The organism is Streptomyces sp. NPDC001406, assembly GCF_042895285.1.
In the GTDB taxonomy this organism is placed as follows: Bacteria; Actinomycetota; Actinomycetes; order Streptomycetales; family Streptomycetaceae; genus Streptomyces.
On sequence record NZ_JBIAWG010000001.1, the window covers coordinates 451,553 to 509,223 of the forward strand.

Below are 57,671 nucleotides of genomic sequence, written 5' to 3' on the forward strand. Positions count from 1 at the left end.
GACGCCTGTCGTCTCGCGGTTGTGGGTGCGCGTTGTCCGTCGTTCCGGCCGGCTTGGCGAGCCGGGAGCTCGGTGTCTTCTTCCCCGGCCACGCGTAACCCTCCGGGGGCTTGCCGGCACGGACTCACTGCCTAGGCCGTCGGCCGCCCACTGCCCGTCCGCTGCGGGCGGCGGCACTCTGTCGCCCCGCGGGTGGTAGCTGCCCGGTTCGGTGAAGTGCCGCTTCGGGTGGCTTCCCGGTCCGAAGGGCAAGGGCTGTCGGTCTCGATGCCTGTCGTCTCGCGGCTGTGGGTGCGTATTGTCCGTCGGTCCGGTCGGCTTGGCGCGTCGAGGACTTGGTGTGGCGGGAGCCGTGGGTCGGGGTGGCTTTTGCGCCGGGTGGTTGGGGTGGGTGTGGTTCGTTGCGGCGGGGGTGGAGTGCCGTGGCCTTGGGGGAGCTGTTTCGGCGGGTCGGGGTGGCAAATTTTCGGGGATTTTTTTGATGGCGTGTCAGTTCGGTCGGCCCGGCTGACCTGGGGCGGGGGTACGTTTTCGGCCTTCGCTTGGCATATGCGTGGCGATCGGGGGAACGAGTGCCCCCGATGGGCCGTCTCCAGGAGCGAGGCGGCGCACCGCATGCTGACAATGGCGAAGACCCTCGCGCAGTGTTCGTGCAGGCGCGTCTACGATGGAAGCCTTCACGTCACAGCACCCACCTCGCCAACCTGAAAAGCCCTCAAAAGCTCGTGGGAAGGCCAGACGAATCCTGATGGGGAACTCAATGTCGTTCATCGGCCGTGACATGGCTGTCGACCTCGGGACCGCCAACACGCTGGTGTACGTCAGGGGTCGCGGGATCGTACTCAACGAGCCGTCCGTCGTCGCGATCAACACCAACACCGGTGGCATCCTGGCGGTCGGCGCGGAAGCGAAGAAGATGATCGGGCGGACCCCCGGCAACATCGTTGCCGTACGGCCGCTGAAGGACGGCGTCATCGCCGACTTCGAGATCACCGAGCGGATGCTCCGCTACTTCATCCTGAAGATCCACAAGCGGCGGTATCTCGCCAGGCCGCGCGTCGTCGTCTGCGTGCCCTCCGGCATCACCGGCGTCGAGCGCCGCGCCGTCATCGAGGCGTCGTCCCAGGCCGGCGCCCGCCAGGTGCACATCATCGAGGAGCCCATGGCCGCGGCCATCGGCTCCGGCCTGCCGGTCCACGAGGCCACGGGCAACATGGTGGTGGACATCGGCGGCGGCACCACGGAGGTCGCGGTCATCTCGCTCGGCGGCATCGTCACCGCCCAGTCCATCCGCGTCGCGGGCGACGAACTGGACAACGCGATCATCCAGCACATCAAGAAGGAGTACTCCCTCCTGCTGGGTGAGCGGACGGCCGAGCAGATCAAGATCACGATCGGTTCGGCGTACGACCTCGATTCCGACGAGCACACCGAAATCCGTGGCCGGGACCTCGTCTCCGGGCTGCCCAAGACCGTCGTCATCTCCGCCGCCGAGGTGCGCAAGGCGATCGAGGAGCCCGTCAACGCCATCGTCGACGCCGTCAAGACGACGCTCGACAAGTGTCCGCCGGAGCTGTCCGGCGACATCATGGACCGAGGAATCGTTCTGACCGGCGGTGGCGCCCTGCTGCGCGGTCTCGACGAGCGGCTGCGCCGCGAGACCGGCATGCCGATCCATATCGCCGAGGACCCGCTGGACAGCGTCGCGCTCGGCTCCGGCAAGTGCGTCGAGGAGTTCGAGGCGCTCCAGCAGGTTCTGGACGCCCAGCCGCGCAGATGACGTAACTCTTCGATTCCGCCGTACGAGATGATCTCCTCTCGTACGGCGGATCGTTGATATAGAGGCATAAGCTCCCACAATCTCCATTCCAATAAGGAAGGGCACGGCCGCCGCACGTGAGGGACACGAAAGAGAGCCGGCTGCTCCTGGTGCTGTTGATCGCCATCGCGTTCGCACTGATCACGGTGGACATCCGCGGCGGCCAGAACTCCCCGGTCGACGGTGCCCGGCAGGCCGCGGCCGCGGTCTTCGGTCCGATCGAGAACGGGGTGTCGTCGGCGGTCGATCCCGTCGGCAACGCCGTCTCCGCCATCCGCAACTCGGGTGAACGGCACGACCGGCTGGCGAAACTGGAGAAGGAGAACGCGGCCCTCAAGGCGAAGCTCGGCAGCGACGACCGCAACCGCAGCCGCCTGGGACAGCTCGACAAGATGCTGAAGGTGGCCGGCGAGGGTCAGTACGGCATCAAGGGCGCCCAGGTCATCGCCATAGGGGCGGCCCAGGGTTTCTCCTGGACCATCACCATCGACGTCGGCGCCAACGACGGCATCAAGCGGGACATGACCGTGCTCAACGGCGACGGACTCGTCGGGCGCGTCACCACCGTAGGCCCGGACGCCTCCACGGTGTTGCTCGCCAACGACCCCGACTTCACCGTCGGCACCCGTATGGAGGGCAGCGACGAGCTCGGCTTCGCCTCCGGGCAGGGCGACCGCCCGCTGCGCGTCGAACTCCTCAACGGCAAGGCGGAGGTGAAGAAGGGCGACCGGCTCATCACCTTCGGCTCCCAGGCCGACAAGCCCTTCGTGCCCGGCGTCCCGGTCGGCATCGTCTCCAAGGTCGACCCCTCCGGCGGCGGCCTGACCCGTACCCTCTACGTCACGCCGTTCGTCGGCTTCACCAAGCTCGACATCGTCGGCGTCGTCGTCGAGGCCCCGAAGAAGGACCCGCGCGACGAGGTGCTCCCGGCCAAGCCCAAGCCGACCCCCACCCCGACGGTCACCGTCACCGTCACCCCGTCCGCCGACGCGACCGCCACCGACGAGCCGCAGCAGTAGGAGCTCAATCCCCATGCGTGTCAACCGGATCCTGCTCTCCACCGCCCTGGTGGTCGTCGCCCTGGTCGTCCAGGTCAGCGTGCTGTCCCGGCTCCACCTCCCGGGTGCCGTGCCCGACATACTGCTGCTCACCGTCCTGGGCCTGGCCATGGTGTACGGCCATGTGGGCGGCGCCCTCGTCGGCTTCGGCGCCGGACTGCTCGCCGACCTCGCCCCGCCCGCCGACCACGCCGCCGGCCGCTACGCCCTGGTGCTGTGCGTCATCGGCTACGGCGCGGGACTCATCAAGCCGGAGAACGGCCGGCTCAAGTCGGCCACCGGACCCATGGTCGTGGTGGTCGCCGCGGCGATCGGCTCGACCATGCTGTACGCGGGCGTGGGCGCCCTCGTCGGCGACACCGCCGCCCGCCATGTCGGCCTGGGCAGCCTGCTGCTCACGGCCGCCGTGTACGACCTGCTGCTCGCGCCGTTCGTCGTCCCCGGGATCATGGCCCTGGCCCGCCGTGCCGAGAACGACCCTCTCTCGGAGAGCGGTTCCGGCGCCAAGGCCACCGACCTCTCCTCCGGCTGGCTCTCCTCCGGCACGGGCCTGCGCATCGGCGGCCAGCGCGGCGGCCTCGGCAGCCTCAAGACCAAGGCCCGTACCCGCGCCACCCGCGTCGGCCGCATCAAGGGGGTCAAGCGGCTGTGAGGACACGCCTGTTGACCGGGGGCCGGGCGCACAGGTTCGTCGTATATGAGTCGTACACACACTGAGAGGGGGAGGCAGCCACAGTGACCGACGCCGACCCGTCTCCCACCACCACCCTTGAAGGAATGGGCTTCGCCCATGACTAACATTCCCGAGACCGGACGGACCCCAAGGGTCCAGACCCGGCTCGTCGTGATCCAGATCCTTGTCCTGTCCCTGCTCGGCACCCTCGGCGGTCGCCTGTGGTACCTGCAGATCCGGGAGGGCGCCGCCTACGCCAAGGAAGCGTCCGGCAACCACGTCCAGCAGGTCGTCCAGCCCGCCGTGCGCGGCTCGATCCTGGACGCGCGCGGGGTCCCGATCGCCGACAACGAGACCCGCCTCGTCGTCTCCGCGTCCCGTACCGACCTGCTCAAGCAGAAGGACGACGGCAAGGGGGTGCTCACCAAGCTCGCCGGGGTCCTCGGCATGGACCCCAAGGAGGTCATGCAGAAGGTCCGGCTGTGCGACGCCAAGACCCCGCAGCCGTGCTGGAACGGCTCGCCGTACCAGCCGATCCCGATCACCGACGAGGCCACCGCCAGGCAGGCCCTGCAGATCCGCGAGCGCTCCGAGGACTTCCCCGGCATCACCGCCGAGCCGGAGGCCGTGCGCCGCTACCCGGCCCCCGGCAAGTCCAACACCGCGCAGGTCCTCGGCTATCTCTCCCCGGTCACCGACGACGAGATCCAGCAGGCCAAGGACACCGACTCGCCGTATCTGCGCTCCGACATGGTCGGCCGCAGCGGTCTTGAGCGCCAGTACGACAAGGAACTGCGCGGCAAGGCCGGCGTCACCCGTTACGAGGTGGACAACCTCGGCCGGGTCATCGGCAAGGCCAAGTCGGACGGCGCCGAGCCCGGCTCCAACCTGGTCACCAGCATCGACTCCCGCGTCCAGCGGGTCGCCGAGTACGAGCTGAACGTGGCGATGGAGAAGGCCCGCCAGCAGTACGACAAGATCACCCAGGAGAACTACAAGGCCGACTCCGGCGCCGTCGTCGTGATGGAGGCCAAGACCGGCCGGATCGTCGCGATGGCGTCCGCGCCGAACTACGACCCGAACGTCTGGGTCGGCGGCATCTCCGCCAAGGACTACAAGAAGCTCACCGGCAAGAACTCCGACTACCCGCTGCTCAACAGGGCCATACAGGGTCAGGCGGCGCCGGGTTCGACGTTCAAGGTGGTCTCCACGGCCGCCGCGGTCCAGGCCGGTTACGTCTGGGACGGCGGCTATCCGTGCACCAGCTCGTACTCCGTCGGCGGCCAGGTCTTCAAGAACTTCGAGGGGGAGAACTTCGGCCCGATCTCGCTCGGCCGGGCGCTGGAGGTCTCCTGCGACACCGTCTTCTACGGCCTCGCCGACCGCGAGTGGAAGAGGGACGGCGGCATCAACCCCAAGAAGGGCGAGCCCAAGGACTGGTTCTTCAAGACCGCCCACCAGTTCGGCCTCGGCAAGGAGACCGGCGTCGACCTGCCCAACGAGGTCACCGGCCGCGTCCCGGACCGCCAGTGGAAGCTCGACTACTGGAAGGCCAACAAGGACGCCTGGTGCAAGTCCGGCAAGAAGGACGGCTCGTACGTCGAGAAGATCGCGTACGAGAACTGCCTCGAAGGCAACAAGATGCGCGAGGGTGACGAGATCAACTACTCCATCGGCCAGGGCGACACCCTCGTCACGCCGATCCAGGAGGCCGTGATCTACGGCGCCGTCGCCAACGGCGGCACCATGTACCAGCCGACCATCGGCAAGGCGGTCATCAGCGCCGACGGCAAGTCCGTCCAGGAGATCAAGCCCAGGAAGAACGGCAGGCTGCCGGTCAGCAAGGCCACCCTCAAGGGTATGAACGAGGCCTTCGCGGGCGTCATCACCCGCGGTACCGCCGCCTGGAAGTTCGGCGGCTGGCCGCAGGACAAGATCGCCCTGCACGCCAAGACCGGTACCGCCGAGGTCTACGGCAAGCAGACCACGTCCTGGCTGGCCACCTACTCCAAGGACTACACGGTCATCATGACCATCGCCCAGGCCGGTACGGGTTCCGGCGCCTCCGGTGAGGCCGTGCGCAACATCTACAGCGCGATGTACGGCGTCCAGCCGGACGGCTCCATCGACAACAAGAAGGCGCTGCTGCCCACGCCGGAGAAGAACCTGCCGAAGGTCCGCACGGACGGCACGATCAAGTCCCCGAAGGTGTCGAAGGACCCGGCCAAGGACGTGCAGGCCACCCCGTCGGGATCGCCCTCCCCGGACGCGTCGCAGCCCGCCGCGACCACCGCCTCGCCCGGGACCGGCAACAGCAACACCCGCAGGCGCCGTCGCCGCAGGGGAAGCCGGAGGATGCTCACATGACCGGCGCGAACAGCTTCTCCGTCTCCGGATACGGCCCCGCGCGCGCGGGCTGGACCCGTCTCTTCGCCCGCGATTCGCTGGCCCGCCGCCTGGACTGGCCGATAGTGCTGGCGGCGCTCGCCCTGTCCCTGCTCGGTTCGCTGCTGGTCTACTCCGCGACCCGCAACCGCACCGAGATCAACCAGGGCGACCCGTACTACTTCCTGCTCCGGCACGTCATGAACACCGGCATCGGGCTCGCCCTGATGGTCGGCACGATCTGGCTCGGCCACCGCACCCTGCGCACGGCCGTGCCGATCCTCTACGGCATCTCGGTGTTCGGCATCCTGCTGGTGCTCACACCGCTCGGCTCGACCGTCAACGGCGCGCACTCCTGGATCGTGCTCGGCGGCGGCTTCTCGCTCCAGCCCTCGGAGTTCGTCAAGATCACGATCATCCTGGGGATGGCGATGATACTGGCGGCCCGGGTGGACGCCGGTGACAAGAAGTACCCCGACCACCGCACGGTCCTTCAGGCCCTGGGCCTGGCCGCCGTACCGATCCTGATCGTGCTGCTCATGCCCGACCTCGGCTCGGTCATGGTCATGGTGATCATCATCCTGGGCGTGCTGCTCGCCTCGGGCGCCTCCAACCGCTGGGTCTTCGGCCTGCTCGGCGCGGGCGCGCTCGGCGCGATCGCCGTCTGGCAGCTGCACATCCTGGACGAGTACCAGCTCAACCGCTTCGCGGCCTTCGCCAACCCGGACCTCGACCCCGCGGGCGTCGGCTACAACACCAACCAGGCCCGCATCGCGATCGGCTCGGGCGGTCTGACCGGCGCGGGCCTCTTCCACGGCTCGCAGACCACCGGCCAGTTCGTCCCCGAACAGCAGACGGACTTCGTCTTCACGGTCGCGGGGGAGGAGCTGGGCTTCGTCGGCGCGGGCCTGATAATCCTCCTCCTCGGCGTCGTCCTGTGGCGCGCCTGCCGCATCGCCCGTGAGACGACCGAGCTGTACGGCACGATCGTCGCCGCCGGGATCGTCGCCTGGTTCGCCTTCCAGGCGTTCGAGAACATCGGCATGACCCTCGGCATCATGCCGGTCACCGGCCTGCCCCTGCCGTTCGTGTCGTACGGCGGCTCGTCGATGTTCGCGGTGTGGGTGGCCGTGGGCCTGCTCCAGTCGATCCGGGTGCAGCGCCCGATGTCGGCGTAGGGAGACGTAGCGGAACGTGGAGGAAGAGGGCAAGGGGCCACCTTTCCGGTGGCCCCTTGCCGCGAGCGTCGGCCACCTCCCGATTTCCTGGAGTTTGCCTGTGATTCACCCTGGGTGTGCTCTGCCATCGCGGCCCGCCTGCCACTAGATTCGATTCATGGCGGATGCGAAACGCGAGATCGAGCGCAAGTACGAATCCGACGAGAGTGGGCTGCCCGACCTGACCGGCGTCGGCGGGGTGGCGGCCGTCCTCGACAAAGGCGTTGTCGAGCTGGACGCCACCTACCACGACACGGCCGACGAACGCCTGGCGGCCGCCTCCATCACCCTGCGCCGTCGCACCGGCGGCTCCGACGCCGGCTGGCACCTCAAGTTCCCGGTGGCCCCCGGAGTGCGCGAGGAGATCCACGCCCCGCTCTCCGACAGCCTGCCCGAGGAGCTGGCCGCGCTGGTGCGCTCCCGGGTCCGGGACGCCGAGCTGATCCCCGTCGTCCGGCTCCGCTCCGCCCGCGACCTGCGCCATCTCGTCGACGCCACCGGCAGACTGCTCGCCGAGGCCAGCGTCGACGCGGTGACCGCCGAGCGGCTCACCGAGGGCGGAGGCACCGCCCAGTGGACCGAGATCGAGGTCGAGCTCGCCGAGGACGTGGACCCGGTCGTCCTCGACAAGGTGGAGAAACGGTTGCGCAGGGCGGGCGTACGGCCGTCGAAGGCACCGTCGAAGCTGGCCAGGGCGCTGGCCGACACCGCACCCGCCGGCAAGAAGGCCCGCCGCGGCCCGAAGAAGCCCGCCAAGCCCGCCAAACCCGTCACCGCCGGTGACCACATCCTCGCCTACGTCCGCGACCAACGGGACGCGATCGTCGAGCTCGACCCCGCCGTCCGCCGGGACGTGGAGGACTCCGTCCACAAGATGCGGGTCGCCACCCGCCGTATGCGCAGCACCTTCCGCTCCTTCGGCAAGGTCCTCGACCGCACCGTCACCGATCCGATCGGCGTGGAGCTGAAGTGGCTGGCGGCCGAGCTCGGCGTGGACCGCGACCGCGAGGTGCTCACCGAGCGCCTGACCGCCGCCCTCGACGCGGTCCCCGGTGAACTGGTCTCCGGCCCCGTCCACGAGCGGCTCCGGCTCTGGGCCGGCGCCAGCCACGGCGGAGCCCGCGGCCGTGTCATCGGCGTCCTGGACTCCCGGCGGTATCTGACACTGCTCGACACCCTGGACGCCCTGGTCGCCGGCCCGCCGCTGCTGGAGGCGGCCGCCGGGACGCCGGAAAAGGTGATCGCCAAAGCCGTACGCAAGGGCTTCGCGAGCGTCGCCGGCCTGGTCGAACACGCGCTGGACCTCGACCCCGGCCACGAGCGCGACCTCGGGCTGCACGAGGCCCGCAAGAAGGCCAAGCGGGCCCGCTACGCCGCCGAGGCCGCCACACCCGCCCTCGGCGACCCGGCCGCGGCCCTGACCAAGGACATGAAGTCCCTGCAGACCCTGCTCGGCGACCACCAGGACAGCGTCATGGCCCGCCAGACCCTGCGCGAGCTGGCCGCCGTGGCGCACGCGGCAGGAGAGAGCGCGTTCACCTACGGGCTGCTGTACGGGCGGGAGGAGCAGGGGGCGGCGGCCGTGGAGGCCGAGCTGCCCGGGGTCTGGAAGGGGATGAGGTCCGGGGCGTCCGTCTGAGCGTACGGGCCGGGTCCCCGAGCGGGTTAGGCTTGATGGTCACTCCTGTCCGCTCACGAAGGTTCGACGAGATGCCTGCCGAATCCGCCGAGACCGCCGAGACCGCCGAGTCTGTGTTCCCGCAGCTCGAAGCTCTGCTCCCGCATGTGCAGAAGCCGATCCAGTACGTCGGCGGGGAGCTGAACTCCACGGTCAAGCCGTGGGAGTCCTGCGACGTGCGCTGGGCGCTCATGTACCCGGACGCGTACGAGGTCGGACTGCCCAACCAGGGCGTCATGATCCTCTACGAGGTACTGAACGAGCAGGAGGGCGTCCTCGCCGAGCGCACCTACAGCGTGTGGCCGGACCTGGAGGCGCTGATGCGGGAGCACGGCGTCCCGCAGTTCACGGTGGACAGCCACCGCCCGGTGCAGGCCTTCGACGTGTTCGGCCTGTCGTTCTCCACGGAGCTCGGCTACACGAACATGCTCACGGCCCTGGACCTGGCCGGCATCCCCCTGGAGTCCAAGGACAGGGGGCTGGACGACCCGATCGTGCTGGCGGGCGGCCACGCGGCCTTCAACCCCGAGCCGATCGCCGACTTCATCGACGCGGCGATCATCGGCGACGGCGAGCAGGCCGTGCTCGACATGACCAGGATCATCCGCGAGTGGAAGGCGGAGGGCCGCCCCGGCGGCCGCGAGGAGGTCCTCTTCCGCCTGGCGCGCACCGGTGGCGTCTACATCCCGGCGTTCTACGACGTCGAGTACCTCGCCGACGGCCGTATCGCCCGCGTGGTCCCCAACAAGTCGGGCGTCCCGTGGCGCGTGTCCAAGCACACGGTGATGGACCTGGACGAGTGGCCCTACCCCAAGCAGCCGCTGGTCCCCCTGGCCGAGACGGTCCACGAGCGCATGTCGGTCGAGATCTTCCGCGGCTGCACCCGCGGCTGCCGCTTCTGCCAGGCGGGCATGATCACCCGCCCGGTCCGCGAGCGCTCGATCACGGGCATCGGCGACATGGTCGAAAAGGGCCTGAAGGCGACGGGCTTCGAGGAGGTAGGCCTGCTGTCCCTCTCCTCGGCAGACCACTCGGAGATCGGCGACATCGCGAAGGGCCTGGCCGACCGCTACGAGGAAGACAAGATCGGCCTCTCGCTCCCCTCCACCCGCGTCGACGCCTTCAACATCGACCTGGCGAACGAGCTGACGCGCAACGGCCGCCGCTCGGGTCTGACCTTCGCCCCCGAAGGCGGCTCGGAACGCATCCGCAAGATCATCAACAAGATGGTCTCGGAAGAGGACCTCATCCGTACGGTGGCGACGGCCTACGGCAACGGCTGGCGCCAGGTGAAGCTGTACTTCATGTGCGGCCTGCCGACGGAGACCGACGACGACGTCCTGCAGATCGCCGACATGGCGACGAAGGTCATTGCCAAGGGCCGCGAGGTCTCCCGCTCGAACGACATCCGCTGCACGGTCTCGATCGGCGGCTTCGTCCCCAAGCCCCACACGCCCTTCCAGTGGGCCCCGCAACTGTCGGCGGAGGAAACGGACGCACGCCTCGAAAAGCTCCGGGACAAGATCCGAGGCGACAAGAAGTACGGCCGCTCCATCGGCTTCCGCTACCACGACGGCAAGCCCGGCATCGTCGAGGGCCTGCTCTCCCGCGGCGACCGCCGCATCGGCGCGGTCATCCGCGCGGTCTACGACGACGGCGGCCGCTTCGACGGCTGGCGCGAACACTTCTCGTACGACCGCTGGATGGCCTGCGCCGACAAGGCCCTCACCCCCTTCGGCGTCGACGTCGACTGGTACACCACCCGCGAGCGCACCTACGAGGAGGTCCTCCCCTGGGACCACCTCGACTCCGGCCTCGACAAGGACTGGCTCTGGGAGGACTGGCAGGACGCCCTCGACGAGACGGAGGTCGAGGACTGCCGCTGGACGCCTTGCTTCGATTGCGGGGTGTGTCCCCAGATGGACACGGCCATACAAATCGGCCCGACCGGTAAGAAGTTGCTGCCGTTGACGGTCAAGAACGCTGGTCCGACGCCAGCTGCGAGTGGTCACGCGCACTGAGGTGAGCGAGGCGCTCGATCGGGTGGTTGAGGCGCTGGCGGGGGGGCGAGTGAGGGCGAGGTGATTGCTGCGCTGGCGGCCGTCGGAGCTTCAAGTTGTCGGCAGTCAGCCGCCCAGGACAGGCCTCGAACGCCTCTGCCGAACCCAGGAGGTCCCTCGGACATCCACTCAGAGGTGGAGTGGGTCTAAGCCGGTAGGTGCTTCTTGGCGCTTGGGACAGGGCGCCACTGGCCCGAACCGGTGAAATTGTGGTGTGCGCCCTCGTCATCGGGGACGCACACCATATGGCTGAGGAAGCATCCTCTGCCCCGGGCTCGGGGCGGCGACGAAGTATGCGGGAGATGGATTCCACCCTTCGGGCCACTGCGACCGCGGCCGTTGGTGGAACACTCGTCATCTGGTGGCCCGCTTTCACGTTGGGTGCGTACAACGCCGTCTTCTTCGACAATGTGCTGGCCCTCTGGGCGGTGGCCACTGCGGTGCTGCTCTCGGGTTCTCTCCTCCACAGCCGGGGTGCGCTGCCTTGGGGAGGCTGGGTCGCGCTGTCCCTTCCCTCGGTCTGGATCGTTGTGGCCATCGTGGCGCCGAGGGGCCACGGCTTCCCCTACCTTCACTACTTCGAAGTCGTCCTGACCCTCCTGGGCGCCCCGATGCTCACCTGGTTGCTCGCGCGCACGTTGGTAGCCGATTACGAGGCGCTGCCTGTGCTCCGGCGGCTGGGTGCCGTTGCCGTCACGGTCCTCGTCGGGGTGCTGGCTTTTCTGCTGGGGAAGTTCAATTACCTGTTCATCACGTGCGCCGACTTCGACGTGAGCGGCAACAACTCCCCGGCCGGCTGCGCCCATGGTCCAGCGTTCCATCGGCGCTGACGATTGACGTCGAATGCGAAGCGCGGTACGCCGTCATCCATGAGCCGCGACAGCTAATCGTGCAGATGTCGTGCGATATATCCCCTCCTGGGGTGTTCGATCTCCCGACAATGGCGCGGTGACAGCAAAGGGACGTCGGGTGTCCAATGCGGTGCCCCTTCTGGGTGAGGTACGGCGCTCTTCGTGGCGCGGTGTGCGGGGGGATCTCGTGGCCGGGTTCGCGGTCGCGGTGACGCTGGTGCCACAAGGCCTGGGCTACGGGCAGCTGGCGGGTCTGCATCCGGTCGCCGGCCTCTACACCGCAGTGGCGGCGATGGTGGTGTTCGCCCTGGTGACGTCCACGCGGCTGGTGGCGGTCGGCCCGTCCTCGACCATGGCGATCATGACGTACGCGGCGGTGAGCGGCCGGTCCGGCGACGACGCGCATCGGGCGGTGGCACTGACCGCGTGTCTGGCGCTGATCACCGGTGTTCTGCTGCTGCTCCCGGGGCGGCTACGGGGGCTCACGAACTTCATGTCGGGACCGGTGGTTCTCGGCTATCTGGCGGGCACGGCCGTACAGATCATGGCCGGACAGGTGGGCACGCTGCTCGGCGTCCCCACCCATGGCAATCGTCCGATGGTGAAGTTGTGGCAGGTGCTCACGCATCTGGATCAGATGCACGTGGTGACTGCCGTCGTCGGTGTGTCTTCATTGGTGGGGCTCATCGTGTTGAAGAAGGTTCTGCACGCCGTGCCCATGGTGCGTGCCGTGCCTCCGACGCCCGTCGTGTGTGCAGCAGCCATCGTCGTATCGGCAATGGGGGACCTGGCCGGTCACGGCGTGGCGCTGATCGGTGCCATCTCCGGCGGCCTGCCCGCCCCGACCTGGCCGGACGTGAGGGTCGGAGACGTGTGGGACCTGCTGCCCACTGCAGCCGGTATGGCCATGATTGCCTCGATCGAGGGCGTGGCCGTACTGCGCAGAACAGCGCCGTCGGAGGGACAGGTGTCCTTGGTAAGGGAGTCGGTTGCCATGGGGGCGGCCAGTGCGGGTTCCGGCTTCCTCGGTGGCTTCGCGCCGATGGCCAGCACGCAGCGCACCCTCTCTGCCAAGGGGGCCGGCGGGCGCTCTCAGCTGTACCAACTGGCATGCGCCGCCTTCGTGGTGACGGGCCTGCTGACCACCGGCCCGGTCATCGAGCTGCTGCCGAAGTCGGTGCTGGCCGCGGTCGTCATGGTGTCGGCCTCGCACCTCATCGACGTCATGGGGTTCGAGGAACTGTGGCAGGGCTGGCGCACGGAGGCCCTTCTCGCGCTGGCCACGATGATCGCCGTGCTGGGCCTCGGTGTGCTGCACGGGCTGCTGGTGGCCGTCATCCTCGCGTTGCTGCAACTGCTTCGCCGCGTGGCCTGGCCCCACGACGCGGTGCTCACCGTCAGCGGCGACGGGACGCCTCGTGAAGCCGCTCCCGACGAGTCCGACGACACGGGGGTGCTGATCTACCGGGTGGACGCTCCGCTGTTCTTCGCCAATGCCAACCGCGTCCACCAGCGGATCTTGAGTTTGACGGCGGCGCGGTCGCCCTATCCCCGGTGTGTGGTGCTGGATACCGAGGCCGTGTTCCATGTGGACGCCACGGCGGCGCAGGTCCTGGCTCAGCTCACCGCCGACCTGCGGGAACACCACTGCGAGCTGGTAGTCGCGCGCCCCCGAGAGACGGTCCTGGCCACCCTGCGCGCCAGCCCCTACGAAAAGGGCGCCACTCGGCGGCTGCGGGTGTTTCCCACCGTTCGAGAGGCGTGTGCCGCACTGCGGAGACCCTGACAACGGCTGCGGCTGTTGGTTGGCACGGTGCCGTGTCGGCGCAAGCGCCGGAGGCTTGCTGCTCCAGAATCGCGTGCAGAGCGAAACACGTTGCGTGTGGAGGCCGGATGACGTCTGACCGTGAGGTGCGTTCCGTCTGCTGCGGCCCTTCGCGGCCGGCGACGCCGGTATCTGAGTCGTCGACCGGAGCGGCGCGCGTGTGCGTTGGCGAAGGCAACCCCGACCGGGTGGGCATGGTGTTGCTGGAGGCGGCCACCTTTTTGATGGGCTCACACGACAAGTGGGCAGTTCAGGCAGACGGCGAAGGCCCGGTCCACGATGTGACTCTGGGTCCCTACTGGATCGACCGGTGCGCCGTCTCCAATGCCGACTTCGGCGCTTTCACGACCGCCACCGGGTACGTCACGGAGGCCGAGCGGTACGGTTGGTCGTTCGTCTTCGCCGGGCTGCTGCCCTCCGGCTTCCCCGACACCCGGGCGGCGGCTGCGGCCCCCTGGTGGCGTCAGGTGCACGGTTCCTGCTGGAGCCACCCCGAGGGGCCGGGCTCCGACCTCACCGATCGTGCCGACCACCCCGTGGTGCACGTGTCCTGGAAGGATGCCTCCGCATACGCCGCCTGGGCCGGTAAGCGCCTGCCCACCGAGGCGGAGTGGGAGTACGCCGCACGCGGCGGCCTGGAGCAGGCCACATTTCCCTGGGGAGACGATCTGGAGCCGGGCGGCGAGCGCCGGATGAATGTGTGGCAGGGCCGCTTCCCCGACCACCACACACGGCCTGACGGCTGGTACGGCACGGCTCCGGTGACCGCCTATCCGCCCGGCGGCCACGGTCTGTACAACGCGTGCGGCAACGTGTGGGAGTGGTGCGCCGACTGGTACGCGCCGACCTACTACGCCCACTGCCCCTGCGAGAACCCCACCGGGCCCGGGTTCGGCACGGCCCGGGTGATCCGTGGCGGCTCGTATCTGTGCCACGCCTCCTACTGCCGCCGGTACCGGGTGGCCGCCCGCAGTTCCAGCACGCCGGACAGCAGCACCGGGCACCAGGGCTTCCGCTGTGCCGCGGACGAACGGACCCCTCGACCGTCGTTGAGGGACCCGACGCCCCCGGCCGCTGTCAGTCGCGGTGGAACATGCCGATGAGTTCCTTCTCCACGTCGGAGAAGGCTTCCCCGCTGACGTCGACCACCACCTGACGGATCGTGCCGCCGAGGAACTCGAACGGCGGGCCGTAGTCGCTGGAGACCGGCTGGCTGGCGTCGCGGCCGACCGCGAGGCCTTCTCCGACCAGGGAGAAGTTGCCGGGCTGGGTCTTGATGTCGGATCGGGCGACCTGGCGGTCGTCCACGTAGAGGGTGAGCGTGCCGTGAGTGCTGCCCTGCTGGTCACGTTCGCGTGCCTGGAACACCACCGAGAAGGTGTGGTCTCCGGGGCCGACCGGCTCCGGGGAGCTGACCTTCTGCTCCATACGGCCGAGCCAGTTGTAGACGTAATGCACATGCCCGTCCATGAGGTACAGGCTGTGCCCGCCGAAGCGCCCGCCGTGGGAGAAGAGCACCCCGCGGGCCTCGGGCGTGTCCAGGCGCACGTCGGCGACGATGGTGTACGACCGGCCGCGGATGTTGACGGCCGCGACCTCGGGGACGCCGGCGCAGCCGGGGTAGTAGACGTACCGGTCCCGGGGCTCGGCCAGCTGCGGCCGGGGCGTGTTCAGGATCTCCATGGGGCTGCGGTCGTCCAGCGGCAGCCCGTGGTACTTCACCGCCTCGGACGACCACAGGCGCTTCAGCTCCTCGAGTTTCTCGGGGTGCTGGGCGGCCAGGTCCCGGTTCTCGGAGCGGTCCTCACGCAGGTTGTACAGCTCCCACACGTCCTGCTCGAAGTGGCTCCAGTTGGACGGCGCCGGCGGATGCGCGGTCGCGGCGTGCCAGCCGTCGTGCCAGATGCCTCGTGTACCGAGCATCGTGTAGAACTGCGTCTGCCGCGGGTCGGGCGCCTGCGCGTCCTCGAGGACCTTGCGGAAGCTGGCGCCTTCGATCGGGCTCTGTTCGAAGCCCTTGACGACGGACGGGGGCTGGATGCCCAGCATGTCGTAGATCGTCGGGACGATGTCGATGGCGTGCACGTACTGGTGGCGGGTCTCGCCCTTCTGCTTGATGCCCTTGGGCCAGGCGACGATCATCGGGTCGGCGATGCCGCCCTCGTACGACACCCACCGCTTCCAGTACTTGAACGGGGCGTTGAACGCCCACGCCCACCCGCTCGGGTAGTGGTTGTAGGTCTTCGGACTGCCCATCTCGTCCAGGTGACGCAGATTCTCTTCCATGTCGTCGGGCACGCCGTTGAAGAAGTTCATCTCGTTCATCGAGCCGTTCGGCCCGCCCTCGGCGCTGGCACCGTTGTCCGATACCGCGACGATGATGGTGTTCTCCAGCTGCCCGGACCCTTCCAGATAGTCCAGCAGGCGACCGATCTGCGCGTCGGTGTAGGAGACGAAGCCGGCGAAGACCTCGGCCATCCGGGCGAACAAGCGCTTCTCGTCGTCGCTCAGCGACTCCCACGGGTGCACGAAGTCGGTGAGTGGCCACGGCTGTCCCTCGGGGCCGGTGGCCTCCGGTTCGCCGTGCGGGTTGATCGGGGTGAGCTCGGTACCCTCGGGCACGATCCCCAGCTCGATCTGCCGCTGCAACGTCATACGGCGATAGACCTCGTACCCGTCATCGAACTTCCCCGCGTACCGGTCGGCCCACTCCTTGAAGATGTGGTGTGGCGCATGGCCCGCGCCCGGGCAGAAGTACGTGAACCAGGGCTTCTCCGGGGCGATGACCTTGGCCTCCTGGATGAACTGGATGGCCCGGTCGGCCAAGTCCTTCGACAGGTGGTAGCCCTGCTCCGGGGTGGCCGGCGGTTCCACCGGGTGGTTGTCGTAGACCAGGTCGGGGTACCACTGGTCGGCCTCGCCGCCGAGGAAACCGTAGAAACGCTCGAAGCCGCGGCCGAGGGGCCAGTGCCGTTTCGAGGACGCCAGGGTGGCCTCGTCCGAGGGGACGAGGTGCCACTTGCCCAGGGCGTAGGTGTTCCAGCCGCGTTCGACCAGCACCTCGGCCAGACTCGCGTTCTCGAACGGGATCCTGCCGTTGGAACCGGGGAAGCCGCTCGTCATCTCGGCGACGCAGGCCATGCCGTTGCTGGTGGCGTTCCGCCCCGTCAGCAGGGACGAACGCGTTGGGGAGCACAGGGCTGTGGTGTGAAAGTTGGTGAACTTCACTCCCATCTCGGCGAGCCGCCGCATCGCCGGCACCTCCACCAACCCGCCGAAGATGTCGAAGGTACCGAAGCCGATGTCGTCCCACACCAGGTACAGCACATTCGGCGCACCGTCAGGAGCTTGCGGCTGCTTGTACGGCTCCCAGTCCGGCACCGACTGCCGGATGTCCTCTTGGATCACGCCCTTGAAAGGGATGGCCATCCTCGGGGTCTCCTTCGCGATTCCTGGCGCCGTACGGCGACGGCCTTACCGAGGAGAAACGTCCCCACTCAGGTATGCCAGACAGACCATGCCGACATCAGGTCATCCCATCGGCCGCACCCGCGATGTATGCCATCGGGCACGGGGTGACGATCACACGAGGGAAGCGCCCTGAACGATCATGCGCGCCTCGCATCGGCATCGGAAGGAGCCGAGACAGGTGACCTACCAGCTCCGCCCCGAGGACCTCGGCTTTCTCGACCGTGCCCGCTTCCGGCAGACCTGCATCCGAGAGCTGCGTGCTCCTGCCAGTGCGATCTTCGAGCAGCTCGCCGAACGCCCGGAGAACTGGCCCCGCTGGTTCGCCCCTGCCAACGACGTCCACTTCGAGGGCTCACCCCCCTATGGCGTCGGCTCCACACGCTTCTTCCGCCTCTACGGCGCCATCCGGGCCCGCGAACGGATCATCGCCTGGGACCCGGGCCGACGCTTCGCCTACTGCGCCTACGAAGCCAACGCGCCGGGCGTCGCGGCGTTGGTGGAACAGTGGACCTTGGCGTCCACAGCCGACACTTCCACGACCGTCACCTGGAACCTCGCCATCGACTCCAACACCTGCGTACACCAGCTCCTGAGAGCCGGCCGACGACACATCGACAAGCTTTTCCGGGAGGGGATGCAGCGACTGGAGGTCTTGAGCCACGGCTGGTGACGACCACGCGTCGGCACGTAGTGGGGTGGTCTCAGGTGTCTCCTCCGACGGGCGAGGACGCGAAGCACCGGCCGCAGCCAACGCAGCGGCCACCTCGCCCCCGCTCGCCCCGGCCAGCGCCTCAACCACCGCCGCTGGTGTCTTCTCGGACACTGCTGCCAGCCCCTGGAAGTGCCCCGAACGTCGTCTTTGAGGTGGAGTGGTTCTGAGGGCCGTTCCAGGCTTGTGCGTGACTGCGTGCCACCCCGAGCCCCCTCTCCTGATGGGAGGGGGCTCGTTGGCGTGCGGTGGCGTGTGAGTCCGTGGGCTTGGCGCGGTGCTCTTCTTGCCGCTCGCACACCGCCAGGGCGTGAACTTCCAGCCTGCGCATACGGCTTCAAGGCACCCGGCTGCGCTGCTGCTCCGCCGGGCGCTTCCCGGCTCCGCTCCGCGCTGGGCTCCTGCCTTCGGCCCGCTCCGCGCACGCTGTGCCGACGCGCGCCCACAGTGGACAGGGCCGGAGGCCACGAGTCGAGCACCGCATGGCGCGGCCCACGGTCAAAGCAATGCCTCCGGCGGGGGATCGGCCGGCACCGGGATGGAGGGGCCGCCGTTCTCGACTGCGGGCCCATAGTGGCGAACGCGGCAGCTCCCATCCCGTCCGCCATCGAACCAGGCAGAGCCGAGCGGCGGATCCGACGGACGCCCGCCCTGACCGTGAGGCCCAGCACTTCCGATCCTCCCGATTCGACTGCGGAGCGCCGCGGGCCATGGCCCTGGTTGTGTTGTTCGGGGAGGTGGCTGGGCGACGGTCCGCGACCACCGTCGTCGGCCGACGGCCCCACTCGTCCGTTCCAGCACCGTCCATAGGCCGCTTCAGTCATCCGTAGCGGCCATTGGATGGACGTCACGACCGTCGCCGGTACGACCGCCTCGCGGCAGGAGATCGATCGTGGTGGAGCGCGCACACGCCGCTCTTCTACCTCACACCTTCTATCAAGGAGGCGTACATGCGAATGCGGCGTACATTCACCGCGCTCGCGACGATGCTGGCCCTCGGGGTCGGCATCCCGACAGCCATCGCCGACAGCCCACACTTTGTCGGCAATCTCGGGTGCGACACCGACAACAAAAACAACGTTGGCCTGATTTGCAGCGGCAAGGTGGCCGGGCTGGGCAGCACCACCACCTTTGTCTTCCTGACGGCGGACCAGGTGACAGCCACCTTCGAGTGCGTCAACAGGGGTGGCAACGTCGCGCCTGGTCAGCCCGTCGTTGAAGAAGACGTGATTGGTCCGATCAGCACGTTCCCCAACCCTCGTAACGGCCAGATCACCTTCAGCGTGGCGATCCCTCCGCCGCCCCCTCCGAACCCGCGCCAAGCATGCCCCAATGGCAACTGGACGGTGCGCCAGACCGGGCTGAACTTCGTGAACGTCGTGCTGCACGTCCAGCAGCCCCCGGGGACGCCGCCGGATGCGAATGAAGTCCTGACGCACCAGTTCGGCAACCTTGACCCGTGACCCCGTCCTTCAAGGCAACCGCCGAAGAGAGCCGCACTCGCGGCTCTCTTCGGTTGTCGCCGCAGCTGGGCATCGTCTGAGCCACTCCATCGACCTCTGGACCGCTCCGTCCGCTTCCGCATCAATCTCATGCAGGAACAGGGTCGTGATCGACCTCAACTCGCTGGGGTCGACGCCGGCATCCGGGAACCGGGTCAGCTCCGCCAGGTCATCATGCTCCACCGTCAGCTGCGCCGGAGTCATGGGCTCGTGCGCCACATCCCCACGTCTCATAACCGTGCCCCAGCACAGCAGCGACGTACAACGACCACCCGCGACCGCAGTAGTTCGCGTCGAGAAGGTCGGCCCGTGCCACAGCCGCGCCAGCTGGAGCGGGGAGCCACGGGAATCCCAGAGCCTGACGGCGTCTCAGGCAGAGACCTTCACAAGGCGATGATGTCGCGGGTCGGCCGGGGTGTGGCCCCACCTCGCTCCCAAAGCGGTGGTGGGCGAGGAGCCACGTGCACTGAGCTTCGTGTCCTCGCCCGTCGGCGCCCCTGTGGATCGGGGACGCCGACGGGCGAAGTGATGCGTGCGGGCTGGATTGTTGACTCCAACCCTGATACATCAACTTGTCATGACCATGAGCGCGATTGAACTGCACAGTATCAATCGTTGGGAGGCGTCCTTCCTGCGCGAGGAGGTGGGCGGCTACTTCACCCACGGCGTCGAGTGCGCGCCTGGCGCGACGGTGCTCGACGTGGGTGCCAACATCGGTGTGTTCTCGGCGGCCGTCTATGAGCGGCTGGACGGGGACGTGCGGATCTACGCCTTCGAGCCGGTGCCGCCACTCCATGCGACACTCGAACGCAATGCTCGCGAGTTCTTCAACGGACGTCTGACCGTGCTCCCTTACGGCCTGGCGTCCCGTGAGGACGAGCTCGATTTCAGCTACGTTCCGGCCGCCACGATCTTCTCGTCCTCCTCGCGGGATCAGGGGAACATCGAGGCCGAGCGGCGGAGGGTCACCGCCAGCGTTGTCGAAATGATCCGCCAGGGCGGCCTGGGACCGGTCCTGCGCCGCGTACCCGCTCCCGTCCTCACTCTTCTCGTCGGCCGCAAGCTCCGGGTGATGCGGCGGCTCGAGACGCACCGGGTGAAGGTCAGGTCCCTGTCCTCAGTGCTCGACGAGCAGGGCATCGACCGCATCGACCTGCTCAAGGTCGATGTGGAAGGCGCCGAACTCGAAGTGCTCAGCGGCATCGAGGAACGGCATTGGCCGCTGGTCCGCCAGGCCGTCGTCGAGGTGGAGCGCTGGCAGCAGAACCGCGACACGGTCCGCGAGGTCCTCCTCGCGCACGGCTTCACGGTCAGCACCGAGCAGGACCCGGTGCAGCAGGCCGGCGACATCGGCATGGTGTTCGCGGTCAGGCCCTGACCTGCGCTGCGAGTGGCCGCGCGCACAGCAGCGTGATCAAATTGGGCATGGCATCGTCCTGGACCGGTCATCGGGTTCGCCTACGCGCCATCGAGCCCGACGACTGGACAGCGTTCATGCGGTTCGCCGGCGACGACGGGCGGCGAGGGAGCCGGCTGGAGCTGCCGAGGTCCGCCGAGAGCTACCGTGCCTGGGCGAAGGAGCAAGCCGTTGCCACGTGCGATGACGACCGCTTCCGGTTGGCAGTCGTCACGACGGCCACGGGTGACCTGGTCGGTACGGTCGGTTCATGTCGCACCGGGCCTCGTTCAGGCTGGTTCGAGTGTGATGTCACGATCGGTGCCGACCACCGGCGCAAGGGCTACGCGACAGAAGCGGTAGTGCTGCTGCTGCGCTTCATGTTTGCCGAGCGGCGCTATCACAAATGCCTGGCAGCGATCTTCGCCCACAACGCGGCATCGCTGGCACTCTTTCGTCGGCTCGGCTTCACCGAGGAGGGGCGCCTGCGGGAACACGTCTTCTTCGCCGGTCGGTACCAAGACCTCGTCATGATGGGCATGCTCGCCGACGAGTTCGACCAGCGACACACGATGAGCGAACCATGAGCCGTCCGTCCGGGCGTGCCCTCAGCCGCGCACGGTGGCACGCAGGCGCAAGCCGACAGTTGCGAGACCTTCGAAGGTGGCGACCTGGTAGCCGGGTTCCGGTCCGGGCGGCTCGCTCAAGTGGTAGCGGCGGGCGGTCTGCGCGGTCAGGAGCGTCAGCATCGCCATGGCCAGAGCGGCTCCCTCGCAGCCGTGCGGGCCGGTACCGAAGGAGAGGAAGACCCCGGGTTTCGTCGGCGAGTCCGAATCTTCGAGCCAGCGCTCGGGCTGGAACTCGTCCGGCTCGGTGTGTTCCCGTGCGTCGCGGTGGGCGGTGTAGGGGCAGACGAGAACGGTGGATCCGGCGTTGATGGTGTAGTCGGCGAGCTCGGTCTGTCGCGTGGCGCGCCGGGTCAGCAGCCAGCTCGGGGGGTACAGCCGGAGCACCTCGCGTACCAGTGCCTCGGTGTAGTGCAGGCTGTCGAGGTGGGCGCTGGTCGTCGCGGCCGGGTCCGCGGGCAGCAGGGCGGCTTCGGCGGCGACGCGGCTCGCTGCCTGGGGGTACCGGGCCAGGTGGAGCAGGATCCATCCGGCCGCCCGGGACGGTGTCTCGAAGGTGGCGACCGTGATTGCGGGGAGAGTGTCGAGGACGGCCTCTTCCGGCAGCAGGCCGTAGTGGGGGGAGGGCTGGAGCATCTGTCCCAGCACGTCGTCACCGAGTCGGCCCGATGAACGGCGCCGGCGGACGATGGGCCGCAGAGCGTCGGTGAAGGCGACTTGCTGCTGTGTGCGGAACCGCCGTGCCGGTGTGGGGATCCAGCGTGGCCATGCCCAGCGTGAGGGGCGTACGAGCACCTCCCGGGCCAGGAAGAGCTGTGCGGCGAAGGGCAGCAGGGTGGGAGCGTCCTCGGAGTAGAGATAGCTCACGCCGATCTCTGCCAGGGCGTGCCGGACCGGGGGCAGAATCTCGATGTCCTGGTCCGTGGGCCACTGGTCGGCAAATCGAGCGGTCCTGGGCGCGATCTCCCCGACCCGGGCCGCAACCGCCTGCGGTCGCAGTCCGCGCATGCGGGCGGCGTGAGCGTGGGAACGCTCCTCGGGCGTCGGTGCTCCGCTCGACCGTTTCAATGGCGGGAAGAGCGGCGAGGGTGCCTTGGGGAAGTCCTTCGCGCGGTGCAGGACCGCTTCACACGGCCCGGCCGTAGCGGCTACGTAGACACCCGGCTCCAGCTGCCAGACGTCCCCGCACTCCTCAGCGCCACGGCGCGCTACTGCCAGCCGGTCGCGGCTCCAGGCGGCGAAGCTGCCTTCGGGCAACCGCGGCGGCTCATTCGTTCGGCCCATGAGATCGTCCCTGGCTCTCGTACCTGTCCAGGCTTTCGTACCTGTCCAGGCCGATGTCGTCGGGAGCGTGGGTGGGAGTCGGCGGGCGCCCGTCGGCGCCCGCCGGTAGTGCGGTCAGTCCCCGTCGTCGCCGGCGTAGGCATCCCACTCGTGGGCCCCGTACGCACCGTAGTGGCGGGTGAAGGACAGCTTGCAGAGCAGCTTGGCGATCATGATGCTCTCCTCTCGTCTGTCTTCAGCACGAAACGCCACACATGCAATGTTGCCACATTCGGCGTATATGTGATATGGGGCATCGGTCGCAGACATTCAACCCTGGATCACCGCATTCGGGACCCTCGGCCGACCAGCCTCGATGACTGGCCGGCGGCGGCCGGTGTCCTGATGTTGGCCGGCTGGACTCGCTCGTCGAGCGATCCTGATCACGGGCCTTGGCGGGCCATGAGAGACGAAAGGCCACTCATGCCTCGATCCATGCGCGCGCTCGTGGCCGTAAGGGCCGGCGAGCCCACCGATGTCCTGCGGCTGGAATCCCGGCCTGTTCCCACGCCGAAGGCCGGTCAGGCGCTGATCCGTGTGAAGGCGACTCCGATTCACGCCAGTGATCTGCACGTGCTGCGCGGCCGCTACGGTTTCTCCCCCGAGTTTCCCGCTGTCGGGGGCCAGATGGAATGCGTGGGCCGTATTGCGGCCCTGGGCCCGCACACCGAGGGACTCAAGGCCGGCGAGCGCGTGGTGGCCGCTGCGGTCCCGGCGGTACCCGGGCCGCCTGTGGCCGGCACCTGGCAGGAATACCTCGTTGCCGACACGCGAAGGCTTCTGCCGGTCCCCGACCATCTGAGCGACTCCAGCGCCTGTCAGCTCGCCGTCAACCCGTTGACCGCGCTGCTCCTCGTGACGCGCGAACTCGACGTACAGCCGGGCGAATGGCTGCTGCAGACGGCCGCGGGCTCCACCGTCGGCCGGCTCGTCATTCAGCTGGCCCGGCATCTGGGTGTGCGCACGATCAACGTCGTGCGGCGGCGCGCTGCCGTCGAGGAGATCAAAGCGCTCGGTGGTGACGAGGTCATTTGCACCGAGGACGAGGACCTGTTGCAGCGTGTGGCCGAGACAGCGGGGCCGGCCGGCGTGCGGAAGGCCGTCGACTGTGTCGCGGGCCCCGTGAGCGCCCAGGTGTCCCAGGCACTGGCTCCGGGAGGGGAACTCGTGGTCTACGGCGCACTCTCGACCCATCGGCAGACCGACCCCGCTGCGCTGACGATCCCGCTGCAGGCACGCTCGGTCATCTACGAGACCAAAGCGGTCCGTGGCTTCTGGCTGAACCGCTGGTTCGGCGCTGCCTCACCCGAGGATGCGCTGCGCGCGCTGTCCCAGGTTCGCGGTCTCGTCGCCGATGAGGTGCTGAGCATCCCCCGGGGGCAGCCGTTCCCGCTCGAACGTTTCGCTGAAGCCGTCTCGCTCGCCGAAGCACCCGCGCACGGCACCAAACCACTCTTCGTCTTCGAAGACGGCCGGGACGAGGACGACAGGTAGGAAGCGGCGCCCTGCAGTCGACCGAGCCCCCTCCCTGGGCGGGGAGGGGGCTCGGTCGGTCAGCAGGACGCGGGCGGGATGCTCTGCTCGTACTGGAAGACGTTGTGCGGGTCGTACTTCGCCTTGATCTTGCGCAGCCGGTCGAAGTTGTCCCGCCAGTACGCGGTTTCCCAGTCCTGCTGCCCGATGTTCGGCACGTTGACGTACGCGCCGTTCACGTACGGCCGCAGCGCCTGGCTGAACTCGGCGATCCACGCCTGCGCCTGCGGGGTGAGCGGGTCGCAGACGCCCGGCTGGTCCCCACGCTTGCCCCAGCCGACGCCGGGCTCCGAGTAGAAGAGCGCGTCGCGATGCGCGAACGCGGTGCCGCCGCGGGGGCTCCTCCTGGCCGCCCCGCCGAAGGCCTGGGTGAAGAAGTTGCTGTCATCCGTCGGGGCGTCGGCCATGAACGCTGCGATCACGTCGATCGCTTCGGTCGGGAACGGGTTTCTGGTGAACTGCGAGAAGAACTTCCAGTTCGCGGGTTCGTCCGCGGTCGGAATCTGGAATCCCGCATATACGTCGCCCCAGTTGCCTTCCTGCACCGTGATCTGGGGGTTGCCGACCGACAGGATCGGGGCCAGCAACTCCTTTGCCTCGTCCGGCGTTCCTTCGGCGAGAACCGCGAACAGCAGGATCTGGGGTTTGTGGACCTCGAGCTGGGTGCCGAGGCGGTCCTCGCTGACCGGAGCCGTACGCTGCCATGCGTCGAAGACCCCGTGCAGATCCCCGAGGCCGTCCCACGTCGCCTGCAAATAACTGACGCTCTTCAGCGGAGCCACTTTGTAGGTGAGCGACGTGACGATTCCGAAGTTTCCGTTTCCCGCCCCGCGCAGTGCCCAGAGCAGGTCCGAGTTGTTCTTCAGATCCGCGTTGATCACCTTGGCGCATTCGCTGCCGGACGGTACGACGATCTCTGCCCCCACCAGGCTGTCGCAGGCCAGTCCGAGCCAGCGGGTGAGGAAGCCGAAGCCGCCGCCGAGCGTGGCGCCGGCCAGGCCTACGCTGCCCTCCGTTCCGGTGGTCACCGCGAGGTCCTGCTGTGCGAGCGTGGTCACGGCTTCCAGCTGGTTGAGCCCGGAACCGACCCTCGCGATACGAGAGGCGGTGTCGATGTGGACCGACTTCAGCTCGCTGATGTCGATCACGAGGCCGTTGTCCACGTTCGACCAGCCCTCAAGGCTGTGGCGGCCGCTGCGCACTCGCAGCGCGACGTCGTTCTGCCGCGCCCAGGTGAGGGCGTTGACCACGTCCTGGGTGTTCTGGGCGAAGACGATGACCAGCGGATAGTGCGAGAAGAGCTGGTCCCAGCCGAGCCGCGCATCCGTGTACGAGGGGTCGTTGGGACGGACGATGCGGCCGGTCAGCTCGGCCGGCGCGCACCTGCCACCCCCGGGCCCCTCGCTCAAGGTGCTCGCGGCCGTGGCTTCCGCGGCCGTCATGCCCGGGACGATGACCGCGCCGGCGCCGGCGGCCGCCGTTGCCTTGAGCAGTCCGCGACGAGAAAAGTCCTGCATGGTCGGTATCCTCTCGACCGCCGTTCGGCGTGGTTCGATCCTTTGTGGACGATTTCAGCGAGGCGCACATTAACAAGGGCGACCATGGCGATATTGCCCGACACGCTAATTGAGCTGGATGGCGACTTCTTGGCGGGTGATAAACGTTGACGCCGGAAATAGAAAAATGAGTATCTAGTCCAAGAGCAGAACCTCGTGGGCGGCCCGTTCGCCGGAACGCACCGCGCCTTCCATCAGTCCGTGCATCGCGGTGGCGGATTCCGTTCCCGCCCAGTGGATACGGCCCACCGGCCGGCGCAGTGCGCTGCCGTAGGTGGTGAGAACACCGGGGGCGAAGTGGGCCATCATCCCGCCGAGCGACCAGAGTTCGGCCGACCAGTCCGTTTCCAGATAGTCGGTGGGCGTCAGCGCCTGCGGGCCGAAGCGTTCGGCGAGCGCCGCCAGCCACAGCTCGCGCCGCTGCTCGGCGCCCAGTCGGCCCAGGTGCAGGGCGCTGGGGCCGAACGCGTAGCTGCTGAGCACACCCGGCCGTCCCGAGCGCGGGGTCTGGTCGATGGTGACGGCCACCGGTGACTGGGGCGCCAGGGTCTGCCCGGAGAGCTGCTGGCCGCGCCAGAACGGTTCGGGGTGGACGGTGTGCACCCGGATGACGGCGCCGGGCACCAGCCGTTGCAGCAGATGGCTGTGGACGGCGGGCAGGGGCGGGTCGTAGACGATCCGTGCCGCCGTCGCGGGCGGGGTCGCCACGATCACCCGCCGGGCCCGTACGGTGAGCCCGTCGCCGGTCACCTGGGCGTCGTCGCCGTTCTGGGTGATGCGCGCGACGGGACAGGAGAGCCGTACCGCCTCGCCCAGGCCCTGGGCCATCCGCACGGCGAGTTCCGGTACGCCGCCGTCGACCAGGTGGGTCTCGGTGCGCCGGCTGTCGATGTAGTACGTGAACCCGCCGCCGCCACGGGCCAGTACGAGCGAGCCCAGCAGCGAGACCTCGGCCGGGTCGGCGCAGAACAGGAGGCTCATCGTCGCCGCGGCCAGTCTGCGGGCCGTGGCCGAGGGCAGGTTGACGGGGGAGGAGAGCCACTGCGCGAGCGTGCGGGCGTCCATCGCCCGGGCACCGCGGGCCTGCCAGGGGGTGTCGACGGGGAGGCGGCGCGCCTTCCGGTCCAGGCGGGCGAAGGCCACAGCGAGGGAGGCGACGGCTCCCGCGCCGACCTTGGGGATGGTGCCGCGGTAGCGGTGGTTGGCGCCGTCGAGGCGGACGATCTGGTCGCCCTCCTCGTGCTGGGGATACACCGGCAGGTCGTACTCCCGGCAGAGCGCGAACATCCGCTCCTGGCCCTTGCCCAGCCAGGTCCCGCCCACCGACACCACCGTGCCGCCGGGCATCCGCCGGTTCCAGACGCGCCCGCCCACCCGGTCCCGGGCCTCCAGGACCATCACCCGGCGGCCGGCTCGCGCCAGTTGCCGCGCGGCGGCCAGACCCGCGAACCCCGCGCCGATCACGCACACATCCGCATCGCGGCTTTCCATGGTCCACCTCTACGGCGCCGCACGCCGCCGTGCCGTCGCGCCGCGCCCACGGCCGTCGGGCGGTGGCCCGATGACACCTGTCCGGACGATCGGCCCGGGTCCGGACGGTCGCCGAGTGGGGTCAGGGCAGCAGGACGGCCTTGCCGCGGTTGCGGTGGGCCTCCAGGTCCGTGTGGGCCTGTGCCGCTTCGGCCAGGGGGTAGGTGCGCCAGATCGGTACGGTGAGCTTGCCGGCGGCGGCCAGCCGCACCAGCTCCGGCAGGGGCTCCTCGGCCTGGTCGGAGTCACCGGCGCTGAAGCGGACGCCGTGCTCCGCGGCGGACATGTCGGCGATGGTGATGACGTGTGCGCTGTCCCCGGTCAGAGCGACGGAGTCGGCGAGCACGCCGGCGCCGGAGGCGTCGAGGACGAAGTCGACTCCCCGGGGAGCCAGCGCCTTCACCCGCTCCACCCAGCCGTCGCCGTAGCGGACGGCGGTGGCTCCGAGTGAGGTGACGCGCTGGATGTCGTGCTCGCCGACCGTTCCGACGACGGTGATGCCGTCGGCGACGGCCAACTGCACCGCGACGGTGCCGACGCCGCCGGCGGCGCCATGGACGAGCAGGGTCTGGCCCGCCTGCACGCCCAGCTGGCGCAGCACACGGAACGCGGTCCGGCCGACCGTGACCAGCGAGGCGGCGGCCTCCCACGACAGGGCCTGGGGCTTGGCCACCGGCCGGTCGAGCAGGGCGTACTCGCCGTAGCTGCCGCCGGCGGTGGCACCGAGGACCTCGTCGCCCACGGCGGCCTCGGCTCCCTCGCCGACGGCATCGACGACACCGGCCGCGTCCAGGCCGGGGACCACGGGAAAGCGGGCGGGGACGCTGCCGGCCATCAGACCGGACCGGAACTTCAGGTCGAAGGGGTTCACGGAGGCGGCCCGCACCCGGATCCGGACCTGGCCCGGTCCGGGCTCCGGCGTGGTGACCTGCGACAGCCGCAGCACCTCGGGCGCGCCGTACTCGGAGAAGGTGATCGCTTTGGACATCAGGAACTCCCAGCTGGAGGCCGTTCAGGAGGTGAGGGTGGCCAGGAACAGCGCCTCATGGACGATCATGTCCGCGGTCCCGTCCTCGATCAGCTTCAGCGCGTCCGGGCCGGTGACGTCGGGGTGGGCGGCCCGACGCGAACGCCTCCGGCTGCGGCGATCGGGAAGCCGGGAGAGGATGACTGACATGGCTGACATAGCTGACATATCACAATCGTCGAAGACACATTCTCCGTGGCGTACGCCGGGCGACATGGCGGGCGCGGCCGTCGCGGCGGCACGGACGGCCGGGCGTGCGGTTGCCCACCCCAAGGCCACGCTGGAGCGCGCCCGCCGGCTGACCGATGTCCTGCCCGCGCTGCGTCAGGCGTTGACGCCGATCCTGACCGGGCGGGTGGACGACTGGCGCGGGGAGTACGCCTACACGCTGGGCGAGCAGGCCTACGTCTACGGATTCCCGTACCTCTACAACGCCCAGCTGCGCCACCAGTGGGTCACGCAGGAACGCGACCCGGAGACCGTTCCGTACGCGGCCGTCAACCATTTCTGGCACGCGCGGCGGCTGATGGACGCCTCCTATCGGGACGGCGGGTGCCCCAACAACGACACCCTGTACTCGCTCGCCTGGGTCGATGTGAGCGCGGAGCCGGTCGTCCTGTCGCATCCGGACATGGGCGACAGGTACTTCACGTTCGAACTGGCCGGGATCACGTCGGACAACTTCGACTACGTCGGCCAGCGCACCACCGGCTCACAGGCGGGGCACTTCGCCATCACGGGACCGGGGTGGGAGGGCCAACTGCCCGACGGAGTGCAGCGCACGGCACAGGCACCCAGCCCTTGGGTTCTGGTGCTGGGCCGGACGCTCGTCGCCGGTGAGGAGGACGTGCCCGAGGTCCGCGCGCTGCAGGAGCGGTACCGGCTCACCCCGCTGAGCCTGTTCGGGAAGGAAGGGCACACGCTCCCGGCACGTCGTGACGTACTGGAGCCCGCGGACCCGGCCAAGGACCCCCTCGCTCCCTGGAAGACCCTGAACGCGATGCTGGCCGAGAACCCGCCGCCCGCGCACCACGAGGTGCTGCTGAGGCAGTTCGCCGAGATCGGTGTCGGGCCCGGGCTCGACGTCGAGCTGCAGCCCGAGATCGTCAAGCGGTCCCTGATCCGGGCCGCCGCCACGGGGATGCCGCTGCTCAAGCAGCAGATGCTCAGCGGCGACTGGGCGCGTCTGGTCAACGGCTGGCGTTATCCGCCGCCTGAGATAGGGCGCTTCGGCGACGACTTCCTCAAGCGCGCGGCAGACCAGTCACTGGTCGGGATCACCGCCAACGACCCCGCCGAGGCGGTCTATCTGCTCTGCTACGACGACGCCGACGGCGCGAAGCTGTCCACCGGCCGCTACCGGTTGCGCTTCGAGCCCGGCAACCTCCCGCCGGTGGAGGGGTTCTGGTCCCTGACCGCCTACGGCGAGGACATGAACCTGATCGCCAACGACATGCGCCGTTACTCGATCGGCGACCGGACCCCCGGGCTCGTCCATGACTCCGAGGGCGGGCTGACCCTGCATCTGCAGGCGCAGTCGCCGGGCCGGGACCGGGAGGCCAACTGGCTGCCCACACCCGAGCAGGGCCTCTGGTTCGTCATCCTGCGCATGTACCGGCCCCGTCCCTGGGTCGTGGACGCGACGTGGGAATGCCCTCCGCTCGAACGCCTCACCTAGAGGCGCGCAAGGGGGATTCCGGCGAACGACGGGACAAGGCCCCGACGAAGGAGCAGACATGTCTCAGACGACTCCGACGGCCGCCCACCTCGGCGATCTGCGCGATGTCCGATACGGCGAGATCCTCCTCATCTCCCCGGGTGACGACGGCAGTCTGGAAGCCGCCGTCTACAACACCATCGGCCTCAACGACTGTCCCCTCGATCGGTGGAGGGCCCTGGATCCCGAGTCGCTGGCCCAGCAGTTCGCGGTGCCGGTGGTCTATCTCAACGGCCCCCGCTTCTGGCTGTTCGACGAACTCAGCGCCTTCGTCGTCGGCGAGGTCGCCACGTTCGGCGGCATCGAGGCCAGACGGGTCGCCAAGGTCCGTATCCCCGCGGGACTCGAACTGACGCACGGCCCGGGGAAGGAGGCCTACGTCGACATCGTGGTGGAACGGGACACCGAGTACCGGTTCCTGGCCGACAGGCCCGTGCACAGCCTGCTCACCCCGGACGGCAAGACCTACGTCATGCAGGCCTACTCCCAGATCGTGGACCCGGGCCAGACGATCGGTTCGCTCGCGGGCCTCGGCGAGCGGCTGAGCCTTCCGCAGGGCTGGCGATACCAGGTCGACACCCCCACCGAGGACCTGCTCATGCGCCCGGTGGCCGGCGAGGCCCACGTGCTGCAGGACGAACTCGAGAACACCTACATGCTCCTCGCCCACTGAGCGGCGGCGCGCGATGGATCGTCTTCGCGATGACGCGCGATGCCCGTTTCCCCGCGCACCGGCTGATGCGGCGGGTCGGTCCCCGCGGTGATCTACGGCGCGACGATCGCCCCGCACCCGGCCGTGTTCCGGACGACTGGGCCGCAAGAAAAGGGCGTTCGGCCTGGGGCGCTTTGAACCGGCGGTCGCCAATTGCGCGTCGGTGTGGTCGCCGGGGCGCCCTGCGCGCGGTGCGTTTTCGTTGTGCGCGCAGGGCACGGCCCGTTCCTGTCGCCTGCCGAGGGCGAATTACTTGCTGATGGCGAAGCGCATCAGGGCGTGTTCGTCGCCCTGCTTGATCTTCCCCGTCACATTGATCACTTCGAGCTTCCAGTTGCCGGCGACCCGTACGGCCTTCGCCACGGCGCAGCCGTTGTCCTGGGTGAGCAGGCTCGGCCAGATGTCGGCGACCTGCTGGGAGCTGCCCCCGGTCGCGTCGTACACCTTGAAGCTGATGTTGCGGGCCTTCTGGAAGGAGCTGCCCTTCTTGAAGGCGGCGGCGATGAACACGATGGACGTGATCTGCGGCGGTATACGGGCGAACTCGACCGTCACCGTCTCGTCGTCGCCGTCCCCGCGTCCGGTCTGGTTGTCGCCGCTGTGGACCAGGGAGCCGTTGCCCATGGGGTCGAGGGAGTCGAGTCCGGCGAGCCGCACCGGGTCTCTGTCCTGCATGGCGACGGCGATCAGGTCGAGGTCGGTGCCGGTCTTGCGGCGGAGCATTCCCACCACGCCACCGCTGGAGCCGGCGGTGGGGTCCCAGGACACACCGATGGACAGGTGGGTCACTCCGTCCAGATCCGCCGGGCCGTCTTCTTTCTTGAGCGTGATCATGCGTGGTTCATCCTCTGGGTAAGGGGACTGCGACAGGCAAAGTGTGCCTGGAGTCTTCGGCGTTGGGCCGACTGGGCCCCCTGCGCCGAGCCGGCGCCCCGAGGGACCGCACCGCTGCTACAAGCGGATCGATGATTCCGGTTCTCTATCAGGAATTCATACTGCCTGCGCGTAAATCTGGTCATCGGAGGCCGGGACAACTCTTCCGGGTGACGCAATTACCCGAATGCCACACGCCTCGCCTCCGGTGGTACTCGTTAAGTGACCGTGACAGGGAGAGAAGGGTGTGGAGCCGTGAACCAGTCGCCTTACGTCAAGGGCCACACGCTGGCGGGCGCTGCTGCGGGGCTCGGTTACTACTCCGATCTTTTGGATGATTTTCTGGATGAGATCAGGAAGTTGGAAAGTGAATATATGAGAGCGATGCGGGATCGGTGCGGCGGCGCCGGCGCCGTACCGGTCATGATCGGATCCCGTGCTCTGGACCGTACTTCCTGAACCTGGGCGCGGAGGGCTTTCGAATGGACAGGAATTATGATGAAGCCGGTCTGTATGATCTTCACTACGCCCTGAGAACCGACCATGACACGCTGAACCAGCCTGTCTACGACCTGAGCCAGCCTGTCTACGACGCGGTCTCGTACCCCCAGCAGTCCTGGACCAACCCAGTACAGCCGGACATGACGCAAAAGGCCTGGGACCTGGACGAAGAGCTGGCCCAGATGCTGTCCACCGCGACCAGCCAGGAATCCACGCACATCCCGCCGGACCGACCGCACCGCAGGAGCAATCGGCGGCGGCTCCGGGCGGACTCCCACTTCCTCGACGGCGGCCAGCGGGTCACGCACGTGACGATCCTGATCGCGGCGATCCTGGTGTGCGCGGCGTGCATGCTCGGGTGGTCCATCGCCTACTCGTACGGCCAACTGCACGGCATCGCCTTGTCCGTGCTGCCCCCGAAGCTGGCGCGCTGGTGGCCGCTCATGGTCTACGGACCGTGGTTCGTGGCGGCCCTGTCCATCGTGCGGGCCACGGTTCAGCGGCGGGACACCCGGCGGTCCTGGTGCGTCATGCTGGCCGCGTCCGCCATGGCCGTGGCGCTCTCCATCAGCCATTCCTCGCGTTCCCACCTGGCGTTCGTGATGGTCGGACTGCCGCCGGTCACCGCGCTGGTGTGCTTCTGGGAACTGGTCGGCCAGGTCTCGTCCGGATGCCGGCCCCGGCATGCCGCGCATGCACAGCGGCGCACCAAGCCCTGAGCCCCACCCGGACTTCTCGGCCCTCTCCCGGCAAGGGAGAGGGCCGAGTTGCGTGTGGGGCTCAGTGCGCTGTCGTGCCCGCGGTCAGTGCCTCGCGCAGCCACAAATCCGCCGCGCCGAGGGTCGGGTGGGGCGTGAGCTCTCCCGCCAGTTGCCAGTAGCGGGACATCACCGGGTGGTCCGCGGCGGCCAGCCGGACGGTGAGGGCGCGGCGGAAGCCGGGGGTGTCCCGGGTGTCCAAGGCGCGGGCGTGGGCGGCGACGTAGCAGTCCAGGGCCTCGCCCGGACCGGGGGAGCGGTCGGCCCGCAGGGCTGTCTCCACCAACTGGTAGGCCTCGTACAGGCCGTCGTAGAGCAGATCAGGGTGTGCGGCGGGGGCGGGCCGGTGGGACGTGAGGCAGTGGTCGGTGGCGTCCTTCGCCAGGGCGTGCAGCCGGGCGAAGGCGAGGACCTGCTCCGGAGTCGGGTCGCAGGGCGGCTGCGGTACGGCCGCCTCGGTGACCGCGGAGCGCAGCCGGGCCGAGAGACGCACCGGCAGCAGACGGCGCCAGTAGTGCGCGAGCGCGGAGGTGCTCGGCGGGACGCTGACCGCCCCTATCAGCTCCAGGCGTTCCGCCAGTTGTTCCGGGGCGCCCTCGTGCAGGGCCCGCAGGGCGGCCTCGCGCCAGCGCAGGGCGGCCAGTTCGGTGCCGAGGTCGTCCAGCCGGCGCGCAACCACCGCCTCCAGACCGTCCCAGGAGTCGCTGTCCCCGGAGTCGAGAGCGCGCCCGATCTCGGGAACGGGCACGCCGAGGGAGCGCAGTGACCGGATGGTGCGCAGCCGGGAAAGCGCCTCGAGGCCGTAGCGGCGGTGGCCTCCGGTGCTCCGGGTGGCCTCGGGCAGCAGGCCCCGGTCCGAGTAGAAGCGGACCGTCTTGACCGTGGTTCCCGCCCGCGAGGCGAGTTCGCCGATGCTCAGGGTGCCGTCTGCGGACAAGAGTTGAACCTCCCTCAGGGGGAGTTCCTAGGTTACCCGCGACGAACCCGCCCCTGGAGGTGCTGATGTCCGTATTCATCCTGGTCTCCGGCCCGTTCACCAACGAACGGATCTGGAGCGAAGTGACCGGCCCGCTGCGTGAGTCCGGCGCCGAGGCGCACCCCGTGACGCTGAGCATGCGGCCCGAGGCCGACGTGGAGACCCATGTCGAGGACGTGGTCCGGCTGATCGACTCCCTCGACGCGCCCCGACTGGTGCTGGTCGGCCACGACTACGCCATCCACCCGGTGCTCGGCGCGGCGGACCGCCGCCCGGACCGGGTCGCCCGCATCGTCTACCTGGACGCCGGGCTGCCGGAGGACGGCGACCGGGCGCTGACCCTGGTGCCCGACCCCACGGTGCACCACCTGCTCGGCGCGGACGGCGACCCCGGGCCGGTCCCGGCGCCAAAGCCGCGGGAGTGGCCGCGATGGGGCAGCACGGAAGGGCTGTCCCCGCGGCGGCTGGCGCTGCTGAGCGACCTGGCCGCCCCACAGCCGCCACGGACGCTCACGCAGCCCCTGCGCCTGACCGGCGCCGCCGCGGATGTGCCGACCACCGGAATCCTGTGCACGGCGGGCGGCACGACGATCGAGACGGTCCAGGCGCTGGTGCGCACCGGTCCGCCGCAGTTCCGGAAGCTGGCCGTCCCACAGGTGGGATTCTTCGAACTGGCCACCGGCCACTGGCCGATGCTCTCCTGCCCGGACGAACTGGCCGAGGTGCTGCTGCGCGCTGCGGCGGGCGAAGGACGCAGGCTGACCGCACCCGAGGACGAGTCGCCGTACCTGAGTCCCTTCCTGCTCGACGTCCCGGAGGCGCCGCGGGTACGGAACGGGCGACTGGACCTGCATCTGCCGCAGCCCGCCGCGATGGGGCCGCGGCCCGCCGTTCTGTTCGTGCACGGCGGCCCGGTGCCGCGCGACCGCGACCCCGGGCTGCGCGACACGCCGTTCTACGTCGGCTACGGCCGTCTCGCGGCAAGCCGGGGAGCGGTGGGCGCGGTCGTGGGACACCGCCTGCACGGCATCGCCGAGTACCCGCAGGCCGCGGACGACGTGGCCGAGGGCGTCGAACTGCTGCGGGCCGACCCCCGTGTGGACCCGGACCGGATCGCCCTGTGGTTCTTCTCCGGGGCGGGACTGCTCGCCGCGGACTGGATCGCCGCCCCGCCCGCGTGGCTGCGCTGCCTTGCGCTCACCTATCCGATCCTGGAACCGCTTCCGGGCTGGGGCGCGGTCGGCGACCGGTTCCACCCGGTCGACGCGCTCCCGGCCGACGGTGGGGCGCTGCCGCCCCTGGTGCTGACCCGCGCGGGTCTGGAGACACCGCAGATCGGCGACACGGTCGAGAAGTTCGTGAGCGCGGCGGAGGAGAAGAAGGCTCCCGTCGAGATCATCGACGTCCCGCACGGCATCCACGGCTTCGAGATCCACAACCGCACCGACGAGTCCCGCGAGGCCGTGACCCGGGCCCTGCGCACGGTGCTCGGACACCTGGGGATGTGACGACAGGACCTAGGGATGCCCGACCGAGGCCAGGCGGGTGTCCAGCCAGTCGAAGACGCGCTGCTCGAACACCGCGCGGCCGATCGGCTCGCAGTGCAGGTGCGCGCCCTCCTCCTCGGTGAAGCGGACCAGGTGCTTCGGGCCGGGAAGCGCGTCGTACAGGCGCTGCGAGGCACCCGGCCAGAAGTGCTCGCCGTCCGGGTCGGTGATCAGCAGCGGGGTGGTGATCCGGCCGACGAACGGCATGACGTCGTACTTGGACACCTCGGTCAGCAGGTCGAAGGGGGAGTCGATGCCGTACGGCTTGGCCCGCCAACGCCACATCGCGGCCAGTGCCGGGTCCCTGCCCAACACCTCCGTCATGATCTGGTCGAAGGCCGTGCGGTCGCCGGACTCCCACAGGGCACGCAGTTCGGGGCCGAGGTGGTGCCACCAGCTGTCCGCGACCGCGACGACGCCCGGGTCGGCGACCGCGGCGGCGATCCGGTGCTCGAACGCGAGTGCTCGGGGGACCCAGTAGCCGGCCTGGCTGATGCCGGCCAGGACGATCCGCCGGGGGTCGACGTCGCCGCGGGCGAGGAGGAAGTCCACGATCGGGGTGATGACCTTCTCCCAGTCGGGCCGGAAGGTGACCCCGCGTTCGAACAGCATGGACTGCTGGCCGGGGCCGTCGAACAGCAGGACCCGGTACTCACGGGCCACCGCCGGCGCCCCGAGCATGGTCCAGGCCATGCTGATCGGGCCGTCGCTGCCGTTGTTGACGATCACCGTGGGCAGCGGCCCCAGATCCCCCGGCGGGCCGACGAGGTACCCGGGAAGCGACCCTCCCTCGTAGGGGATCGAGACCCGTTCCGCGGGCGGGTCGCAGGCCTGCAGGAACCGGTCGAAGCAGTCGCGGTGCGCCGCGAACACCTCGGCCAGGTTCGCCTCTGGGTCCGCCAGCCCGTCGACGGCCACCAGGGCGGTGCCCAAGTACCCGGCCGCCCGCAGATACGCGTCCCGGGCGCTCACCGTATGCTCCTCGGCCGCGCTCCTCTCGGCCTGCGCACGGACTGTGCGGGCCAGCGCGGTCCAGGCCGAGAACCAGGTCTCCGCGTGGCCGTCCGCCGCGACGGAGGTGGTGGCCAGTACCTCGCCGATGTCGGCGCCCTGCCGCCACGCCGAGCCCAGGGCGAGCAGGATCTCGTAGTTGTACTGGTCGTTCTTGCTGAACCGGTAGGTCATCGCTGCCTCCCGCTACGCCGTACGGCCGCCCCGGAGGACGCCCCCTGGAAGGCCCGGACCACCTCTCTCACCGTAGGAGCCCGCTCCCCGCGACGCACTCCGGAGTGGGAGGGCCGACGGCATGCGCGCGGCCCGCGCCCGCGGCAGGCTGGAAAAGCGGGGCGTGAGTCCCGGCGGGCGACGGGAGGAACTCCCATGGGCGAGCAGTCGACGCGGTCTACGACGGACACCCCGGCCAAGAAGCCCGTCGGTACCGGCGGGGCGTTCCTGTCGTTCGCGCCGTGGATCGTCTTCGGCGTGGTCGCGAGCCCCAGCACCTGGGAGTACGCGGCGCTGGCCGCGCTGATCGCCGTGATCGTCCTGTCGGGGCGGGACATCCTCCGGGGCAGGTTCTACATCCTGGACATGGTCGGCATCGTGTTCTTCGCCGTGATCACGGTCCTCGCGCTCGCCCTGGACCGCTCGCAGCTCCTGTGGCTGGAGACGTACGCCCTGGTCATCTCCAACGGGGTGGTGGCCGCCGTGGCGCTGGGATCGCTGTTCGTCGATCCCTTCACCGCCCAGTACGCCCGCGAGTCGACGCCCCGCGAGGTGTGGGACTCGCCCGTCTTCAAGCACATCAACCAGGTGCTGACCGCGGCATGGGGTGTGGTCTTCGCCCTCATCGCCCTCTCGACCTGGCTGGCCATCCGCTTCCCGTCGATGGACGACTGGTTCAACTGGGTCGTCCCCGTGGTCCTGCTGGTCGCGGTCGTCAAATTCACGGAGCGCTATCCCGAGGCCTACAAGCAGCGGGCGCTCGCGACCTAGCCGCGACGAGATCGCGACGAGAAGAGACGAGATCGCGATAAGAGGCGGAGAAATCGCGCCACTGGATCCGTACGGGCGGCTGCGGCGTCTTCGTGGGTATGGAGTTCGAAAAGTCGCCCGAGCCGCGGCGGCAGGAACCCGAAGGGTGCCTGGTCGTCGCCCTCCGCATCCCCATACGCATCGTCGTGCTCGTCCTCGTCGTACCGATCCGGATGGCCTGGGACGGCCTCGTCGTGGCCGGACGGTTCCTGACCGACACCGTGCTGCGACCGCTCGGGCGGGCGCTGCTGTGGATCGGCCGGGCCGTCTTCGTCTGGCCGTGGGTGGCGCTGTGGCGGTACGTCGTCGTACCGGTCGCGAAGGCGCTGGCCTGGGTCGGGCACGTGCTCGTGGTGGTACCGCTCGGCTGGCTGTACCGGTATGTGCTCACCCCGGTCGGGCATGCCCTCGCCTGGATCGGACGCGGAATCGGCGCCGGCCTGGAGTGGCTGTACGCGCGCGTGCTCACGCCGATCGGCCGCGGCATCGCCCGGCTGCTGAAGGGCGTCGGGATCGTGCTCGGCGCCGTCGGGCTGGGCGTGTACACCGCCGTCGCCTGGCTGGTGCGGTATCTGCTCGTCGTACCCGCCCAATGGCTGTACGAGTGGGTCCTCGCACCCGTCGGACGGGCACTGGTGTGGCTCGGCAACGCCGTCGTCACCGGCATCGGCGCCGTCCTGTACTGGACGACGCGTGTCGTTGTCGTCCTGCCCGCCCTCGCCCTGTGGCGCTGGGTGCTCGTGCCCGTCGGCCGCGTCCTCGCCGTCGTCGCGCGGGAGATCGGGGAGGCGCTCGGCCACGCCTGGCGGATCGCCGGGCGGATCTCGCTCGTCGTCGGGCGGTTCCTCGGGACCCTCTTCCGGTGGATGTTCGTGGAGCCGGTGAAGTGGGTGTACCGGACCGTCCTCACCCCGGTCGGGCACGTCGTCCGGGACGTCCTGCTGCGCCCCGCCGCCGAGGCCGGGCGCGCGGTGGGGCGGGCCACCCGGCAGGCCCTGGCCTCCGCCCGCGAGACGATGCGGCAGGCACGGGCCGACGTCCGGCGGATGCTGTTCGGCGAGCAGCGGCGCCCGGAGCCGGTGGCCCGGCGGGAACCCACGGGGCGTGAGACACGTACTCTTGGTAGCAGTACGACCGCTCTCACGAAGGACTGAACGACACTGGGCAAGCGACAGCCCGAAGGCCCGCCGCCCGCACCCGCGGTGCAGCGCATCCGACTGCGCTACACCAAGCGCGGCCGCCTCCGGTTCACCAGCCACCGTGACTTCCAGCGCGCCTTCGAGCGTGCGCTGCGCCGTGCCGAGGTGCCGATGGCGTACTCGGCGGGGTTCACGCCGCATCCGAAGGTGTCGTACGCCAATGCCGCACCCACCGGCACGGGCAGTGAGGCGGAGTATCTGGAGATCGCGCTCGCCGCGGCCCGCGACCCGGAGACGCTGCGCGTCCTCCTCGACGAGTCCCTGCCCACCGGGCTCGACATCGTCGACGCGGTCGAGGCAAGGACGACCGGGCTCGCCGACCGGCTGACGGCTTCCGTGTGGGAGCTGCGGCTGGACGGTGTCGACCCGGCCGACGCCGAGCACGCGGTCGAGGCCTTCATGAAGGCCGAGACCGTCGAAGTGCAGCGCACGACCAAGAACGGCGTCCGCACCTTCGACGCCCGTTCCGCGGTCGTGAGCCTGGAGAGCCTGCGGATCGCGGAAACGCACAGTTCGCAGGCTGATAGGCCGACCGACCAGCCCTGTGCGATACTGCGGCTGGTTGTTCGGCACGTGACGCCTGCCGTACGACCCGACGACGTCCTGTCCGGTCTCCGCGCCGTGGCCGACCTGGCGCCGCCGGTCCCCGCAGCGGTGACCAGGCTGGCGCAGGGGCTGTTCGATGAAGAGACCGGCACGGTGACCGACCCGCTCGCGCCCGACCGCGAGGCAGCAGCGACCGAGCCGCACCCGGCCGCCGCGACTGCCGCCGCGAAGGCGCCGGCGTAAGGAAGGTTCCGCGTAAGGACGGACGTCGTAGCGCCGCCCTCGTACTCGGGAGCCACCTGGGTCGGGCAGCGCACCGACCAGAAGACTTTCGCCAGGCCGTACGTGACATGGCGTACGGAACCGACGAGACAGGACACGGAGAGCTCCCGTGTGGCGCCCGCGCCCCGGACGGCGGCCATCGCGCATCGCGCGGGCCGCGGACGTCAACGGCGGTCGATCGATCCGATCGACGCCGGACCAGGCGCGGCGCCCGGGAGCCTGACGGGAGAAACGCCCGCATGCTCGAACCGACCGAACCCAACGAGGGTTCCGAACTGAACACCCCCAGCGACACCCTGCCGCCGCGGAGGCGGCGCCGTGCCGCATCCCGCCCGGCGGGACCGCCCGCCGAGGCAGAGACCGTGACCGAGGTCGTCACGCCGGCCATACCGGCCGCCGAGACCACCGAACTCGCGGAGACCGAGGAGAAGGCCGAGGTCGAGGTCGTCGAGGCGCCTGCCGCCGTCGAGGAGGCCGCGCCGGTCGCTCGTACGCGTCGTCGTGCGACGCGTCGTGCTTCTGCGCCTGCTGGTGCGCCTGCTGGTGCGCCTGCGTCTGCTGAGGCGGTCGAGGCTGTCGTGCCTGCCGTTGAGGAGAAGGCGGAGGCCGAGGTGGTCGAGGAGGCTGCACCGGTGGCGCGTACGCGTCGTCGTGCCTCTCGCCGTGCCTCCGCGCCTGCTGGTGCGCCTGCGTCTGCTGAGGCGGTCGAGGCTGTCGTGCCTGCCGCTGAGGAGAAGGCGGAGGCTGAGGCCGAGGTGGTCGAGGAGGCTGCACCGGTGGCGCGTACGCGTCGTCGTGCCTCTCGCCGTGCCTCCGCGCCTGCCGGTGCGCCTGCGTCTGCTGAGGCGGTCGAGGCCGTGGTGCCCGCCACCGGGGAGAAGGCCGAGGCCGAAGTGGTCGAGGCGGCAGCCGAAGAGGCCGCGCCGGTCGCCCGTACGCGTCGTCGTGCCGCCCGTCGTGCCTCCGCGCCCGCCGGTGTTCCCGTCGTCGAGGAGGCCGCCGTGGCCCCCGTCGCCGAGTCCGCCGAGCACGCCGAGAGCGCTGTGCCCGCGACGGTCGCCGTCGAGGCCCCCGCCGCCGAAGCGGCCGCCGAGGACGCCGCGCCGCGCCGTTCCCGGCGCCGGGTCGTGCGGCAGGCCGCGTCCGGGTTCTCCGAGCCCGCGCCGCAGCCCGCCCAGGCGGTCGCCGCCGAGCCCGCCGAGTCCGCCGAGCCCAAGTCGCGCCGTCCGGCGCGGCCCGCGGTGGCCGTGTTCCAGGCGCCCGTGTTCACCGAACCGAAGTTCCAGACCCCGGAGCGGGCCGCCGCCGAAGCCGCCGCCGAGGCGGCCGGGACCGAGGAGACCGAGGAGCTCACGGAGGAGCAGGCCGGCCCGCGCCGCCGTCGCCGCCGCCGGGGCGCCGGCTACGGCGAGGAGACCGAGGCCCAGGCCGTCGAGACCCCCGCCGAGACCCCCGCCGAGACCCCCGTCGAGGACGAGACCGAGGAGGCCGAGGAGCCGGAGGACTCGGTCGAGGACGCCGCCGAGGGCGACGAGGCCGAGGAGACCGGTGCGCGCCGTCGCCGCCGGCGTGGTGGCCGCCGTCGCCGCCGCGGCGAGGCCGGTGAGGGCGCGGACGCCGAGTCCGACGAGCTCGCCGCCGAGCAGGCCGCGCAGGACGCCGAGGACACCGCCGAGCAGGAGGAAGAGGACGACGAGGAGGCGCACGCCGAAGAGGGCGGCTCCGCCGGCAGCCGTCGCCGCCGCCGGCGCCGTCGTCGCGCCGGTGACACCTCCGCCGACACCGAGCCCGGCGAGGGCGACCCGGAGCGCACGGTCGTCAAGGTCCGCGAGCCCCGCAAGCCCGCCGAGCCGTCCGACGAGGTGCAGTCCATCAAGGGCTCGACCCGTCTGGAGGCCAAGAAGCAGCGCCGCCGGGAAGGCCGTGAGCAGGGCCGCCGCCGCGTTCCGATCATCACCGAGGCGGAGTTCCTGGCCCGCCGCGAGGCCGTCGAGCGCGTGATGGTCGTCCGGCAGAGCGGCGAGCGCACGCAGATCGGCGTCCTGGAGGACGGCGTGCTCGTCGAGCACTACGTCAACAAGGAGCAGTCGACCTCGTACGTCGGCAACGTCTACCTGGGCAAGGTCCAGAACGTGCTGCCGTCGATGGAGGCCGCCTTCATCGACATCGGCAAGGGCCGCAACGCGGTGCTCTACGCCGGTGAGGTCAACTTCGAGGCGCTGGGCATGGCGAACGGCCCGCGGCGCATCGAGTCCGCCCTGAAGTCCGGCCAGTCCGTCCTCGTCCAGGTGACGAAGGACCCGATCGGCCACAAGGGCGCCCGTCTGACCAGCCAGGTCTCCCTCCCGGGCCGGTACCTCGTGTACGTCCCCGAGGGCTCGATGACCGGCATCAGCCGCAAGCTGCCCGACACCGAGCGCGCCCGGCTGAAGACCATCCTCAAGAAGATCGTCCCCGAGGACGCGGGCGTCATCGTGCGCACCGCCGCCGAGGGCGCGAGCGAGGACGAGCTGCGCCGGGACGTCGAGCGGCTGCAGGCGCAGTGGGAGGACATCCGGAAGAAGGCCAAGAACGGCGGCAGCTCAAGTGCGCCTTCGCTGCTGTACGGCGAGCCGGACATGACCGTCCGGGTCGTGCGCGACATCTTCAACGAGGACTTCTCCAAGGTCGTCGTCAGCGGTGACGACGCCTGGGAGACCATCCACGGGTACGTCTCGCACGTCGCCCCGGACCTCGCCGAGCGGCTGTCGAAGTGGACCTCCGAGGTCGACGCCTTCGCCACCTACCGGATCGACGAGCAGCTCGCCAAGGCGCTGGACCGCAAGGTCTGGCTGCCCAGCGGCGGTTCGCTGGTGATCGACCGGACCGAGGCGATGGTCGTCGTCGACGTCAACACCGGCAAGTTCACCGGCCAGGGCGGCAACCTCGAGGAGACCGTCACCAGGAACAACCTGGAGGCGGCCGAGGAGATCGTCCGCCAGCTGCGGCTGCGCGACCTCGGCGGCATCATCGTCATCGACTTCATCGACATGGTGCTGGAGTCCAACCGGGATCTCGTCCTGCGGCGTCTGCTGGAGTGCCTGGGCCGGGACCGTACGAAGCACCAGGTGGCCGAGGTGACCTCGCTGGGCCTCGTCCAGATGACCCGCAAGCGGGTCGGGCAGGGGCTGCTGGAGTCCTTCTCGGAGACCTGCGTCCACTGCAACGGCCGTGGAGTGATCGTCCACATGGAGCAGCCGACCTCCGTCGGAGGCGGCGGCAAGCGCAAGAAGCGCGGCCGTGGCGGTGACGGACATGTGCACGAGCACGAGACCTTCGTCACGGAGGCAGCCGAGACCGCCGAGCAGGAGGCCGAGAGCGAGGCGGAGGCCATGGCCGAGGTCGTGGCCGAGGTCGCCGAGCCCGTCGCGCTGCCCGCCCCGGACATGGCGCCGGACGAGGAGCTGTACAGCAGCGTCGCCGAGGCGGAGGCCGCGGCCACCCGTGGCCGTACGCGCCGTCGGGCCGGCCGCCGGGCCTCGGCTCCGGCGGGCGCGCCCCGGAAGCAGTCGGCGAAGGCTGAGGCCCCGTCGGGCGACGCCGTGAAGGCGGAGGCCGAGGCGGAGGTCGCCGAGGTGCCCACCGCCCAGGCCGTCCCGGCCGCGGCGGAGGCCGCGCGTCCGGTGCAGCCGGAGCCGGCCGCCGAGGCGCTCGCCGAGCCCGCCGCCGTCGAGGACGCGGTGGTCGCCGCGGCGCCGGCCGAGGAGGCCGCGCCCAAGGGCCGTACGCGCCGTCGTGCGACCCGGAAGGTGTCGGCGCCCGCCGGTTCCCCCGCGGGTGCCGAGGCGGCCGTGGTGACGGTCGCCGAGGCCGCGCCCGCGGCCGAGGTTCCGGCCGCTCCCGTGGAGCAGGCTCCGGCCGTGGCTCCGGCCGAGGAGGCGCCCGTGGAGAGCGCCGCCCCGGTCCGCCCGCGCCGCCGTGCGGTGCGCAAGGCCACCGCGCCCACCGCGTCCGAGGAGACGGCCGTCGTGGTCGTCCCGTCGGCGGAGGCGCAGGAGCCCGCTGCCGCCGAGGCGGAGACCGAGGAAGCCGCTCCGGCCAAGAAGGCGGCTGCCCGCAAGACCGCCAAGAAGGCGACCGCGAAGAAGGCCGCCACCAAGAAGACCGCGGCCAAGAAGACGGTCGCGGCCAAGAAGACGACGGCCAAGAAGGCGGCCAAGACCGCCAAGACGGCCGCCGCCAAGTCGACGGCGAAGAAGACCACGGTCGCCGCCGACGAGGCCTGACAAGGCCCGAAGCGAGGTCTGCGGCCGGTCCCGGTGACCGGCCGCGGTCCCCCAAGCTCTCAGCTTCGTTCGAGCAGGGGGACCCCCACCGGGACCCGGCCGGTTTGACCCCCTCGGCCACGGCCCCGTAACCTTGACCGTCGGCGTGTCCACTGAACACGCCACATCCCCGTAAACCTCTTCCTCCCGGGCACACGGTTGGCCGGGAGAGGTTGCCCGTGACCATGCTGGGCGGCTGGCCTGCGGGGGTGCCGTTTCCGAGCGAGAGAGAGATCCGCGTGTACGCCATCGTGCGCAGCGGTGGTCGCCAGCACAAGGTTGCTGTCGGCGACATCGTTGAGGTTGACAAGATTTCCACTGCCAAGGTTGGCGACACGGTCGAGCTCTCGACCCTGCTCGTTGTCGACGGCGACGCTGTGACCAGCGACCCGTGGGTGCTGGCCGGCATCAAGGTCCAGGCCGAGGTCGTGGACCACCACAAGGGCCAGAAGATCGACATTCTGCGCTACAAGAACAAGACCGGCTACCGTCGTCGCCAGGGCCACCGCCAGCAGTACACGGCGATCAAGGTCACCGCGATCCCCGCGGCTGCGAAGTAAGGACTGAGGAGACATGGCACACAAGAAGGGCGCATCGTCCACCCGGAACGGTCGCGACTCCAATGCCCAGCGGCTCGGCGTGAAGCGCTTCGGCGGTCAGGTCGTCAACGCGGGTGAGATCCTGGTCCGCCAGCGCGGCACCCACTTCCACCCGGGCGCCGGCGTCGGCCGTGGCGGCGACGACACGCTGTTCGCGCTGCAGGCCGGTGCGGTGGAGTTCGGTACCCACCGTGGCCGCAAGGTCGTGAACATCGTTCCGGTCGCCTGAGCTCAGGCCTGACCCGAACGCTTTCGCGAGGCGGACCTCACTTCCCGGTCGGGAAGGCGGGTCCGCCTTTCGCGTGTTACCCAAAGAGATACCCCGTACGTTTCTGGAGGCACTGACCATGACCACCTTCGTGGACCGCGTCGATCTGCATGTCGCCGCGGGTAACGGAGGTCACGGCTGTGCCTCCGTCCACCGAGAGAAGTTCAAGCCGCTGGGCGGACCCGACGGCGGCAACGGCGGGCGCGGCGGCGATGTGATCCTCACCGTCGACCAGTCGGTCACCACGCTTCTCGACTACCACCACTCCCCGCACCGCAAGGCCACCAACGGCAAGCCGGGCGAGGGCGGCAACCGCTCCGGCAAGGACGGCCAGGACCTGGTCCTGCCGGTGCCGGACGGCACGGTCGTCCTGGACAGGGCGGGCAATGTGCTCGCCGACCTGATCGGGCACGGCACCTCGTACGTCGCCGCGCAGGGCGGCCGGGGCGGCCTCGGCAACGCGGCGCTGGCGTCGGCCCGCCGCAAGGCGCCCGGCTTCGCGCTGCTCGGTGAGCCGGGGGACCTCCAGGACATCGTCCTGGAGCTGAAGACGGTCGCCGACGTGGCGCTGGTCGGCTACCCGAGCGCGGGCAAGTCCTCGCTGATCTCGGTGCTCAGCGCGGCCAAGCCGAAGATCGCGGACTACCCCTTCACGACCCTCGTGCCGAACCTGGGCGTGGTGACCGCGGGCGCGACCGTGTACACCATCGCCGATGTGCCGGGACTGATCCCGGGCGCCAGCCAGGGCAAGGGCCTCGGCCTGGAGTTCCTGCGCCACGTCGAGCGGTGCAGCGTGCTGGTGCACGTCCTGGACACGGCGACCCTGGAGTCCGACCGCGACCCGGTCTCCGACCTCGACATCATCGAGGAGGAGCTGAAGCAGTACGGCGGCCTCGACAACCGGCCCCGGATCGTCGTCCTGAACAAGGTCGACGTGCCGGACGGCAAGGACCTGGCCGAGATGGTCCGGCCCGACCTGGAGGAGCGCGGCTACCGCGTCTTCGAGGTGTCGGCGGTGGCCCACATCGGTCTGAAGGAGCTGTCGTACGGCCTCGGCGACCTGGTCGCCAGGGCGCGCGCCGCGAAGCCGAAGGAGGAGGCGACCCGGATCGTCATCCGGCCCAAGGCCGTGGACGACGCGGGCTTCACCGTGACGCGCGAGGAGGTCGGCGGCGAGGAGCTGTTCCGGGTGCGCGGCGAGAAGCCCGAACGCTGGGTGCGCCAGACCGACTTCAACAACGACGAGGCCGTGGGCTACCTCGCCGACCGCCTCAACCGCCTCGGTGTCGAGGAGGAGTTGATGAAGGCGGGCGCCCGCTCCGGCGACGGCGTCGCCATCGGCCCCGAGGAGAACGCGGTCGTCTTCGACTGGGAGCCGTCGGTCATGGCCGGCGCGGAGATGCTCGGCCGGCGCGGCGAGGACCACCGGCTGGAGGAGCAGCGCCCCGCGGCCCAGCGCCGCCGCGACCGACAGGCCGAGCGGGACGAGGCCTTCCAGGAGTTCGACAGCTTCGATCCGTTCGAGTGACGTACCCGGACCCGGGCCACTGCTGAAGCCTTGAACGCCACCGCCGTGGCGGCCATCGCCCTGCTCGCCGCGACGGCCCCCCTGGCGCCAGGGCCCTGAAGCTGGACTTCGACGGCGACGGCTACGAGAACCTGGCCGTCGCCGGCCGGTCCGCGACCGTGGGCGGTTCCCGGCCGGCCGCGGCCGGCCCGGACGGGGACGGGGTTCGCGGACCTGCTCGTGGAGTCCGGGGCCGAGCAGTGGCAACAGGACGGCGCAGACCACCAGGCCGATCGGACCGTGCTGCGGGGAGGGCCCGCCGGGTTCGTCTCGGGCAAGGCGCTGCCCGCCGAGGGCACCGGCCGCAACCAGGCCCCGCTGGCCGTGACCGGCGACTTCAACGGCGACGGGCACCAGGACCTGGCCCGCAACGGCCCTGTGCTGTTCGGGCCCTTCGGGCGGGACGGGCTCGGCGACCTCGACGGCGGCGGCCGCGCGGACCTCGTCCTGGGCGAGGAATCCCTCCGGATCGTCCACGCCGGCACCTTTGCCGTCGTACCCGGCGGGCCGTTCGGGCCGACCAGCGTCGGCACCACGGTGTTCGGCCAGAACACCGTGAGTGTGCCGGGCACCGCGGAGAAGGGTGACTTCTTCGAGCCGGCCCTGCATCTGGCTTCGGCTTCGCCTACTGAGTCCGCGTCGTATTCCGATCTACCGTCAGACCCGTTGTGGCACAAGGGTGTTACGTGCCGCGACGGGTCTTCCGTTGTCTGCTTGTTTGTCATGCACGCGAAGGCTCCCGTTCAGCGGACGGGCCGTCCGGCCGTGGGAGCTTCCGAAGGTCCGAAGAGGTCACTGTGGCAAGGGAGTCAGCGAATGACCGCATCATCGCCCGACCGACGCCGCTTCATCACCGCGGGTGCCGCCGTCCTGGGCGCCGCGGCCTCGGCCCAGCTGTGGCTGCCGGCCACCGCCCGCGCGGCCGAAACACCGTTGCCCGACGGTGTGTTCAGCCTCGGCATCGCCTCCGGCGACCCGCTGCCCGACGGCATCGTGCTGTGGACCAGGCTCGCTCCCGACCCGCTGGGCGGCGGCGGTATGCCCGACGCCGTGGTGCCGGTGCAGTGGGAGATCGCCGAGGACGAGGGCTGCAGAAAGACCGTGCGCCGGGGCGTCGCCGAGGCCAGACCCGAGTACGGGCACAGCGTTCACGTGGACGTACGGGGCCTGCGCCCGGGGCGCACCTACTGGTACCGCTTCCGCACCGGCGGCCAGATCTCGCCCACCGGCCGTACCCGCACCGCGCCCCACCCGCACAGCAGGGGCGGCTCGCTGCGCATGGCGCTGGCCTCCTGCCAGAACTGGCAGCACGGCTACTTCACCCCGTACGCCGACATGCTGGCCCAGGACCCCGACTTCGTCCTCTTCGTCGGCGACTACATCTACGAGTCGTCGCCCTCGTCGACGGGCGTGCGCCGGCACGAGGGCAAGGGGGAGCCGTACACCCTGGTCCAGTACCGCAACCGCTACGCCCAGTACCGCACCGACCCGGACCTCCAGGCGATGCACGCGAGCGCGCCCTGGGTGGTCACCTTCGACGACCACGAGGTCGACAACGACTTCGCCGGCGAGATCCCGCAGGACCCCGGCAAGCAGTCGCACGACGCGTTCGTGGCCCGGCTGACGGCGGCCTACCAGGCGTACTACGAGCACATGCCCGTCCGCGCCACCGCCGTCCCGGACGGACCGCACATCCAGATGTACCGACGCCTGGAGTTCGGCCGCCTGGCCCGCGTCAACGTCCTGGACACCCGGCAGTTCCGCAGCGACCAGGCCACCGGTCAGGCCGGGGCCGAGGACCCGTCGATGACGATGCTCGGGGCCGCGCAGAAGGAGTGGCTGCTCGACGGGCTGCGGGACTCCCCGGCCCGCTGGAACCTGATCGCCTCCCAGATCATGATGGCCGAGACCGATCTGCTGCCCGGCGAGGGCAAGCTCTGGTTCTACGACGCCTGGGACGGCTACCAGGCCGAACGCAACGCGCTCCTGGAGGATTTCCAGGACGTCCGCAACCCGGTCGTGCTCAGCGGTGACCGGCACCTGACGATGATCAGCGATCTGAAGCGGGACTTCGCCGACCCGGACTCCGACGTCGTCGGCGCCGAGTTCGTCGGCACCTCCATCTCCAGCAACGGCGACCAGGACCAGGCCGCCTTCCACGCCCAGTGGGACCCGCTGAAGGCGGACAACCCGCACTGGAAGGTGATCGACGCCCACCGCGGCTACCACCTCTTCGACATCCGTCGCGACGGCATCGACGCCCAGGTCCGGGTCGTGGACACGGTGGTGAAGCCGCAGGCCACCGCGAGCACACTGGCGCGGCTGCGGGTGGAGTCGGACGAACCGGGTGTGAACCTGGTCTGAGGCGCCCGGGAAGGCCTCCGACGCTCTCGGCAGGGCCCTGGACCCCTGTACTCACAGCAGTCCCAGGGCCCTCTCAGGTGAGTCTCAGGTAAGTCTCTTACCGTCCGTTGACCATGGAGACGGACTGTTCGAGACACGTCCCCGCCCCGCTGCCGCCCGGCACCCGCCTGCTGCACATCGGCCCGCACAAGACCGGGACCACCGCCATCCAGGGCGCGCTGTTCGCCGCGAAGGAGACGATGGCGCGGCACGGCGTCGATTTCCCGGCCCACAGCAGGCATCCGATGGAGGCCGCGCTGGCCGCCTGCGCCCGGCCCGCGATGATGGGCGACCCCCGGCCCACCGACCGGCACTGGACACGGCTGCTGAAGCAGGTCGAGGCCACCGGGAGACACACCTCGGTGATCAGCAGCGAATTCTTCGGGCTACGAGGACTGGCTGGAGCACATGCTCCGCAGGGCCCCGTACGAGAAGCTCAACCCCAGCTTCTGGCGCCGGCACCGGCACGACCGGCTGGTCGAGCGCTGGGCGCGGGCGGTCGGTGCGGAGCGGGTCACCGTCGTGGTGGTCGACGACCGCGACCGGGACGGACTCCTGCGCACCTTCGAGACGGGACTGCCCCGGAATCTTCTGAGGCCGTTTCCGGACACCGCGAATCGTTCCCTCACCCTGGCCGAGACCGAAATGCTGCGGAATCTTAATGTGGAATTCCGCGGCAATGGACTGCCCGACGAGCTGTATTCCAAGCTCGTGCGCAACGGCGCGGTCATGCATATGAAGAACGCGTGCAGTCCCACCCCGCAGGACGTGAAGATTGCCACGCCCCGGTGGGCGGTCGAGGCCGCCGCGGAGATCGGCGCCGGGATGAGCGAGCGGATCGCGGCGCTCGGTGTGCGCGTTCTCGGCGATCCGGCACTGCTGTCCGCCGTACCGAAGCAGTCGGAATCCGGCCACGCGCTCTTCGACGAGGCGCGGATCTCACCAAAAGTGGCCGCGCGGGCGTTGTACGGGGCCCTCGCCGCGGCCGCCTCGGTGCCCGCCCGCCCGGACCGGGTCCGCACGGTGCACCAGACGTCGTCGAAGGAACTCGTCCGGGTACTCGGCCATCGCTGCCTCCAGCGACTGCGGCGCCGCTGACAAGCGACTGCTGCCCCGCCGGGAGTGGACTTACTCACAGCAAATTCACGGGGACTTCCGGGACCCCCGTGAGGACGGCGGCCATCACCAGGAGTGCAAGGTGAATGAGAGGTTGCGGCCACATATGCAGCGAAGGACGCTCACCTTGCACTGCGGTAACCCGAAGTGGGACCATTTCGAGGTTCCCTGACGCCCCAAGGTAGGTCACCTGTGTCCCAGCACATAGCCAAGCCCCGTACCACCGCAGTGATCCTGGCCGGTGGAACCGGTCAGCGCGTGGGTCTGTCGATCCCCAAGCAGTTGCTGAAGATCGCCGGCAAGGCAGTCATCGAGCACACCCTGACCACCTTCGAGAACGCCGACTCGATCGACGACGTCATCGTGCTGATGGCGCCGGGCTATGTCCCCGACATCGAGAAGATCGTCGCCAAGGCCGGGTTCCGCAAGGTCAAGAAGATCATCGAGGGTGGCTCCACCCGGAACGAGACCACCGAGCGCGCCATCGCCGCCCTCGGTGAGGGCCTGGCCGAGGGCGAGGACCTCAACGTCCTCTTCCACGACGCGGTACGCCCGCTGCTGTCGCAGCGTGTCATCGACGACTGCGTCGTCGCGCTGGAGCGCTACCAGGCGGTCGACGTCGCCATCCCGTCCGCGGACACGATCATCGTGACCCGTACACACGGCGAGGACGGCGAGTTCATCACCGAGATCCCGGACCGCTCCCGGCTGCGCCGCGGCCAGACGCCGCAGGCCTTCAAGCTGTCCACGGTCAAGCGGGCCTACGAGGTCGCGGCCGGCGACCCCAACTTCCAGGCCACGGACGACTGCTCCGTCGTGCTCAAGTACCTGCCGGACGTGCCGATCCACGTCGTCGCGGGTGACGAGTACAACATGAAGGTGACCCAGCCGGTCGACGTCTTCATCGCCGACAAGCTCTTCCAGCTCGCCTCCACGGCGGCCCCGGAGCAGAACGGCGAGGAGGCCTACCGCGAGCTCCTCACCGGCAAGACCGTCGTGATCTTCGGTGGTTCGTACGGCATCGGCAAGGACATCGCCGAACTCGCCGAGTCCTACGGCGCCTCCGTGTACGCGCTGGGCCGCTCCACCACCGGCACCCACGTGGAGAACCCGGAGGAGGTCGACGACGCGCTGTCCAAGGCGTACGCGGAGACCGGCCGGATCGACTACGTCGTCAACACCGCGGGCGTGCTGCGCATCGGCAAGCTCGCCGAGACCGACAACGCCACCATCGAGGAGGCGCTGAAGGTCAACTACCTGGCCCCGGTGCAGATCGCCCGCTCCTCGTACAAGTACCTGGCCGAGACCAAGGGCCAGCTGCTGCTCTACACCTCCAGCAGCTACACCCGCGGCCGCGCCGAGTACAGCCTCTACTCCTCGACCAAGGCCGCCATGGTGAATCTCACCCAGGCCCTGTCCGACGAGTGGGCCGGCGACGGCATCCGCGTCAACTGCATCAACCCGGAGCGCACCGCCACCCCGATGCGCACCAAGGCGTTCGGCCAGGAGCCCGCGGGCACCCTGCTCTCCTCCGAGGCCGTGGCCCGCACCTCGCTCGACGTCCTGCTGTCCGAGCTGACCGGCCATGTCATCGACGTCCGCCAGCAGGACCCGACGGCGGCGGCCGGCCAGGCCTCCGGCTTCGAGCAGGCCCTCGCCAGTGTCCTGGACCGTCAGGACGGCGTGGCATAATCGACATCAAATAGGCATCTGAAATTCAGGCCTCTGTGACTACGCGATTGCGGAGCATTCACAGAGGCCTGAATCCGTAAAGCTCACAGACCCTTCGCAAATTGTCCGCAAGGTCTTATTTCGGCCTTTTTGTCAGCAAAAGGTTATCCGTGATATCCACCGCTATACGCGTCGCCCGGGTGGGCAGCGCGGCCGAGCTGGCCGCGGCGGCCCTCGTGCTGCTGGGCTTCCCGGCGCTCATGCTGGCCGCGCTCGTCCCGAGCGTCTACGCCTTCGTGGCAGCGGCCGCCGTGACGTACCTCGCGGACCACTATCTGCACCGCAGGGGCAGCTACCTGATCAACCGCCTCAGCAAGGTGCGAGCCGGTCTGTCGATCCGCTTCCTGATCCGGCAGCTGCTGCTGATCCTGCTGCTGGCACGGCTGTCCCTCTCGGACAACCTGATCTTCTACGGCGCCATCGCCTGCTTCATCGCGTTCTACGGCCTCCAGGCCCCGCACGGCGCGCTGGTCACCCTGATCCGCAACCGCCGCCGGATGCCGGTCGCCACCCGCAACATCGACCTGAAGTCGCGCATCCGCATCCCGGACGCCCCGAGGCGCGGTCTGCTGCACCGCTCCGCGGAGAAGATGCTCCACCTCGACCTCGCGGCCGTCGCCGGTCTGCTGGTCTCCGCGGCCACGGACTCGGCCGTCGCCGGATTCATCGGCATCGGCATCACGATCGGCCTGGGCTCCCTGTACGTCCTCGCGCTCATGCCGTACGTCCGCGGCCGCAAGATCCCGCCGAACGCCGAGAAGGTGCTGGCCGCCGTCGACGACTGGCTGGCCGTCTACAAGCCGGAGACGGTGCTCTACTTCTCCGGCTCCAAGGACTCCGCGTACCAGGTCAACATGTGGCTGGAGACGATGGAGCGGCTGGAGTCGCGGCCGCTGATCATCCTCCGCGAGCGCGTCATCCTGAACAGCCTGGCCCCGACCACGGTGCCCGTCATCTGTGTGCCCGGAGGCGTGCACCTGATGAACCTGGACCTGTCCACCGTGCGCGTCGCCCTCTACGCGGCGAACGTCGGCAAGAACATCCACCTGCTGCGCGTCCCGACCATGAAGCACGTCTTCATCGGCCACGGCGACAGCGACAAGCTGGCCAGCGTCAACCCGTTCAGCAAGGTGTACGACGAGGTGTGGACCGCCGGCCGCGCGGGCCGCGACCGCTATGCCATCGCCGACGTCGGCGTCCGCGACGACGACATCGTGGAGGTCGGCCGCCCGCAGCTGGCGCCGATCCGGACGTGGCAGGGCGTGCCGAAGGGCCCCCGCGGCGGAGCCGCTGATGGATACTGCCCGACGGTTCTCTACGCGCCGACCTGGGAGGGCTGGGACGGCAACCCCGGCAACACCTCGATCGTGCTCGCCGGCGAAAACATCGTGAAGAAGCTGGTGAAGGCCGACCCGCCGGTCCGTGTCCTGTACAAGCCGCACCCCTTCACCGGCACGGTCAGCGCCGAGGCGGGCGCCGCGCACCGGAGGATCACGGCCCTGGTCGAGAAGGCCGCCGCCGAGCGCGCCGCCGACTCCCGCTTCACCGCCGACGCGGCCGCCCAGGCGCGGGCCACGGCCGAGCTGACCCGTATCGAGGCCCGTATCGCCGAGCTGTCCGGCACCGTCGGCGACAAGGGCGACGAGGCCGAGGCCAGCCGTGACGGCGTGGTCGACGTCAAGAAGCACGAGGAGATCGCCCGGCTGCGCGCCGAGTGGGACACCGCGTACTGGCGCTCGTTCCCCGCGTACGAGCACCGGGTCATCACCGGCGCCGAGCCGCGGCTGTACGACTGCTTCAACGTCTCCGACGCGATGGTCTCCGACATCTCGTCCGTGGTCTCCGACTTCATCGCGAGCGGTAAGCCCTACGCCGTCACGGACTCCGCCGAGCTCGGCGTGGAGGAGTTCAAGCGGCAGAACACGGCCGTGCGCGCCGCGGTGATCCTCTCCAACAGCGCGGGCGAGCTGGGCGGGCTGCTGGACGCGGTCCGCGACCCCTCGGCCGATCCGCTGGCGGCGGACCGGGGGGAGCTCAAGCGCTATCTGCTGGGTCCGGACGAGCCGAAGTCCATCGACCAGTTCAACGCGGCGGTGGCGGACCTCGCCCGCAAGGCCGAGACCCGCAACGTGGGCCAGGAGGCCCGCGCCGCGGCCGGTGCCGCGGAGGAGATCGAACTCGCGGATGTGCTGCCGGGCCAGCGGCTGTCGTCCACGGGTGACCCGGACGGTGTGACCGCGGGCTGACGCCCGGACCGGAAGACACCCGGACCGGAAGAGAAGAAGGGGCCCCGGCCCCGAGGAGCGATCCTCGGGGCCGGGGCCCCTTCTTGCCACGTGCGTGGATGCCGCCCTGACCTGCGGATTCAGGTCTCTTACCGTTCCCTCTTACTCCCGTTTCGCCTTGGTGGTGAGTAACTCTTACCGGCTGTCCGTACTGTCCGATGTCACCCGCCAGAGCCCCTGTCGATCCGTTCGCCGTGTGACGTAGGCCACTGATTGTGCGCGGTGAGGCAACCGCTTCACCCTGTCCACCGTCTAACAAGTTGCGATTAAGGCGATTCGGGGGAGATGTTCCATTGACAAGGGGGAACCGTGACCGTCGTGACGCAGCCTGATGTGACCGTGATCATCGGGGCGTACGAAGCGATGCCGTACCTGGTCGAGTGCCTGGCGTCCGTCGAGGCGCAGACCATCGACCCGAGACGTCTCGAGGTCATAGCGGTCGACGACGGCTCCACGGACGGCACGGGGGAGTACCTGGAGGAGTTCGCGGCCCGGGCGCCCATGACGGTCACCGTGATCCGGCAGGAGAACTCCGGCGGCCCGAGCGGGCCGCGCAACGTCGGCCTCGGCAAGGCTTCCGGGCGGTACGTGTTCTTTCTCGACGCCGACGACCGGCTCGGCCCCGAGGCGCTGGTGCGCATGGTCGCCATGGCCGACAAGAACGGCACCGATGTGGTCCTGGGCAAGGTCGAGGGGATCAACCGGACCCCGCCGAAGTCGATGTGGGGCAAGACCCTCGACCGTACCGACGTCTTCTCGTCCAACATCAAGTTCACCCTGAGCGCCCAGAAGCTCTTCCGCCGCGAGCTGCTCGAACGGCACGGGATGCGGTTCGACGAGTCCCTGTGGACCGGCGAGGACGCGCTGTTCACGATGGAGGCGTATCTGCGGGCCGACGGGGTCTCCGTGGTCGCCGACTACCCGTGCTACTACCTGGTGGGCCGCGAGGACGGCAAGCACGTCACGAAGAGCGGCAGCTACACGCTTCGCTTCGACTCCGCGCGGGCCCTGATGAACCTGATCGCCGAGATGGTCCCCGCGGGCCCCAAGCGCGACACGCTCATGATCCGGCCCTTCCTGATCACCCTGTTGCCGCAGTTCGGCCCCAAGTACCTCAAGGACAGCGAGGAGGTCAGGCGGCACAAGTTCGAGCTGGCCAAGCCGCTGATGGACGCCTACTGGACTCCGGAGGTCGCCCGCCGGCTCCGCGTCCACGAGCGCCTGCGGCTGCACCTCGTGGCCATCGGCCGACCCGAACTCCTCAAGGACGTCGTGGAGTTCGTCAAGGCGAAGAGACAGGCCGCCGCCGTCCTGGAGAAGCGCGGCACCCGCGTCTATCTCGTCTACCCGCACTTCCGCTCCCGCGAGGCGGGCCTCCCCGACTCCCTCTACCTCGCCGAACCCCGAGAGGCCCGAGCCTTCGAGGGCTATCGCGAGGCCTCGGCGAACTCCTTCTTCCGCCGGGCGATACGCAAGGTACGCCGCTCACTGCCGACGGGGGGCTTCCCGGCGGCGGCGTGACGCCACCGACGCCTGCGGCTGCCTCGGCCGACAGGGATCGGGGCAGGCCGCCCCTGACGGCCTCACAACCTTCGGCCGGCCCACCGCACGCTCCCGAGCGCCGCACAGTCGGTCCACCTGACCGCGCGCTGCGGCCCCGGGAGGTCCACTCGGCGGGGCTCTGCGGCGTCACGGTGGGTTCACCCTGGGAGCGGGCGATCGGCCCGTCCACACGTCGGGTCGGCGAGGTCCGCGGAGCGGCCGGCTCCTAATCCCGGCCCGACTGCAGTGCCCTGCGGATCGGTCTGCCCACTGCTCGTCTGGCGCGGCGGTAGACCGAGGGTGTCGGGGTGGCCGGGGTCAGTTTTGCCGTGGCCTTGGTGCCGGTTCGGGTGCGGGCCAGGTCTCGTTTCAACTGGGCGTTGTCCACCGACAGTTCGTTGATGCGGGTGTGCAGCCAGGTGAAGCGGGAGGTCAGCGAGGCCATGTCCGTGTCGTTCCAGGGGCGCACCCCGGCCGGGAACGACAGCGAACGCATCCGCTCCTCGAAGGCCGCGCCGCCGTCCCCATGGGTGAAGGTGTTCTCCAGCCCGTTCTTGTCCAGGAACGAGGTGAACCGCTCGAAGCGTTCCGCATGCCCGCCCACCAACTTGGTGAAGTCGGCGTCCTCGTACAGCCGCGCCGGATCCGCGCTCTCCGGGTCCTTGACGACCTTGTCCAGCCGCCGGTGCGGAATGTCGAAGTACCGGCACAGCTCCAGCGTCCGGGAGTCCCCGCACAGCACCGTCGCCGGCGTACCGGCCAGCAGCGCCGCGATGTTGCCGTGGATGCGCGAGCCGAAGGAGAAGTCGAAGGAGCGCAGGTCGTCGATCCAGGTGGCGGGGTCGACGTAGACGCGGACCTTGTCCTCCCGGTACATCGGGTGGTCGGGATGCGTCGGCATCGCGGTCACCTGGGCGTTCGGGTCCGACAGATCCCGCCAGTGCAACTGCCGCGCGTCGCTGAGGTTCTGCCCGATGAAGCGCAGCCGCGGATACCGCTCGTGCGTGCGGTCGATGATCCGGTCCAGGCCCTGCGTCCGCACCGCGCTGTGCGAACCGTTGATCGCGATCCGGGACTCCGGCGTCAGCGCCACCGCCCGCTTGTGCACGGCGAGTTGACGCCCGTACATGAACAGCGACGGGCAGCCGATCACCTCGACGTCCCGGAACCCCATGTCCTTCAGATACTGCTCGGTGAACTCGCCCCGCACCCCGATCGAGGCGCTGCGGTCCAGCACCGCCGAGACGAACCCCCGTACCGCCGGTTCGATCCGCTGCAGCCGCGTGGGGTTGTAGCTCACCCCGGTCTGCGCGCCGACCCCCAGCACCACCACCGGGATCCTCAGCCTGGTGATGAGCCGGGTCAGCCGCCGCAGCCCGCTCTCGAAGGAGGGCCGGAACGCATTGGCGAGCGGCACGACGAAGGCGTCGTACTCCTCGTTGATCCGGCCCGCCGCCGCCACCTCGGCGCTGATCCCGTTGGAGACCACCTCCGTGCCCTGAGTCTGAAGGATCTTGTGGGCGGCGTCGCTGAAGATCAGGTTGCCGGAGTTGGTGGCGATGACGTCCCGATGGAGGGCGTCTTCGACAGAGACGACGTCGTAGGGACTCTTCCCCGATCTCAGGAGGATGCGCTTCGCGCCGCGATCTTTTGATGACACAAAGTTCAAATTAAGTTTGGACTGTCTTTAATTTCTATAGGCAACCAATGCAACCTTTTTGCCGTACGCGAAGCGTGAGCGGGCGATCACGCGAGGTCTGTCCGGAGCGTGGACCGACGCGCGACGCACCATCCCGTTCGCGTAGATTGCCAGGCGGGCAGCCGTATCGTGACGCGAGGGGACGGACCGTAAGTGGCAAGGGCAAGGCAGGCCGTGGGCGAGGCCCGCAGGATCGTCGTCAAGATCGGCTCCTCGTCGCTGACCACCGCGTCCGGCGGCCTGGACGCCGACCGTGTCGACGCGCTCGTCGACGTCCTCGCCAAGAGCCGCAGCGGGGGAGAGAAGGAGATCGTCCTCGTCTCCTCCGGCGCCATCGCCGCGGGCCTCGCCCCGCTGGGCCTGCTCCGCCGCCCCAAGGACCTGGCCCGCCAGCAGGCCGCCGCCAGCGTCGGCCAGGGCCTGCTCGTGGCCCGCTACACCGCCTCCTTCGCCCGCTACGGCGTCCGCGTCGGCCAAGTCCTGCTCACCTCCGACGACATGAGCCGCCGCGCCCACCACCGCAACGCCTCCCGCACCCTCGACAAGCTGCTCGCGATGGGCGCGTTCCCGATCGTGAACGAGAACGACACCGTCGCCACCGACGAGATCCGCTTCGGCGACAACGACCGCCTCGCCGCCCTGGTCGCCCACCTCGTCCATGCCGACCTGCTGGTCCTGCTCTCGGACGTCGACGGCGTGTACGACGGCGACCCCAGCAAGCCCGGGACCTCGCGGATAGCGGAAGTACGGGGGCCCGAGGACCTCGCCCACGT

The 57,671-nt window shown here is 69.6% G+C and carries 43 protein-coding genes (1 of these 43 cut by a window edge); 33 read left to right on the forward strand and 10 right to left on the reverse strand.

Annotated features, from left to right (window positions below; all coding sequences use genetic code 11):
* Positions 1-760 precede the first annotated feature (760 nt).
* From ACFY1J_RS02025 to ACFY1J_RS02070, 10 genes are all read left to right on the forward strand, one after another.
* The gene (locus ACFY1J_RS02025; protein ID WP_004001297.1) at positions 761-1,780 is read left to right on the forward strand and encodes a rod shape-determining protein; all 1,020 of its coding nucleotides are present in this window, start codon (positions 761-763) and stop codon (positions 1,778-1,780) included.
* A gap of 116 nt (positions 1,781-1,896) precedes the next feature.
* Positions 1,897-2,838 carry a rod shape-determining protein MreC gene (gene mreC, locus ACFY1J_RS02030; RefSeq protein WP_390706605.1) on the forward strand — a complete coding sequence of 314 codons (942 nt, stop codon included), beginning with the start codon at positions 1,897-1,899 and terminating at the stop codon, positions 2,836-2,838.
* Between the two features lie 13 nt (positions 2,839-2,851).
* Positions 2,852-3,529 (forward strand): rod shape-determining protein MreD, encoded by a 678-nt coding sequence (gene mreD / locus ACFY1J_RS02035; protein ID WP_390706604.1) that lies wholly within the window; start codon positions 2,852-2,854, stop codon positions 3,527-3,529.
* Positions 3,530-3,667: 138 nt separating this feature from the next.
* The gene (gene mrdA / locus ACFY1J_RS02040; RefSeq protein ID WP_390730410.1) at positions 3,668-5,917 is read left to right on the forward strand and encodes a penicillin-binding protein 2; all 2,250 of its coding nucleotides are present in this window, start codon (positions 3,668-3,670) and stop codon (positions 5,915-5,917) included.
* On the forward strand, positions 5,914-7,113 hold the full coding sequence (gene rodA / locus ACFY1J_RS02045; protein WP_390706602.1) for a rod shape-determining protein RodA: 1,200 nt from the start codon (positions 5,914-5,916) through the stop codon (positions 7,111-7,113). The genes mrdA and rodA overlap by 4 nt, the downstream gene beginning before the upstream one ends.
* Before the next feature lie 157 nt (positions 7,114-7,270).
* Positions 7,271-8,791 (forward strand): CHAD domain-containing protein, encoded by a 1,521-nt coding sequence (locus ACFY1J_RS02050; protein ID WP_390730411.1) that lies wholly within the window; start codon positions 7,271-7,273, stop codon positions 8,789-8,791.
* Positions 8,792-8,862: 71 nt separating this feature from the next.
* A complete protein-coding gene (locus ACFY1J_RS02055) occupies positions 8,863-10,851 on the forward strand; it encodes a TIGR03960 family B12-binding radical SAM protein (protein ID WP_390730412.1) in 1,989 nt (662 codons plus the stop codon).
* 341 nt (positions 10,852-11,192) lie between these two features.
* On the forward strand, positions 11,193-11,720 hold the full coding sequence (locus ACFY1J_RS02060; RefSeq protein ID WP_390706599.1) for a hypothetical protein: 528 nt from the start codon (positions 11,193-11,195) through the stop codon (positions 11,718-11,720).
* 208 nt (positions 11,721-11,928) lie between these two features.
* Positions 11,929-13,527 (forward strand): SulP family inorganic anion transporter, encoded by a 1,599-nt coding sequence (locus ACFY1J_RS02065; RefSeq protein ID WP_390706598.1) that lies wholly within the window; start codon positions 11,929-11,931, stop codon positions 13,525-13,527.
* Positions 13,528-13,634: 107 nt separating this feature from the next.
* Entirely contained in the window at positions 13,635-14,669 is a 1,035-nt protein-coding gene (locus ACFY1J_RS02070) for a formylglycine-generating enzyme family protein (protein ID WP_390730413.1), read from the forward strand.
* On the opposite strand, the gene ACFY1J_RS02075 is transcribed toward ACFY1J_RS02070, so the two are convergent.
* Positions 14,644-16,995 carry a sulfatase-like hydrolase/transferase gene (locus ACFY1J_RS02075; protein ID WP_390730414.1) on the reverse strand — a complete coding sequence of 784 codons (2,352 nt, stop codon included), beginning with the start codon at positions 16,993-16,995 and terminating at the stop codon, positions 14,644-14,646. The genes ACFY1J_RS02070 and ACFY1J_RS02075 overlap by 26 nt on opposite strands.
* A 220-nt stretch (positions 16,996-17,215) precedes the next feature.
* Here ACFY1J_RS02075 and ACFY1J_RS02080 point away from each other — a divergent pair, with 220 nt between their 5' ends.
* From ACFY1J_RS02080 to ACFY1J_RS02095, 4 genes are all read left to right on the forward strand, one after another.
* On the forward strand, positions 17,216-17,707 hold the full coding sequence (locus tag ACFY1J_RS02080; protein WP_390706596.1) for an SRPBCC family protein: 492 nt from the start codon (positions 17,216-17,218) through the stop codon (positions 17,705-17,707).
* A gap of 989 nt (positions 17,708-18,696) precedes the next feature.
* A complete protein-coding gene (locus ACFY1J_RS02085) occupies positions 18,697-19,209 on the forward strand; it encodes a hypothetical protein (protein WP_390730415.1) in 513 nt (170 codons plus the stop codon).
* Between the two features lie 571 nt (positions 19,210-19,780).
* Positions 19,781-20,626, forward strand: a complete 846-nt coding sequence (locus tag ACFY1J_RS02090; RefSeq protein WP_390730416.1) for an FkbM family methyltransferase — start codon at positions 19,781-19,783, stop codon at positions 20,624-20,626.
* Positions 20,627-20,673: 47 nt separating this feature from the next.
* Positions 20,674-21,231 (forward strand): GNAT family N-acetyltransferase, encoded by a 558-nt coding sequence (locus tag ACFY1J_RS02095; RefSeq protein ID WP_390706593.1) that lies wholly within the window; start codon positions 20,674-20,676, stop codon positions 21,229-21,231.
* Between the two features lie 21 nt (positions 21,232-21,252).
* On the opposite strand, the gene ACFY1J_RS02100 is transcribed toward ACFY1J_RS02095, so the two are convergent.
* Positions 21,253-22,278: a cytochrome P450 gene (locus ACFY1J_RS02100; protein WP_390706592.1), complete on the reverse strand. Its 1,026-nt coding sequence runs from the start codon at positions 22,276-22,278 to the stop codon at positions 21,253-21,255.
* A gap of 750 nt (positions 22,279-23,028) precedes the next feature.
* On the opposite strand from ACFY1J_RS02100, the gene ACFY1J_RS02105 reads away from it, so the two are divergent.
* A complete protein-coding gene (locus tag ACFY1J_RS02105; RefSeq protein ID WP_390730417.1) occupies positions 23,029-24,087 on the forward strand; it encodes a zinc-dependent alcohol dehydrogenase family protein in 1,059 nt (352 codons plus the stop codon).
* A gap of 59 nt (positions 24,088-24,146) precedes the next feature.
* On the opposite strand, the gene ACFY1J_RS02110 is transcribed toward ACFY1J_RS02105, so the two are convergent.
* The 4 genes from ACFY1J_RS02110 to ACFY1J_RS02125 form a co-directional block, all read right to left on the reverse strand.
* Complete coding sequence (locus ACFY1J_RS02110; protein ID WP_390730418.1) at positions 24,147-25,643, reverse strand: FAD-binding oxidoreductase; 1,497 nt, start codon at positions 25,641-25,643, stop codon at positions 24,147-24,149.
* Between the two features lie 174 nt (positions 25,644-25,817).
* Positions 25,818-27,173, reverse strand: a complete 1,356-nt coding sequence (locus ACFY1J_RS02115; protein ID WP_390706589.1) for a flavin monoamine oxidase family protein — start codon at positions 27,171-27,173, stop codon at positions 25,818-25,820.
* Between the two features lie 121 nt (positions 27,174-27,294).
* Entirely contained in the window at positions 27,295-28,200 is a 906-nt protein-coding gene (locus ACFY1J_RS02120) for a zinc-binding alcohol dehydrogenase family protein (protein ID WP_390730419.1), read from the reverse strand.
* Between the two features lie 24 nt (positions 28,201-28,224).
* Positions 28,225-28,398: a hypothetical protein gene (locus tag ACFY1J_RS02125; protein WP_390706587.1), complete on the reverse strand. Its 174-nt coding sequence runs from the start codon at positions 28,396-28,398 to the stop codon at positions 28,225-28,227.
* Between the two features lie 55 nt (positions 28,399-28,453).
* Here ACFY1J_RS02125 and ACFY1J_RS02130 point away from each other — a divergent pair, with 55 nt between their 5' ends.
* Together ACFY1J_RS02130 and ACFY1J_RS02135 are read left to right on the forward strand one after the other, a co-directional pair.
* Entirely contained in the window at positions 28,454-29,917 is a 1,464-nt protein-coding gene (locus tag ACFY1J_RS02130; protein WP_390730420.1) for a DUF1254 domain-containing protein, read from the forward strand.
* Positions 29,918-29,975: 58 nt separating this feature from the next.
* Complete coding sequence (locus ACFY1J_RS02135) at positions 29,976-30,629, forward strand: hypothetical protein (protein WP_390730421.1); 654 nt, start codon at positions 29,976-29,978, stop codon at positions 30,627-30,629.
* 288 nt (positions 30,630-30,917) lie between these two features.
* Here ACFY1J_RS02135 and ACFY1J_RS02140 read toward each other — a convergent pair whose 3' ends face one another.
* Positions 30,918-31,502 (reverse strand): TerD family protein, encoded by a 585-nt coding sequence (locus tag ACFY1J_RS02140; RefSeq protein ID WP_390706584.1) that lies wholly within the window; start codon positions 31,500-31,502, stop codon positions 30,918-30,920.
* A gap of 294 nt (positions 31,503-31,796) precedes the next feature.
* On the opposite strand from ACFY1J_RS02140, the gene ACFY1J_RS02145 reads away from it, so the two are divergent.
* Entirely contained in the window at positions 31,797-32,000 is a 204-nt protein-coding gene (locus ACFY1J_RS02145) for a hypothetical protein (protein ID WP_363295144.1), read from the forward strand.
* 23 nt (positions 32,001-32,023) lie between these two features.
* Positions 32,024-32,761 (forward strand): DUF2637 domain-containing protein, encoded by a 738-nt coding sequence (locus tag ACFY1J_RS02150; protein WP_390730422.1) that lies wholly within the window; start codon positions 32,024-32,026, stop codon positions 32,759-32,761.
* A 61-nt stretch (positions 32,762-32,822) separates the two neighbouring features.
* Here the strand turns inward: ACFY1J_RS02150 and ACFY1J_RS02155 are convergent, their stop codons facing one another.
* Entirely contained in the window at positions 32,823-33,737 is a 915-nt protein-coding gene (locus ACFY1J_RS02155) for a MerR family transcriptional regulator (RefSeq protein WP_390730423.1), read from the reverse strand.
* 65 nt (positions 33,738-33,802) lie between these two features.
* Here ACFY1J_RS02155 and ACFY1J_RS02160 point away from each other — a divergent pair, with 65 nt between their 5' ends.
* Entirely contained in the window at positions 33,803-35,284 is a 1,482-nt protein-coding gene (locus ACFY1J_RS02160) for an alpha/beta hydrolase (RefSeq protein WP_390730424.1), read from the forward strand.
* A 9-nt stretch (positions 35,285-35,293) separates the two neighbouring features.
* On the opposite strand, the gene ACFY1J_RS02165 is transcribed toward ACFY1J_RS02160, so the two are convergent.
* Complete coding sequence (locus tag ACFY1J_RS02165; protein WP_390730425.1) at positions 35,294-36,508, reverse strand: alpha/beta hydrolase family protein; 1,215 nt, start codon at positions 36,506-36,508, stop codon at positions 35,294-35,296.
* Positions 36,509-36,703: 195 nt separating this feature from the next.
* Here ACFY1J_RS02165 and ACFY1J_RS02170 point away from each other — a divergent pair, with 195 nt between their 5' ends.
* The 12 genes from ACFY1J_RS02170 (at position 36,704) to ACFY1J_RS02225 (ending at position 55,178) form a co-directional block, all read left to right on the forward strand.
* Complete coding sequence (locus ACFY1J_RS02170) at positions 36,704-37,318, forward strand: hypothetical protein (protein ID WP_390730426.1); 615 nt, start codon at positions 36,704-36,706, stop codon at positions 37,316-37,318.
* 98 nt (positions 37,319-37,416) lie between these two features.
* The gene (locus ACFY1J_RS02175; protein WP_390706578.1) at positions 37,417-38,511 is read left to right on the forward strand and encodes a hypothetical protein; all 1,095 of its coding nucleotides are present in this window, start codon (positions 37,417-37,419) and stop codon (positions 38,509-38,511) included.
* 48 nt (positions 38,512-38,559) lie between these two features.
* On the forward strand, positions 38,560-39,345 hold the full coding sequence (locus tag ACFY1J_RS02180) for a TIGR03936 family radical SAM-associated protein (RefSeq protein WP_390730427.1): 786 nt from the start codon (positions 38,560-38,562) through the stop codon (positions 39,343-39,345).
* 278 nt (positions 39,346-39,623) lie between these two features.
* On the forward strand, positions 39,624-43,649 hold the full coding sequence (locus ACFY1J_RS02185; RefSeq protein ID WP_390730428.1) for a ribonuclease E/G: 4,026 nt from the start codon (positions 39,624-39,626) through the stop codon (positions 43,647-43,649).
* Positions 43,650-43,927: 278 nt separating this feature from the next.
* Positions 43,928-44,248, forward strand: a complete 321-nt coding sequence (gene rplU / locus ACFY1J_RS02190; protein ID WP_100826193.1) for a 50S ribosomal protein L21 — start codon at positions 43,928-43,930, stop codon at positions 44,246-44,248.
* Positions 44,249-44,261: 13 nt separating this feature from the next.
* The gene (rpmA, locus tag ACFY1J_RS02195; RefSeq protein WP_023550764.1) at positions 44,262-44,516 is read left to right on the forward strand and encodes a 50S ribosomal protein L27; all 255 of its coding nucleotides are present in this window, start codon (positions 44,262-44,264) and stop codon (positions 44,514-44,516) included.
* Positions 44,517-44,634: 118 nt separating this feature from the next.
* On the forward strand, positions 44,635-46,083 hold the full coding sequence (obgE, locus tag ACFY1J_RS02200; protein ID WP_390730429.1) for a GTPase ObgE: 1,449 nt from the start codon (positions 44,635-44,637) through the stop codon (positions 46,081-46,083).
* An 855-nt stretch (positions 46,084-46,938) separates the two neighbouring features.
* Positions 46,939-48,486: an alkaline phosphatase D family protein gene (locus tag ACFY1J_RS02205; protein ID WP_390706574.1), complete on the forward strand. Its 1,548-nt coding sequence runs from the start codon at positions 46,939-46,941 to the stop codon at positions 48,484-48,486.
* Between the two features lie 447 nt (positions 48,487-48,933).
* Positions 48,934-49,623 carry a hypothetical protein gene (locus ACFY1J_RS02210; protein WP_390730430.1) on the forward strand — a complete coding sequence of 230 codons (690 nt, stop codon included), beginning with the start codon at positions 48,934-48,936 and terminating at the stop codon, positions 49,621-49,623.
* 210 nt (positions 49,624-49,833) lie between these two features.
* Positions 49,834-51,333, forward strand: a complete 1,500-nt coding sequence (locus tag ACFY1J_RS02215; RefSeq protein ID WP_390706572.1) for an SDR family NAD(P)-dependent oxidoreductase — start codon at positions 49,834-49,836, stop codon at positions 51,331-51,333.
* A gap of 179 nt (positions 51,334-51,512) precedes the next feature.
* Positions 51,513-53,618 carry a hypothetical protein gene (locus ACFY1J_RS02220; protein WP_390706969.1) on the forward strand — a complete coding sequence of 702 codons (2,106 nt, stop codon included), beginning with the start codon at positions 51,513-51,515 and terminating at the stop codon, positions 53,616-53,618.
* 402 nt (positions 53,619-54,020) lie between these two features.
* The gene (locus ACFY1J_RS02225) at positions 54,021-55,178 is read left to right on the forward strand and encodes a glycosyltransferase family 2 protein (RefSeq protein WP_390706968.1); all 1,158 of its coding nucleotides are present in this window, start codon (positions 54,021-54,023) and stop codon (positions 55,176-55,178) included.
* 247 nt (positions 55,179-55,425) lie between these two features.
* Here ACFY1J_RS02225 and ACFY1J_RS02230 read toward each other — a convergent pair whose 3' ends face one another.
* Entirely contained in the window at positions 55,426-56,859 is a 1,434-nt protein-coding gene (locus tag ACFY1J_RS02230) for a polysaccharide pyruvyl transferase family protein (protein WP_390730431.1), read from the reverse strand.
* 213 nt (positions 56,860-57,072) lie between these two features.
* On the opposite strand from ACFY1J_RS02230, the gene proB reads away from it, so the two are divergent.
* A protein-coding gene (proB, locus tag ACFY1J_RS02235; protein WP_390706967.1) for a glutamate 5-kinase crosses the window boundary here: on the forward strand, positions 57,073-57,671 show its 5' portion. Its footprint extends 508 nt past the window's final position; only the first 599 of its 1,107 coding nucleotides appear in the window; it begins with the start codon at positions 57,073-57,075; the stop codon falls past the right edge of the window.

Excerpts from the sequence above, each read along its gene's own strand:
- ACFY1J_RS02025 (WP_004001297.1), top strand. The coding sequence starts at position 761 with ATGTCGTTCATCGGCCGTGACATGGCTGTCGACCTCGGGACCGCCAAC.
- mreD (WP_390706604.1), top strand. The coding sequence starts at position 2,852 with ATGCGTGTCAACCGGATCCTGCTCTCCACCGCCCTGGTGGTCGTCGCC.
- mrdA (WP_390730410.1), top strand. The coding sequence starts at position 3,668 with ATGACTAACATTCCCGAGACCGGACGGACCCCAAGGGTCCAGACCCGG.
- rodA (WP_390706602.1), top strand. The coding sequence starts at position 5,914 with ATGACCGGCGCGAACAGCTTCTCCGTCTCCGGATACGGCCCCGCGCGC.
- ACFY1J_RS02050 (WP_390730411.1), top strand. The coding sequence starts at position 7,271 with ATGGCGGATGCGAAACGCGAGATCGAGCGCAAGTACGAATCCGACGAG.
- ACFY1J_RS02055 (WP_390730412.1), top strand. The coding sequence starts at position 8,863 with ATGCCTGCCGAATCCGCCGAGACCGCCGAGACCGCCGAGTCTGTGTTC.
- ACFY1J_RS02060 (WP_390706599.1), top strand. The coding sequence starts at position 11,193 with ATGGATTCCACCCTTCGGGCCACTGCGACCGCGGCCGTTGGTGGAACA.
- ACFY1J_RS02070 (WP_390730413.1), top strand. The coding sequence starts at position 13,635 with ATGACGTCTGACCGTGAGGTGCGTTCCGTCTGCTGCGGCCCTTCGCGG.
- ACFY1J_RS02075 (WP_390730414.1), bottom strand. The coding sequence starts at position 16,995 with ATGGCCATCCCTTTCAAGGGCGTGATCCAAGAGGACATCCGGCAGTCG.
- ACFY1J_RS02085 (WP_390730415.1), top strand. The coding sequence starts at position 18,697 with ATGCGAATGCGGCGTACATTCACCGCGCTCGCGACGATGCTGGCCCTC.
- ACFY1J_RS02095 (WP_390706593.1), top strand. The coding sequence starts at position 20,674 with ATGGCATCGTCCTGGACCGGTCATCGGGTTCGCCTACGCGCCATCGAG.
- ACFY1J_RS02100 (WP_390706592.1), bottom strand. The coding sequence starts at position 22,278 with ATGCGCGGACTGCGACCGCAGGCGGTTGCGGCCCGGGTCGGGGAGATC.
- ACFY1J_RS02105 (WP_390730417.1), top strand. The coding sequence starts at position 23,029 with ATGCGCGCGCTCGTGGCCGTAAGGGCCGGCGAGCCCACCGATGTCCTG.
- ACFY1J_RS02110 (WP_390730418.1), bottom strand. The coding sequence starts at position 25,643 with ATGCAGGACTTTTCTCGTCGCGGACTGCTCAAGGCAACGGCGGCCGCC.
- ACFY1J_RS02115 (WP_390706589.1), bottom strand. The coding sequence starts at position 27,173 with ATGGAAAGCCGCGATGCGGATGTGTGCGTGATCGGCGCGGGGTTCGCG.
- ACFY1J_RS02120 (WP_390730419.1), bottom strand. The coding sequence starts at position 28,200 with ATGTCCAAAGCGATCACCTTCTCCGAGTACGGCGCGCCCGAGGTGCTG.
- ACFY1J_RS02125 (WP_390706587.1), bottom strand. The coding sequence starts at position 28,398 with ATGTCAGCCATGTCAGTCATCCTCTCCCGGCTTCCCGATCGCCGCAGC.
- ACFY1J_RS02130 (WP_390730420.1), top strand. The coding sequence starts at position 28,454 with ATGGCGGGCGCGGCCGTCGCGGCGGCACGGACGGCCGGGCGTGCGGTT.
- ACFY1J_RS02135 (WP_390730421.1), top strand. The coding sequence starts at position 29,976 with ATGTCTCAGACGACTCCGACGGCCGCCCACCTCGGCGATCTGCGCGAT.
- ACFY1J_RS02140 (WP_390706584.1), bottom strand. The coding sequence starts at position 31,502 with ATGATCACGCTCAAGAAAGAAGACGGCCCGGCGGATCTGGACGGAGTG.
- ACFY1J_RS02150 (WP_390730422.1), top strand. The coding sequence starts at position 32,024 with ATGGACAGGAATTATGATGAAGCCGGTCTGTATGATCTTCACTACGCC.
- ACFY1J_RS02160 (WP_390730424.1), top strand. The coding sequence starts at position 33,803 with ATGTCCGTATTCATCCTGGTCTCCGGCCCGTTCACCAACGAACGGATC.
- ACFY1J_RS02165 (WP_390730425.1), bottom strand. The coding sequence starts at position 36,508 with ATGACCTACCGGTTCAGCAAGAACGACCAGTACAACTACGAGATCCTG.
- ACFY1J_RS02170 (WP_390730426.1), top strand. The coding sequence starts at position 36,704 with ATGGGCGAGCAGTCGACGCGGTCTACGACGGACACCCCGGCCAAGAAG.
- ACFY1J_RS02175 (WP_390706578.1), top strand. The coding sequence starts at position 37,417 with ATGGAGTTCGAAAAGTCGCCCGAGCCGCGGCGGCAGGAACCCGAAGGG.
- ACFY1J_RS02185 (WP_390730428.1), top strand. The coding sequence starts at position 39,624 with ATGCTCGAACCGACCGAACCCAACGAGGGTTCCGAACTGAACACCCCC.
- rpmA (WP_023550764.1), top strand. The coding sequence starts at position 44,262 with ATGGCACACAAGAAGGGCGCATCGTCCACCCGGAACGGTCGCGACTCC.
- obgE (WP_390730429.1), top strand. The coding sequence starts at position 44,635 with ATGACCACCTTCGTGGACCGCGTCGATCTGCATGTCGCCGCGGGTAAC.
- ACFY1J_RS02205 (WP_390706574.1), top strand. The coding sequence starts at position 46,939 with ATGACCGCATCATCGCCCGACCGACGCCGCTTCATCACCGCGGGTGCC.
- ACFY1J_RS02210 (WP_390730430.1), top strand. The coding sequence starts at position 48,934 with ATGCTCCGCAGGGCCCCGTACGAGAAGCTCAACCCCAGCTTCTGGCGC.
- ACFY1J_RS02225 (WP_390706968.1), top strand. The coding sequence starts at position 54,021 with ATGCCGTACCTGGTCGAGTGCCTGGCGTCCGTCGAGGCGCAGACCATC.